This window comes from Timonella senegalensis JC301, from assembly GCF_000312125.1.
In the GTDB taxonomy this organism is placed as follows: domain Bacteria; phylum Actinomycetota; class Actinomycetes; order Actinomycetales; family Cellulomonadaceae; genus Timonella; species Timonella senegalensis.
In genome coordinates this window covers 611,958-669,628 of sequence record NZ_HE978641.1, presented here as the reverse complement: position 1 = coordinate 669,628, position 57,671 = coordinate 611,958, and the positions used below count along the sequence as shown (strand labels likewise).

46 protein-coding genes (1 of these 46 only partly in view) are annotated in these 57,671 nt (G+C 59.9%); 25 read left to right on the top strand and 21 right to left on the bottom strand.

Annotated elements, in window-relative coordinates:
- The 3 genes from HGSM_RS14920 to HGSM_RS02845 form a co-directional block, all read left to right on the top strand.
- On the top strand, nt 1-1,115 hold the 3' portion of the coding sequence (locus tag HGSM_RS14920) for a DUF7927 domain-containing protein (protein ID WP_040594261.1). The gene continues 1,180 nt to the left of window position 1, outside the view; 1,115 of the gene's 2,295 nt are visible here — the last part of the coding sequence; its start codon lies off the left edge, out of view; it ends in the stop codon at nt 1,113-1,115.
- A gap of 100 nt (nt 1,116-1,215) precedes the next feature.
- Entirely contained in the window at nt 1,216-2,727 is a 1,512-nt protein-coding gene (locus tag HGSM_RS02850) for a SpaH/EbpB family LPXTG-anchored major pilin (protein ID WP_019147229.1), read from the top strand.
- Nucleotides 2,728-2,949: 222 nt separating this feature from the next.
- Complete coding sequence (locus HGSM_RS02845) at nt 2,950-3,888, top strand: hypothetical protein (protein WP_019147228.1); 939 nt, start codon at nt 2,950-2,952, stop codon at nt 3,886-3,888.
- Between the two features lie 114 nt (nt 3,889-4,002).
- Here HGSM_RS02845 and HGSM_RS02840 read toward each other — a convergent pair whose 3' ends face one another.
- The 3 genes from HGSM_RS02840 to HGSM_RS02830 form a co-directional block, all read right to left on the bottom strand.
- Nucleotides 4,003-4,827, bottom strand: a complete 825-nt coding sequence (locus HGSM_RS02840) for a carbohydrate ABC transporter permease (protein WP_019147227.1) — start codon at nt 4,825-4,827, stop codon at nt 4,003-4,005.
- Nucleotides 4,824-5,795: a carbohydrate ABC transporter permease gene (locus HGSM_RS02835; protein ID WP_019147226.1), complete on the bottom strand. Its 972-nt coding sequence runs from the start codon at nt 5,793-5,795 to the stop codon at nt 4,824-4,826. Before HGSM_RS02835 ends, HGSM_RS02840 begins: the two co-directional genes overlap by 4 nt.
- A gap of 62 nt (nt 5,796-5,857) precedes the next feature.
- Nucleotides 5,858-7,090, bottom strand: coding sequence for an ABC transporter substrate-binding protein (locus HGSM_RS02830; protein ID WP_019147225.1), 1,233 nt, complete (start codon nt 7,088-7,090; stop codon nt 5,858-5,860).
- A 177-nt stretch (nt 7,091-7,267) separates the two neighbouring features.
- Here HGSM_RS02830 and HGSM_RS02825 point away from each other — a divergent pair, with 177 nt between their 5' ends.
- Complete coding sequence (locus HGSM_RS02825; RefSeq protein ID WP_019147224.1) at nt 7,268-8,266, top strand: LacI family DNA-binding transcriptional regulator; 999 nt, start codon at nt 7,268-7,270, stop codon at nt 8,264-8,266.
- Between the two features lie 188 nt (nt 8,267-8,454).
- Here HGSM_RS02825 and HGSM_RS02820 read toward each other — a convergent pair whose 3' ends face one another.
- Complete coding sequence (locus HGSM_RS02820; RefSeq protein WP_019147223.1) at nt 8,455-9,786, bottom strand: threonine/serine exporter family protein; 1,332 nt, start codon at nt 9,784-9,786, stop codon at nt 8,455-8,457.
- Nucleotides 9,787-9,970: 184 nt separating this feature from the next.
- Here HGSM_RS02820 and HGSM_RS02815 point away from each other — a divergent pair, with 184 nt between their 5' ends.
- Both HGSM_RS02815 and HGSM_RS02810 read left to right on the top strand, forming a co-directional pair.
- Complete coding sequence (locus HGSM_RS02815; RefSeq protein ID WP_019147222.1) at nt 9,971-11,023, top strand: LCP family protein; 1,053 nt, start codon at nt 9,971-9,973, stop codon at nt 11,021-11,023.
- A gap of 29 nt (nt 11,024-11,052) precedes the next feature.
- Nucleotides 11,053-12,027, top strand: a complete 975-nt coding sequence (locus HGSM_RS02810; protein ID WP_019147221.1) for an acyltransferase family protein — start codon at nt 11,053-11,055, stop codon at nt 12,025-12,027.
- 114 nt (nt 12,028-12,141) lie between these two features.
- On the opposite strand, the gene HGSM_RS02805 is transcribed toward HGSM_RS02810, so the two are convergent.
- From HGSM_RS02805 to HGSM_RS02770, 9 genes are all read right to left on the bottom strand, one after another.
- Nucleotides 12,142-13,359 (bottom strand): nucleotide sugar dehydrogenase, encoded by a 1,218-nt coding sequence (locus HGSM_RS02805; RefSeq protein ID WP_019147220.1) that lies wholly within the window; start codon nt 13,357-13,359, stop codon nt 12,142-12,144.
- Nucleotides 13,360-13,511: 152 nt separating this feature from the next.
- On the bottom strand, nt 13,512-14,438 hold the full coding sequence (locus HGSM_RS14010) for a glycosyltransferase family 2 protein (protein ID WP_081581278.1): 927 nt from the start codon (nt 14,436-14,438) through the stop codon (nt 13,512-13,514).
- A 172-nt stretch (nt 14,439-14,610) separates the two neighbouring features.
- Nucleotides 14,611-15,837: an oligosaccharide flippase family protein gene (locus tag HGSM_RS02800; protein WP_081581277.1), complete on the bottom strand. Its 1,227-nt coding sequence runs from the start codon at nt 15,835-15,837 to the stop codon at nt 14,611-14,613.
- 210 nt (nt 15,838-16,047) lie between these two features.
- On the bottom strand, nt 16,048-17,070 hold the full coding sequence (locus tag HGSM_RS14005; RefSeq protein WP_230197488.1) for a glycosyltransferase: 1,023 nt from the start codon (nt 17,068-17,070) through the stop codon (nt 16,048-16,050).
- A 34-nt stretch (nt 17,071-17,104) separates the two neighbouring features.
- Complete coding sequence (locus HGSM_RS02790; protein ID WP_195891322.1) at nt 17,105-18,136, bottom strand: O-antigen ligase family protein; 1,032 nt, start codon at nt 18,134-18,136, stop codon at nt 17,105-17,107.
- Nucleotides 18,137-18,464: 328 nt separating this feature from the next.
- The gene (locus HGSM_RS02785; RefSeq protein ID WP_019147216.1) at nt 18,465-19,931 is read right to left on the bottom strand and encodes a sugar transferase; all 1,467 of its coding nucleotides are present in this window, start codon (nt 19,929-19,931) and stop codon (nt 18,465-18,467) included.
- The gene (locus tag HGSM_RS02780) at nt 19,922-20,896 is read right to left on the bottom strand and encodes a hypothetical protein (RefSeq protein ID WP_019147215.1); all 975 of its coding nucleotides are present in this window, start codon (nt 20,894-20,896) and stop codon (nt 19,922-19,924) included. Before HGSM_RS02780 ends, HGSM_RS02785 begins: the two co-directional genes overlap by 10 nt.
- A 1-nt stretch (nt 20,897) precedes the next feature.
- A complete protein-coding gene (locus HGSM_RS02775) occupies nt 20,898-21,524 on the bottom strand; it encodes an arsenate reductase/protein-tyrosine-phosphatase family protein (protein ID WP_019147214.1) in 627 nt (208 codons plus the stop codon).
- A 3-nt stretch (nt 21,525-21,527) separates the two neighbouring features.
- Complete coding sequence (locus HGSM_RS02770) at nt 21,528-22,943, bottom strand: polysaccharide biosynthesis tyrosine autokinase (RefSeq protein WP_019147213.1); 1,416 nt, start codon at nt 22,941-22,943, stop codon at nt 21,528-21,530.
- Between the two features lie 403 nt (nt 22,944-23,346).
- Between HGSM_RS02770 and HGSM_RS02765 the strand changes: the two genes are divergently transcribed.
- Both HGSM_RS02765 and HGSM_RS02760 read left to right on the top strand, forming a co-directional pair.
- Nucleotides 23,347-24,207: an aldo/keto reductase gene (locus tag HGSM_RS02765; RefSeq protein ID WP_040594544.1), complete on the top strand. Its 861-nt coding sequence runs from the start codon at nt 23,347-23,349 to the stop codon at nt 24,205-24,207.
- Between the two features lie 34 nt (nt 24,208-24,241).
- Nucleotides 24,242-24,844 carry a DUF488 domain-containing protein gene (locus tag HGSM_RS02760; protein WP_019147211.1) on the top strand — a complete coding sequence of 201 codons (603 nt, stop codon included), beginning with the start codon at nt 24,242-24,244 and terminating at the stop codon, nt 24,842-24,844.
- Nucleotides 24,845-24,919: 75 nt separating this feature from the next.
- Here the strand turns inward: HGSM_RS02760 and HGSM_RS14915 are convergent, their stop codons facing one another.
- On the bottom strand, nt 24,920-26,644 hold the full coding sequence (locus HGSM_RS14915; RefSeq protein WP_019147210.1) for a SulP family inorganic anion transporter: 1,725 nt from the start codon (nt 26,642-26,644) through the stop codon (nt 24,920-24,922).
- A gap of 310 nt (nt 26,645-26,954) precedes the next feature.
- Between HGSM_RS14915 and HGSM_RS02750 the strand changes: the two genes are divergently transcribed.
- From HGSM_RS02750 to HGSM_RS02730, 5 genes are all read left to right on the top strand, one after another.
- Nucleotides 26,955-27,926: a DUF1214 domain-containing protein gene (locus HGSM_RS02750; protein ID WP_019147209.1), complete on the top strand. Its 972-nt coding sequence runs from the start codon at nt 26,955-26,957 to the stop codon at nt 27,924-27,926.
- 1 nt (nt 27,927) lies between these two features.
- The gene (locus HGSM_RS02745) at nt 27,928-28,416 is read left to right on the top strand and encodes a DUF6325 family protein (protein WP_019147208.1); all 489 of its coding nucleotides are present in this window, start codon (nt 27,928-27,930) and stop codon (nt 28,414-28,416) included.
- 1 nt (nt 28,417) lies between these two features.
- The gene (locus HGSM_RS02740) at nt 28,418-28,864 is read left to right on the top strand and encodes an SHOCT domain-containing protein (RefSeq protein WP_019147207.1); all 447 of its coding nucleotides are present in this window, start codon (nt 28,418-28,420) and stop codon (nt 28,862-28,864) included.
- 217 nt (nt 28,865-29,081) lie between these two features.
- Nucleotides 29,082-29,756, top strand: a complete 675-nt coding sequence (locus HGSM_RS02735; RefSeq protein WP_019147206.1) for a GAP family protein — start codon at nt 29,082-29,084, stop codon at nt 29,754-29,756.
- A 293-nt stretch (nt 29,757-30,049) separates the two neighbouring features.
- Nucleotides 30,050-32,881, top strand: coding sequence for a LuxR C-terminal-related transcriptional regulator (locus HGSM_RS02730; RefSeq protein ID WP_019147205.1), 2,832 nt, complete (start codon nt 30,050-30,052; stop codon nt 32,879-32,881).
- Nucleotides 32,882-32,978: 97 nt separating this feature from the next.
- On the opposite strand, the gene HGSM_RS02725 is transcribed toward HGSM_RS02730, so the two are convergent.
- Nucleotides 32,979-34,079, bottom strand: a complete 1,101-nt coding sequence (locus HGSM_RS02725) for a uroporphyrinogen decarboxylase/cobalamine-independent methonine synthase family protein (RefSeq protein WP_019147204.1) — start codon at nt 34,077-34,079, stop codon at nt 32,979-32,981.
- Nucleotides 34,080-34,224: 145 nt separating this feature from the next.
- Between HGSM_RS02725 and HGSM_RS13550 the strand changes: the two genes are divergently transcribed.
- Nucleotides 34,225-35,124 carry a DsbA family protein gene (locus HGSM_RS13550; RefSeq protein ID WP_230197468.1) on the top strand — a complete coding sequence of 300 codons (900 nt, stop codon included), beginning with the start codon at nt 34,225-34,227 and terminating at the stop codon, nt 35,122-35,124.
- Between the two features lie 232 nt (nt 35,125-35,356).
- On the opposite strand, the gene HGSM_RS02715 is transcribed toward HGSM_RS13550, so the two are convergent.
- A complete protein-coding gene (locus tag HGSM_RS02715) occupies nt 35,357-35,902 on the bottom strand; it encodes a dihydrofolate reductase family protein (RefSeq protein WP_019147202.1) in 546 nt (181 codons plus the stop codon).
- 188 nt (nt 35,903-36,090) lie between these two features.
- On the opposite strand from HGSM_RS02715, the gene HGSM_RS02710 reads away from it, so the two are divergent.
- Together HGSM_RS02710 and HGSM_RS14980 are read left to right on the top strand one after the other, a co-directional pair.
- Complete coding sequence (locus HGSM_RS02710; RefSeq protein ID WP_019147201.1) at nt 36,091-37,251, top strand: glycerate kinase; 1,161 nt, start codon at nt 36,091-36,093, stop codon at nt 37,249-37,251.
- A 320-nt stretch (nt 37,252-37,571) separates the two neighbouring features.
- Nucleotides 37,572-39,128 carry a collagen-binding domain-containing protein gene (locus HGSM_RS14980; protein ID WP_019147200.1) on the top strand — a complete coding sequence of 519 codons (1,557 nt, stop codon included), beginning with the start codon at nt 37,572-37,574 and terminating at the stop codon, nt 39,126-39,128.
- A 390-nt stretch (nt 39,129-39,518) separates the two neighbouring features.
- Here the strand turns inward: HGSM_RS14980 and HGSM_RS02700 are convergent, their stop codons facing one another.
- Together HGSM_RS02700 and HGSM_RS02695 are read right to left on the bottom strand one after the other, a co-directional pair.
- Nucleotides 39,519-41,591: a BCCT family transporter gene (locus tag HGSM_RS02700; RefSeq protein WP_019147199.1), complete on the bottom strand. Its 2,073-nt coding sequence runs from the start codon at nt 41,589-41,591 to the stop codon at nt 39,519-39,521.
- Nucleotides 41,592-41,700: 109 nt separating this feature from the next.
- Nucleotides 41,701-42,912 (bottom strand): NAD(P)/FAD-dependent oxidoreductase, encoded by a 1,212-nt coding sequence (locus tag HGSM_RS02695; RefSeq protein WP_019147198.1) that lies wholly within the window; start codon nt 42,910-42,912, stop codon nt 41,701-41,703.
- 230 nt (nt 42,913-43,142) lie between these two features.
- On the opposite strand from HGSM_RS02695, the gene HGSM_RS02690 reads away from it, so the two are divergent.
- On the top strand, nt 43,143-43,430 hold the full coding sequence (locus tag HGSM_RS02690; protein WP_019147197.1) for a hypothetical protein: 288 nt from the start codon (nt 43,143-43,145) through the stop codon (nt 43,428-43,430).
- A 253-nt stretch (nt 43,431-43,683) separates the two neighbouring features.
- Here the strand turns inward: HGSM_RS02690 and HGSM_RS02685 are convergent, their stop codons facing one another.
- A complete protein-coding gene (locus tag HGSM_RS02685; protein WP_081581274.1) occupies nt 43,684-44,568 on the bottom strand; it encodes a LysR family transcriptional regulator in 885 nt (294 codons plus the stop codon).
- A 111-nt stretch (nt 44,569-44,679) separates the two neighbouring features.
- Between HGSM_RS02685 and HGSM_RS02680 the strand changes: the two genes are divergently transcribed.
- The 6 genes from HGSM_RS02680 (at nt 44,680) to HGSM_RS14910 (ending at nt 53,048) form a co-directional block, all read left to right on the top strand.
- Nucleotides 44,680-46,185: an MFS transporter gene (locus HGSM_RS02680; RefSeq protein ID WP_154646218.1), complete on the top strand. Its 1,506-nt coding sequence runs from the start codon at nt 44,680-44,682 to the stop codon at nt 46,183-46,185.
- Nucleotides 46,186-46,283: 98 nt separating this feature from the next.
- Nucleotides 46,284-46,553: a glutaredoxin family protein gene (locus tag HGSM_RS02675; protein ID WP_019147194.1), complete on the top strand. Its 270-nt coding sequence runs from the start codon at nt 46,284-46,286 to the stop codon at nt 46,551-46,553.
- A 399-nt stretch (nt 46,554-46,952) separates the two neighbouring features.
- Nucleotides 46,953-48,854, top strand: a complete 1,902-nt coding sequence (locus HGSM_RS02670) for a DUF4914 family protein (protein ID WP_019147193.1) — start codon at nt 46,953-46,955, stop codon at nt 48,852-48,854.
- A 203-nt stretch (nt 48,855-49,057) separates the two neighbouring features.
- Nucleotides 49,058-49,552 (top strand): SRPBCC family protein, encoded by a 495-nt coding sequence (locus HGSM_RS02665; protein ID WP_019147192.1) that lies wholly within the window; start codon nt 49,058-49,060, stop codon nt 49,550-49,552.
- A 768-nt stretch (nt 49,553-50,320) separates the two neighbouring features.
- Complete coding sequence (locus HGSM_RS02660; RefSeq protein WP_019147191.1) at nt 50,321-52,783, top strand: helix-turn-helix domain-containing protein; 2,463 nt, start codon at nt 50,321-50,323, stop codon at nt 52,781-52,783.
- 136 nt (nt 52,784-52,919) lie between these two features.
- Nucleotides 52,920-53,048: a hypothetical protein gene (locus tag HGSM_RS14910; protein ID WP_268257790.1), complete on the top strand. Its 129-nt coding sequence runs from the start codon at nt 52,920-52,922 to the stop codon at nt 53,046-53,048.
- 671 nt (nt 53,049-53,719) lie between these two features.
- Here HGSM_RS14910 and HGSM_RS02650 read toward each other — a convergent pair.
- Nucleotides 53,720-54,409: a TetR/AcrR family transcriptional regulator gene (locus tag HGSM_RS02650; RefSeq protein ID WP_019147189.1), complete on the bottom strand. Its 690-nt coding sequence runs from the start codon at nt 54,407-54,409 to the stop codon at nt 53,720-53,722.
- A gap of 327 nt (nt 54,410-54,736) precedes the next feature.
- Between HGSM_RS02650 and HGSM_RS02645 the strand changes: the two genes are divergently transcribed.
- Nucleotides 54,737-56,389 carry an FAD-binding protein gene (locus HGSM_RS02645; protein ID WP_019147188.1) on the top strand — a complete coding sequence of 551 codons (1,653 nt, stop codon included), beginning with the start codon at nt 54,737-54,739 and terminating at the stop codon, nt 56,387-56,389.
- A gap of 110 nt (nt 56,390-56,499) precedes the next feature.
- Here HGSM_RS02645 and HGSM_RS02640 read toward each other — a convergent pair whose 3' ends face one another.
- The gene (locus HGSM_RS02640) at nt 56,500-56,919 is read right to left on the bottom strand and encodes a VOC family protein (RefSeq protein WP_019147187.1); all 420 of its coding nucleotides are present in this window, start codon (nt 56,917-56,919) and stop codon (nt 56,500-56,502) included.
- A 134-nt stretch (nt 56,920-57,053) separates the two neighbouring features.
- Between HGSM_RS02640 and HGSM_RS02635 the strand changes: the two genes are divergently transcribed.
- Nucleotides 57,054-57,671 (top strand): ABC transporter ATP-binding protein (locus tag HGSM_RS02635; RefSeq protein WP_019147186.1); only part of this gene is annotated, 618 nt, incomplete at its 3' end.

Sequence of the window (57,671 nt, the reverse complement as noted above, 5' to 3'; positions counted from 1 at the left end):
TGGTGGTTGCGCCGGCAAATCCAGCAACCCCGGGCCCGGCGATCACCGCCGCCTGGGACTCGCAGTCGAACCCCAGCAAGCTCCTGATCACCGGGAACCTCGGGGCGGGCAAGACCGCCACGATCACTTACATGGCCACGGTCAAGGACCCCAGGGACGCGGCAAGCACCACGGGCGACCACAACCTCAAGAATGTCCTAACGCCCACCGACAAGCCTGGGACCTGCACCGATCCAAAGGACACGTTCACCGCGTGCACCGAGAACCCGGTGAGTGTCCCGACCTCGGTAACCCTGCACAAGCGCGTTGAGAACGTGAACGCCACCGAGCCTTCGCCGGCTAAGGGTTGGACCCTTGGGTTGAAGTCCGGCAAGGGAACGCTGACCCCGGAGACGGCAACCCAGGTGACCGGTGAGGACGGAAACACTCGCTGGACCCTCAAGCACCAGGGTGTGGATAAAGCCGACCTGACGGTGTCGGAGGAAAACCAGACCGGGTACGAGTTCAAGGACCTGACCTGCACGGTCACGCACCCGAACACGAACGGTGGCAAACCAGTAACCACCGCGGTCACCACGAGTGCCACCGGACTTACTCAAGCGGGCTCGCTTGTGGGAGTCGCGCCCGGCTCGACAGTCGACTGCGTGTTCACCAATACCCAGAAGTCCGGCTCCCTCACCTGGTCCAAGGTGGACACCTCCACCCCGGCAAACCTGCTGGCCGGATCCGAGTGGGAACTGAAGGGTCCGGACGGTGGCGTGACCAAGATCGTCGATTGTCAGGAGGCCGCGGAAGCGGACTGCAAGGGTCCCGATAGGGACCCGGTGGCGGGCCAGTTCACGCTGACCGGCCTGCCGTGGGGCGAGTACGGCCTGACGGAGACGAAGGCGCCGGCCGGGTACAAGCGTGACGGCAAGACTCGGACGGTCATCATTGCCGGCGATGCGCTCGCGCGGAGCTACGGGCCGATTGCGAACGAGAAGCGTGCACCCCTGACCATTCCACTCACGGGTGGAACGGGCACGCTGGCGTTCATTGTGGCTGGTGGGGCGGCGCTTGGCGCCGCGGGCCTGGCGGCCTGGACCCGTAGGAGGCGCTCCCAATCGCTGATCTGACGGGTGCGCGCTAGGCGCACCACCTGATTTTGATTAACGACGATTCACCCCCGTTTGTTGGATCGCCCCCTGATCCGACTGCCTTTTGAAAGAGACAAACATGCGTATTCGTAACAACTCGCAGCGCTCGGCTGCGGCCCTGGCGGCCGGCGCGCTGCTGCTGAGCTTTGCTGGAACTGTGGGCCTTGGCTCGGCTGCGGCTGCAGAGCCAGTGGCGACGCCGACTCCAAGCTCGGCGAACATCGACTTCACCAAGAAGGGGTCGCTGACCCTTCACAAGTACGAGGAGCTGGCTGGCTCGAAGCTTGAAGGTGCTGTTGACTCGGCGACCGACCTCGCCGGACTGACCAAGATCGATGGCGCAGGCTTCACCATCTACAAGGTGACCGACATCGATCTTGCAACGGAGGCAGGCTGGGACGCAGCCGGAGATCTCTCCAAGAGCCTTGGTAACACCTGCCCAGCGGCTGGTGGCGCAAGTGGCTTTGAGCAGACTGCAACTGGCGTAACTGCTAACGGAATGGTCGCGTTTACGGGCCTGGATCTGGGCGCTTACGTGGTCTGCGAGACCAAGCTCCCAGCCGGTGTTGCCGCACCTTCGCTGCCATTCCTGGTGACCCTCCCGCTGCCGGGAACCGGCTCGCAGGCACCATGGATCTACGATGTTCACGCATACCCCAAGAACTCCTCCACCTCGGTGGTGAAGGACGTTCGCAAGGTTGACGGCTCGCCAGTAGATGGACGCATCGAGTTCACCATCGACACCAAGATCCCGCTCGTCACTGACTCTAAGAAACTGACCAAGTTCGAGATCACGGACGCGGTCGATGCAAGGTTCTCGGACGTGAAGGTGGCCAAGGTTGAGCTTGCCGGGGCCACGTTTGCGGAAGGTACCGACTACACCGCAGCCGCCGGCAACAGCGTCTCGGTGAAGATCGCTGACTCCAAACTCCCGGCTGTCGCTGCAGCTGGCGGGCAGAGCCTCAAGGTAACCATCAGTGCCACCGTTCAGGGTGGCTCGGCTGACAAGCTCGGCTCCATCACCAACACAGCCAACGCGCACTTTGAGGTTGACGGAAACCCCACCACGACCCCGTCGAACGAGGTCCACACCAACTGGGGTGGTTTCTCCATCCTCAAGTACGCCAAGGGTAGCGAGGCCGCAACCCTTGAGGGCGCCGAGTTCTCGCTGTTCGCGGGCACTGTTGCGGACGGCAAGTGCCAGCCAGTAGAGGCTGACAACACTGTCATCGCTTCAGTGAAAACCGATGCAAACGGCAAGGCCTCGTTCCCTGCCCTGTTCTTGGGAAACTCCACGGTTGTTGACGGCAAGATCGTTGCAGCGCCAACCACCGGCTGCTTTGCGCTGGTCGAGACCAAGGCTCCTGCCGGCTACACCCTGCTCGAGAAACCAATCGCAGTGACCGTTAAAGCGACCGCGACCGGCGAGTTCCCAACCATCACCGTTGAGAACACCAAGAAGGCAGCCGTAACGCTCCCACTCACCGGTGCTGCCGGCCAGGTTCTCCTGACCCTCGGTAGCGTGGCTGCCGTGGCTATTGCTGGTGGGCTGATGCTGGTTCGCCGCCGCAACCAGGCTGAGGCTCGCTGAGCCCTAGCCCCACAAACTCCCAGACTGGTCTTGGCGGAACAGTTTGGGCCGGCTAGCAGGAGGCCCCCTGACTGCTAGCTAACCAAGGCCGCGAGGCGGGAAAGCGCTTTTCCACCTCGCGGCTTTTGTGTTGCCGTGATGTGGGTAGCGCCAACTCAAGCGTTCGCGGGCAGAGCCCTTCCTTGCTACTCTCGCTCGAGACCGTTCTTGAGGGGGAACCGCATGAGTCAGCCGAACCGCACGCCCAAGCCGTCGTCAGGGTGGGCCGACAGTGGCGGGATAACCGGTACCGGGGAGGAATCCAAACAACCTGTCGATCGGGACTGGCTCCGCCGCACAATCGACCTCCCGGTCGTGCTCCTCACCATTCTTTCCGCGGTCTTGGCAGTCGTTGGAATCTACCGAGCTGCGGGCGACGGCCCCGGTGATCTGTCTTTCACGCTCTCCTTGGGCTTTATAGGTGCGTGCCTGCCTACTGCGTGGGCGGTGCTCCGCGGCCTGTGGGATCCGGATCCGGAGGTCCCCGCCAACATGAACGCTCTACTTCGCACGCTTGTGGTTCCGCTTGTGACCGTGTGGGTGCCCACGCTGTGTGCCACGGTGACGGTGTTGTTGCCGCCGGTCAACCACCTCATCGAATCAGAACGCCGACCCAATGGCTGGCACTACACTTTTGCCACGGAGGATGGCGCTCCCTGGTTTGTTGCGCTCGTTATGTTTGGCCTGATCGCGCTTCTCTTTGCGATGCTCGGTGGTCTGATGCTCGCCGTCTTTGTGGTGCTACCCGTCCTCGCGTTCATCCGCCCTAAGGAGGCAGCTGCAGGAAACCAGTTGGATACGTCCGATGAGGCCATGAAGTCCAACACTCTGGGCAGTAAGGTCATCGCGATCCTAGTCATGCTTGCGTTCGCAGTCCCCGGGTTTATTGTGTTTGGTGCCGAGTACGGCCAATCGAGTTCCGTGGGCGAGGCCTTTTCCAACTCCCTGAAGTTCTTTTCCGATCCCGCCTATTACTGGGGCGACTTCATGCGCGTGGTGGGGATCCTGCTGATCCCGGTGGGTGTTGTCGCGCTAGTGGTGGCAAAGATGGTGCAGAAGCCTGACCACGCTGCTCGGGCCGCGTCCGGAACGGCCGCCTTCAGCGACCGCGATAAGCGCTGACGCGCTCCCACATTCTCGACGATTGTGCCCGGCTTCCAGCCTCAGCGCTTTGATTTTCTCGACGTGAAGTAGAAAAGAGCCGGGCCCCACCGTGGGGAGGGGCCCGGCTTATTATCAGCCCTTCACGCCTCCGGCCAACAGTCCATTCACAATGTGCCGTTGAGCGAAGATGAAGAACACAACCATCGGGATGAGTGCGACCACAGATACGGTCATAAACATCGGCCAGTTGGTGGTGAACTCGGATACTGCGTTGTATACCTGCAGCACCACGGTTCTCTTTGATGGGGAGGAGATGAACACGGTGGGAAGCAGGAAGTCGTTCCATACCCACATGGTTTGGAAGACTCCCACGGTGATCAGGATCGGCTTGATCAGTGGAAGAACTATCTGCAGGAAGATCTGACCCGTTGAAGCCCCGTCGATGCGCGCAGCTTCTACGATCTCGAACGGCAGGGTTTTCATATATCCCTGGATCAGGAAGTAGCAGAAGATCGAACCACCCATGTACATGACGATCAGTCCGTTGAGACTGTCCACCAGATTGAATCCCACGAGTGTCCTGTACAGGGGAATCAGAGTCGACTGTCCCGGGACAATGAACCCGATGAGCAGCACGTTGGCGATGATCTTATTGGTTCTGCTCGTGCGCATGAGCATTGCATACGCAGCCATGGCACCCACCATGAGCTGGAGGACCACGGACATCACTGTCACATACAGAGTGTTGAGAAACGACTTGTAGATGCGCGGATCGGTGAGGACCTCGGCGTAGTTCCCCAGGAATGGCTTGGTTGGGATTCCCAGAGGGCTTGAGACCATGTCTCCTTGGGTTTTGAACGTATTGACCACGATGTAGTAGAGCGGAATCGCTATGAACAGGGCGAGCAGGATCATCGCGATGCTGAGTGTGATCCGGCGCCAAGGTGCCTTTGTCATACGAACTTCCTCTCAATCATCTTGGTGAGCGCCAGCTGGCCGAACGCAAGGAGTGCCACGGCAATTGTGAAGAGTACGGCGAGCGCGGAAGCCAGCCCGTACCGACCTTGGCTCACTCCGGAAACCACAATGGATTGGGTCAGTGTGTAGGTGGCAAAGCCGGGGCCACCATTCGTCAGTGTGTATGGCAGGTCGAACACCTTGAGTCCGCCTGTCATCAAGAGGAACGTTGAGACTACGATCGCCGGCGTCAGGAGCGGCAGTGTCAGGCCAAAGAACTGCTGCCGCGCGTTGGCTCCATCAACTCGGGCCACCTCGTATATGTCACCCGGAATGGATTGAAGGTAAGCGGTGTAGAGAACCGCGTGCCAGCCTGTCGCGCCCCATACGCCCACCATGATCACGCTGAGTCGAGCGAGAGTGTTGTCAGAGAGCCAAGGTAGCGCGTTTATCCCGAACAGGTCATGCAGGGTCGAGTTGAGAACGCCTGATTCCAGTGGGGAGAGAATGTATCGCCATACCAGTCCGAGGATCGCCATGGACGGGATCGCGGGGAAGAACCACAGCGACCGCACGAGGTTTCGGCCAAAGAACACCTTGTTGAGCTGGACTGCCAGCGGGATCGCAAGCAGCGTTACCAGCAGTGTTGTGCCCACACCGAATAGCAGGGTAAACCCGAGGCCAGCCAGCATGGACGGGTCCGTCATGATGATCTTGTAGTTGCTGAGACCAATGAAGTTGGCGTCTGTGGAGTAGCCGGTGAAGTCCGTCAGGCTCCAGTAGAAGGTCTGGCAGAGCGGAATGACGAACAGGAAGATGAAGACTACGATTGCGGGGATCAGGAAGGCCTGGTTGCCTGCAACCTGCTTCCATCCGCCAGAGGTACTGCGAGCAAGTCCGCGCCGCGGTTTGTTTGAGGTGCCGCTGGTGGCTGATTTCTTGGCGGCATCCATGGTGAGCAGAGCCATGTTTCTCCTTTGAAAATGGGGCTGGGCAGCGACCCGAGGTGTCGCTGCCCAGCGTCAATGAATCACGAACCAGCGAGCTTCGTGTCCATTGCCTTTGCAACCTCTGCAGGAGTGATTTCCCCTTGGATCATGCGCTGGATTTGAGCGACGGCCTCAACATTGAGGATGTCCTCAGAGCGCTGCCACGCGATCATCGGAAGGTAGAGCTGGCCGTTGCGGATCGAGGAGGCGAGTGGCTCGAACGCTGGATCGACCTCTGGCTCGAAGTCGTCAGTGACGGTGACGTCGCGGGTCTGCTCGTGGAAGATCTGGACGCCTTCCTTGGATGCAAGGAACTCGAGGAACTTCTTGGCTGCGGCTTGCTTGGTCTCGTCTGACTTGGAGTTGATGGCATAGCCAGGTGATGCAGCGCCGGCTGCAAAAGGCTCGCCGCCATCTACACCTGGAACTAGGGCGAACTTAAACTTCAAGTCGGGTGAAGACTCGCGGAGGGCGTTAATTACCCAGGGTCCTGCGTTCATGACGGCCACACGGCCGTTAGCAAATTCGTCGCGAATCATGTCGCCGTCGAGGCCAACCACGTCCTTGGACACGAGGCCCTCGGTGTAAATGCGGTTGTATTGCTCGAGGTAGGGGGTCCACTCTGCCGCGAAAGTGGTCTCGCCGCTGAAGATTTTGTCGTCGAGCTTGCCGTCCATGGTGTTGGTTTTGGCGCCGATCCACGCGGACAGTGTGGTAGGCATCTGGTCTACGGATTCGAGGAATGGCTTGATTCCGGCGTCCTGCAGCTTCTTGCTCATGACGAGGAAGTCGTCCCAGGTGGTGGGGAAGGTGTCGTAGCCGACCTGCTTGAGTAGGTCTTCGTTGTACATGTAACCGGCTGCCCAGGAGGAGACGGACAAGCCATAGGCCTTACCGTCGCGGCCGTAGGTTTCGGTGTTGAATGACTCGACCTTTGAAATGTAGGGCTCACCAGACAGATCGATGACGTGACCGCCGTCAAGCAGGTTGGTCTTGTTTTCGGCGGCGATCACGAACACGTCGGGCGCGGTTCCGGACAGAACGCGCGTCTGGAGCGTTTGGATGTACTCGGCCACTGGAGGCGAGTAGGACGCCTCGATCTTGATATCCTCGTTGGCTGCGTGGAACGCTTCGAGGATCGGTTTCATTTGTTCTTCGCCGGTCCATGACAGGAACGTGACCTTGGTTTTGCCGCTGTCTGGGTCCGCGCAGCCGGCGAGTGCGAGGCTTGCAGCGAGCACGGCTGCTCCCAGTTTCAGGACTGTTTTCTTCATGGTGAAACTCCCTTGTTTCCTCTCGAGTGGGCCTAACCACGACTCAATTCCCTTATCGAGTTGTAACGTTAAACCTCTTGGGGGAGAGTCTTGCATCACAGTTACGGGCGTGTCAACGGCTGTTCAAATTCGATATAGACTCGTCACCATTGAGCCGGGAGGTGTTGAGTGACAAAGATGCGCGATGTTGCCGAACTGGCTGGCGTATCGGTTATGACCGTGTCTAACGTTTTAAACGGCAAGCCTAAAGTGAACGCGGAGACGCGTGCGCGGGTACTGCAGGCCGTTGAGCAGTCCGGATACCGTATGAACATCAATGCCAGGCGCCTGCGCCAAGGCACCTCAAACACCGTGGCCATGATCATCCCCCGATTCGATCACACCTACTTTGGTGAACTGGCAGCCAAATTCTCCGAAAAACTTTCTGGCTCGGGATTGCACCTCGTGGTGGAGCAGAGTAACGCCCTAGCTGAGCATGAACTCGAAGCAATTTCCCTTTTCCCGCTCAACTCTTACGCGGGCGTTGTGCTCAGTTCCGTTGGGTTGACTGGCGCCCAGATCGACAAACTGGACTTGGGTATTCCCGTGGTGCTCTTAGGGGAACAGGATATGCCCGAACGCTTCGACCACGTGATGATGGGAAACACGGCTGGGGCCGAGTTGGCGGTCGCACACATGCTCCGCACGGGCGCGCGTCGGGTGATTATGTTCGGCGCCGCGGACCCCACCGCTGACAACGGCATGGGTGGGATGAGGACCCGGGGCTGGCAGCGCGCGTACGCCGCGGCTGGCTTGGATTGTGACCCTGGGTTGGCCGTCCACGTTCCACAGTACGAGCCTGACGTTGCCTACGACACGATGCGCCGAGTGATCGAATCGGGGATGGAGTTCGATGGTGTCTTTGCCATCACAGATTCGGTAGGTTTTGGTGCTCTTGCAGCAGTCCTTGATTCCGGCTTGCGGGTCCCCGAAGACGTGCAGTTAGTGGGCTTTGACAACCTTGAAATGTCCGAGATTGTGCGGCCGTCCCTCTCCAGCATCGATCCCGATCGCGAGCTCATGGTTGAGCATATTTTCCGCCTGCTCCAGGAGCGCATTGCCCACGGCTACAACAACATGCCGCCCGAGCACATTGTCAGCACAGTGAACCTGGTGGAGAGGGCGTCCACCCGCTGAGTGGATACCTGGTTTTGGCCCAGATCCTCGATGTTCCTGCCCACCTTCCAGCCTCAACAATTTGCAGGTGGTCACATAGCTATTTGCGGGTGTCTGCTCTAATAGTGTCTTGACCTGCTCGAACGCATTTCTATTCGCAAGCATTATTTGCAGGACCGAGTCCTAAGTTTTGCAGCCGAGTACTCTAGCTAGACCCTCAACCCAATCTCATCCTGCATGACCGCCTCATGCCTGAACATGAGGTCCGCGAGCACAGCCCCGGTCTTTGTCCCGATGGACAGACTCAGGAAAGTCCCCAGCGCGGTTATGAGCGCAGCGTCATCAAAGGTTGTCAGTGCCACGAGTCCCACAACTCCGGGCACCAGCAGTAGGAATGCCGGCCGGAACGTCACGATTGCCGGTGCTCGCGGCACTCGCCATTCCAGCCCGCGGGCCAGGAAGAAGAATACGCACGCTACTACTCCTGCAGCGCCGATCGATCCGATCCAGGGGCTCAGCATGGTGATGCCCGCGTAGGTCAGCATCATGGCGGGGATGGAGAGGAGGGTGAGCATTCGTCCGGCGCCGAAGGCCAGGCTGATTCCCATGGCTACGCCGACTACCCCGATCCAGGACACCCACAGCGGTGGCAGTTCCTCGAGCATGCCGAGTCCGCCCAACATCCCGAGTCCGTCAAAGTCAGCCAGCCCTCGCCGTTCACCGAGTGCGCCGAGTCCGTGTACGTCGCCTAGTAGGGTGGCTCCGTGTGAGTTGATGGTCAGCCCGGTGACCCGGGCTGCTGCGCCAATTCCGGTGGTCATGAAGCCCAGTACCAGCACGCCATACATGAGTCTCGACGATCCAGTCACCATATCCGTCGAGCTCAGTTCCAGCAGCCCATTTGTGATGGTTGCTCCTGGCACCAGTACTGCCAATGGCGCGCACACCGCAAACAGCGGTATGGGCCCCAAGTCCAATGTCGAGGCCAGTAGCCCCACAGCAAACGTGGAGCAGAACGCGATCACGAACGTGATGATGGTTCCCGCACCGCGGACTCGGCCTGCGCCGTAGATGACCAGACCAATAATCACGCCAAGAATGGCAGCCGTAATTACGGACCACCATGGAATCCTGAAGAGCATTCCCAGCCCTGCCGAGAGCAGCCCGGATCCAACCGACACGGCCCACAGCCCGGGAGCCACAGCCTCATCGCGGATGGTCTGGATGCGCTTGGAGAACCCACTGACCGGAACCTTGCCGGTAGCGAGCTTCCGCACCAGCGCACTCACGCGCGCAGTGGTGCGGAATGGCAGTTCAGCGCCAGTGGCGTTGACCACAGTGGCTGCGCCACTGGGTTCGTCAGACACCATGACGGTCTGCGGAAGGATCGCGAATGTCATTTCGGGGTGGCCGGTCTTCTCGGCAACCTTGCCAAGCGCCATGTGTACGTCTGTTACGGCGTAGCCGGCATCCAGCAATAGTGCGCCTAAGTGCGCAAATGCGTTCCGTTTTCCGGCGGGGGTGTCCGCGATTGTGGGCATGGGTCGTCCTTGTGGGATTCACAGTGTGGTGGGAGAGTCGGCGCCTGGGGTGGTGGCATCTCGGATATTTTCGCATGCATCCCGCCCTGTAGTCACAGCTGATAGGAGGCTAGTTAATGTGGCGTTGGTGGTCACTTTGTGAAGCCTCTTCATGGGCAGATGTCTCCTATGGAACAATAGCCGGGTGACTGAAAACTCCCCATTTCCTGAGCAATCACCCGCTCCCGCCTCACGTCCACGCGCTCACGAGCGCAAGCAGCACAAGAAGCGTTGGCCTCTTGTCGTCCTGTGGACGTTTGTGGCGGTCTTGCTTGTAGGTGGTGGAGCTGTCGCTTGGTACGGTCTGACGCTGAACAACAGCTTCAACCAGGCCGAGAAGCTCGCGCCAGAAGCCGTATTTCCTGAGCCGGCTGATCGCCCCGAGGAAACCAAAAACGAGGCGTTGAACATTCTTCTCCTCGGCTCGGACACCCGCGGTGAAATTGGAAGCGATATTGAAGACATCGGTGGAAACCGTTCAGACACCATCATGGTTGCGCACATTCCTTCGGACCGTCAGTCCGTCCAAGTAATGTCGATCATGCGTGACAACTGGGTTGAGATCCCAGGCCACGGCTACAACAAGATCAACGCTGCAATGGCTCTCGGGGGAGTGCCACTCACAATCCAAACGGTTGAGAACATCATCGACGTCCGTATCGACCACGTTGCGATCATCGACTTCGAGGGTTTCAAGGGCCTGACCGATGCTCTCGGTGGGGTGCAGATTAATAACCCGCGCGAGTTCACCTCGCACCACGGCAACACGCACTTCCCCGCAGGGCAGATCACGCTGACTGGCGAGCACGCACTGCAGTTTGTACGTGAGCGCTATGCCTTTGCCGACGGCGACTACTCCCGCGTGGCCAACCAACAACTTTACGTGAAGAGCGTCATTAAGCAGGTCCTCTCCAAGGACACGCTCACGAGCCCAGGCAAGATCGCGGACTCCGTGGAAGCCTTTGCTCCATACCTCACCGTGGATGAAGGGCTTACCTCAACGTTCCTGGCAAAGCTCGGTGTTTCCATGAAGGACGTTCGCTCCGACGACATTACGTTCTTCACCTCACCAACCCTCGGCACGGGGACCGAAGGTAAGGCATCCGTGGTTCGACCTGACTGGGCCGGGCTAGATAACATCGCTGCCGCCCTGCGCGAAGACAAGCTTGTGGACTACTTGGAGTCGGAAGGCTACTAGTAGTCCTCGCTTGGCGCTAAGGAGGAACGATGAGAATAAATGGGATTGACTATGTGCGAGCTCTTGGAATCATCGCCATTGTCGCTGGCCACGTTTGGTCTTCTGAATTGGTTCGGGCGTTGCTCTATAGTTGGCACGTACCGGTCTTCTTTTTCCTTACAGGATATCTGTGGAACCCGCAACGCTCTTTCGAAGGTGAACTCCGCGCTCGATGGCGGAGTCTCTTAAAGCCGTATTTATGGTGGCTTAGCCTGCTTTCATTGCCCTATCTATTGCTGATGGGCGTCACAGGAAAGTTGACTACAGAAAACTTCGTTGCGCTTATCCTGGGAGGTGGGAACCTTGGACGGCCATTCTCCGCGTTCTGGTTCGTGACGACGTTGGCCGCCGCGGCTATCTTGTACAGGGGGGTCAGCAAAACACCAACGGCAACGGTTACGCTAGCCGGGCTTGGCCTTGTGTTCGCATGGATCTCCCCCGAAGCGTTGAGCGCCATCCCACTTGGGATAGGGCTCGTGTTGCCTTCGCTTTCATTTATTGGATTCGGACACCTTGCGGCGAGCTATAGGGTCGATCAGATGTGTGGTTTAGGTGCATGGCTGGGTGCATTGGTCTTAGCGCTATTTGCTTTTGTAACTCGTCTCATTGAGCCGCTTGATATAAAGGGTGGGGATTTTGGAACGCCACTTCTGTCAGTTTTTGCGTCCGCCACCATTTGCATTTCACTCGTGCGTATTTGCAGCGCCATTGGGGAACGATCCGGACCTAAGTCTCAACGAGCCATCACAACCTTCGCAGTTGAAGGTTTAGCCGTTGTGCTTGGCCACGCCGTAGTTCTATGGCTTTTGGCTCCTTTGGGAGTTGCACAAACTGTTCAGTTCATCTTAAGTGTGGCGCTCCCGGTGGCTGGGGTGATTCTGTTGCGGAGGGTTCCGTGGGCTTGGTGCATCACTACGGGAGCGAAGTCCACGCTCAATCCAAGGGCCAACTTGCAGCCGGCATGATGCAGCGTCAACCTTCGCAATCGCTTGTTGGACATGAAGTGATTGCGAGGTTACAGATCGGTTGTCTCATGGTGGGGTGGACTGAACCGTCTCCACCCCACCAAAAAGTTGACCTTAGTCGCGCTTGAAGATATCGCGAGTGTAGACCTTTTCTTCGACATCCATAAGCTCTTCGCTCGCTCGATTCGCGATGATTACGTCGGCGAGTGCTTTGAAATACCCAAGGTCTTGGGTGACTTCTGAACCGAAGAAGTCGTTCGCCTCTAACGCTGGCTCGAAAATAACAATGCGCACACCCTTAGCCTTGAGTCGTTTCATAACTCCTTGGATTGAGGATTCTCGGAAATTATCTGAACCAGTCTTCATGGTTAAGCGATATATGCCGACCACCTTTTCGCTCGCATGTTCTGCACTAAACTCAAGCCGCTTTAGTATTTCACTTGCAACAAAGTCCTTGCGGGTCACATTCGCTTCAACAATGGCCCCAATTAGGTTTTGGGGGACATCTTGGTAGTTGGCAAGCAACTGTTTCGTGTCCTTTGGTAGGCAGTATCCGCCGTAACCAAATGATGGATTGTTGTAGTGTGACCCAATACGGGGGTCGTATCCGACCCCTTCGATGATCTTGCCGGCATCGAGTCCGCGAATCCCGGCATAGGTGTCGAGTTCGTTGAAGTAAGCGACGCGTAATGCAAGGTAAGTGTTTGAGAAAAGCTTAACCGCTTCGGCCTCAGTGGCCTCCATGACCATGGTGGGAGGCTTCACGTCGAGTGCTGCAGACGAGAGGAGTTCAACAAACTTGTGAGCTTCTGCACGCATGTAATCATCACCAACGAACTTGCTAGGAAGACCCACGATGATTCGAGAGGGGTGCAGGTTGTCGTAGAGCGCCCTTCCTTCTCGCAGAAACTCAGGGCTAAACAAGAATCGTCCGCTTGGGAAGCGGACGGTTAGCCCTTCGGTATAGCCAACCGGAACTGTGGACTTGATAACGATTGTTGCTTCAGGGTTGACCTCGAGCACAAGTTGGACCACTTCCTCAACGTGATGAGTGTCGAAGAAATTCCGATCGGGATCGTAGTTGGTAGGGGTCGCTACAATTACTAGGTCCGCACTGCGGTATGCGTCGGAACCGTTGAGCGTGGCCTCAAGCTTCAGTTCAGGGCTAGCGAGATAAGCGGATATCTCCGGGTCGTGGATCGGCGAGGAGCCTTCCGACAAAAGGCGAACTTTCTCAGGTACGACGTCAACGGCAACTACACTGTTGGCTCGTGCTAGCAAAACTGCTGATGACAAACCGACGTAGCCGGTGCCTGCGACTGCAATTCTCATGACTCTCCATTCAAGTGCGCGCTCCAATGAAATCTAGTTTCTGGAACGTGCTTACTCTAACAATATGAATTAACGCAGAAAGCGCGCGAGAGACGTCGGTTGCGCGCCATAAATTTTGGCAATCGCTACACTTGCGCTCACGCAATCTCGATCTACTTCTTACGACCTACCAACTCTAGAAGTCTCATGGCCCGTGCTTTCGGTAGAATGCCACCCATTCCAGTAAGTAGGTTCCCAAAAGAGGGGACCGACCTTGTTCGCGCGACCTCACGCACGGTATGCGCGGCTCCGATCATGGACCTCGATTGCAGTGCATATCTGAGGGTCTGGGATACGAGGAAGTCAACTCGAGTGTTGGTGTTCCAAGCGTCTTTGGTCTTCAGATACCAGTTGAGTGACGACTGCCAATCAGAAGACGCAGAAATGGAACCTTCCGAATCAGGAAATACACGGACGAGAACCTCTGCCACATGTGAGAAGACAGCTGACTCGTGTTCCTGCAGACGAAACAGGAAATCCCAATCTTGGTGTCTGGGCAGATCAGGGTTCCAACCGACTCTTTGAGCAAGATCAGTACGGAGAAAGATGGTCGAAGTAAAAAGTGAGTTTCGACCAAGCTTTGGTGATCTATTTCGGAAGAGGTAGTCCTCGATCCGTTCATTCCCAGAAATTCCTCGTAGAGGTATGGCAACACTTGATTGGTTGCCCCAATCCTGTGTGAGTTGGCACCCTAATACCAGTCTTTCATTTAGTTGAGCCCGATGGAAATCAAGTTGCTTCTGGAGTTTCTGTGGTAGCCAGACATCGTCGTCATCAAGGTAAGAAATATACTCGCCAGTAGCCGCGCCTGTTCCCAGTTGCCGCGCATACCCGCCTCCCTTGCCGCCGGATGTAAAAAGAAGCAGATCCGGAGTCGGACAGTCATCTGGAATCAACCCGTCCAACGAGTCAACTACTACGATCAACTGAACATGAGCGCCAGCGAGCTCTTGAGCTCGAACGGATGCAACTGCAGCACTCAACGAAGCTCGTCCGGTTGTTGGGATGATGACAGAAATCGCTGTGGATGATTGGGTCATTCTTTCCTACTTTAGGCTCGAAGTTCTGAGAAAATGTATGTGGGCATTTAAACGGGTTTGGAACCCTGCCTTTTAGTGGTTCTCCGATAGCGGCAACGGTTGATATCACTTTTCGCTGAAACTGCTACAGATGAATTCTGTTGTGGTGAGTGGCTAAAAATGTCTGATCAGGTCACCTTCGTCGAAGCAAAAAGAACCACAAAAGTGTTGCCAGAATAATTTCAGTAATCAATGTCGATGCAACCGCGCCGGTTACCCCGTACTTCGGAAGAAGGACCAGGTTGAGGCCAATATTAACGAATGCCAATGTGACCTGAGATGTCGACCTTGCTCTATGGCGGTTGAGGCCTGCAAGTGCATCAGCCGCGAGGAACGTGAGGGCCTTCAGCAATGGAAGGGGCGCCAAAAGCTGGATGACGTAAACAGCTTCACCATACTCTTGTCCAAGTAGGAGTGGCACAACGTGAGCAAGTGACAGCAGGCCAACTCCCGCCAGAAGGGTGTAGCCGATCGCGGGGGCCGCTAGTCTCTTCACGAACTTCAGCATCTCACGTTGGCCACGAGCGCCAACTTTGAAGAAGCGCGGGAATGACGCAGCAGCCATCGCGCGAATCGGAGTGTATGCCATGTCGACGATGCGGAAACCTGCGGAGTAGACGCCTGTTGCCTCCGCACTATTGATCCTTCCAAGCATTGTCTTATCGATGTCATTGTATGCCGATTGAGCACTAAGGCCAATGGAGAAGTAGAGCCCGTCCTTCCATTCACGTCGATATCGAGCAAGATCAGGTTTAGCTATTCCAGTATTGATAGAGACTTCAGTAACGGCAAAGATCGCCATGGAGATTGACGCCGCAGCATACAACCATGCCCATTGGGTAAGGGTAAAATCATCGTCAAAATAGACAATGAGGCTGGTGATCGCCGCCAGCCTGAGCAGATTTAAAAGGACTGGGTATAGAGCCAGACGACCCATCCGCTCCTGTGCCTGGGCTACCATTCCGGCAGTTTCAACGAGTCTTCCTGCAAGGATATCAGCCACCAAAATTGCTAATGCCACTTGTATCGAGGTTCCAGTGGGGGCCAGCGCGGGCACGAGCAGAACCAGTACCATCACCAGAAATAGGCCGGTAACAGTCGACACTAGGAGCACAAGTGTCCATTGAGATGCAGCACTTTCTTTGTCTCGAGATACATTCCGAACAAGTAAAGTGGACGTGCCAAGCGAACTGAATGGTCCTGTCATTGCAGCGATTGCTGCGATAGCAGCAAATATGCCATACTCGCTAGGCCCTAGGGCTCGTGCAAGGACGATGAAGTACACTGCTTGGATTGCGATTTTTCCAAACTGCCCCAAGCCAGAGACAACTGTATTGTGAATGAAAGAGGATCTAGTCATTGGTAGGCTGCCCTGCTCCTCGGTAGGGTATTTCGATAGAATCGGTTTGGACCATAAGGATCTGGACTTGGTTCCAATTGCCGCCGTCTAAGCGCTCTCTTGGACTTTTCTGCTAGTGGGCGAGTGAGCAAGGAACTCTATTGAGTGCGGGCTATTTCGACTAAGTCGATAGTTTCCGGATCTCGAAATATTTGACTGATTGATCCGCGTTTAGTAGCTCACGCCGAGGACTTCGGTCCAACGCTCAACGATAGATGACGGTCCGCAGAAGGTCATTCGATTTCGAAATGCGACTTCCTGATCAGCGACGCTTGTTGGCGAATTTGCAAGCATAGCAAGAGCGCTTGCGACGCTCGACGCATCATTTTTAGCTTTGGTGCCTGGAATAATTGTAGAGTCGATCAGTTGGTCCATTATTGGGTAGTCAAGAGCTAGCACGTCGACGCCGTGCGCAGCCGCGTCGAACAGGACGTACCCGAAGGTTTCACTAAGGGAGGTATGTGCCAGTATGTCTGCCTGATGGTACTCATCAGATAGCGCGTCCTGGGGGACATAGCCCAGGAACGTAACTGTGTGGATCGGTGGAAGTGTCTTGGCTATCTCTTCGAGTGACCTGCGTAATGGCCCATCTCCCGCAACGCGTAGGCTGACGGGAGTGTCAACAAGTTTCAACGCGTCAAACAAAAGTTGTGCATTCTTAACCGGACTTAGTGCCCCAACACTTAGGACGCGTAGTGGGGCGTGCCTTCTGGGCTTCCGTAACGGAAGAGTTCCAACTGGCGTGGGATTTGGTATTACGGTTACCTTGGCGCCCGGCATGCTTAAGGAACTAACAAGGTGATGTGCGATCGCAGGGCTGACTGTGACGACCTTTTCTGCATTCCGGTAGGCATACCGAGCGATCATAATTAGTGTCTTTAGGCCGGCTGAGGCAGTGCTCCATCGATTTGGAGCAATTGAGTGCTCCCAGACAATGGTTCGGCGTGGAAGGCGCCCGAGGTATAGAGCTGGCACAGCAGTCCAGACCCCACAAAGTACTATGATCTCGTGAGGCTCGGTGTGCTGTTGTAGCCATTTGCGTAGGATTCGCGGTCGCAGCGCAATGCGCAGGCCGCTTGATTGTGTCGGGATCGGTACGTTTTCGTCACTGCCTGAGCCATCCAACGTAAGGATTCGAACGTTGATACCTGCTGACCTAAGGGTTTGTACGGTTTCTAGGAAAGCTCTTTCCATTCCCAAAATGTTGGATAGGCTGTCTATCAAAAAATTAACGCGGGTCAAGGAGTGCTCCAAGCGTTTGATCTGAAGAACCGTACGGCTGTTCACGGGTAGAAGGCAGTTTAAGTGCGACTAGGGTAAGTGGAATCCAGCTTGTGCCATCAATGGCCAAAGGATTCCATGCGATTTCCAGAAGACACACGATCATGAAAGCTACAGCGGGCACAGCATTGAGGATGCTTGAATCTGAAGCCCGAAAGTGCGAGCGGATCGATGAACTTATAAAGAAGTAGAAAATTGCCACTGCAACTGCACCGCCCGAGAAAGCGATCAATAAGTATGTTGAGTGAGGGTAATGGGACGGTACGTAGCCTGCAGCTTGAAAGATTTCCCACTGGTCGATTCCCCAACCGAAAACTGGGTTTTGTTTCGTGAGTTCAACTGCAGAAATCCAAATGTTGCCACGATTGCTAAATGTGCTCGGTGTAGCCGTCATGGCTAGAAGTATTGCGAGAGCAATCATAGCGAATGGCAAAACTCTATATGCTGCGAACCACAGGAAGCGACCCGACCAGAAATCCGTCTTGACTGCCTTGGATAATAGGGTATAGCAAATCGCGATTGCAAGAATAGCAAGAAGGGCATTCTGCGCTGTTCTCGACTCCGTTGCGAGCAGCCATAGGATCGCTAAGGTGACTTGTGGGAGCGAACTACGGTAGCCGTACGCAACTACATATAGTGCAGTGGTGGCGGTTAGAAGCAGAGAGACATAGTTCTCCGAGGTGTACGGTCCTGTAAGCATTCCACCAAACTGGCCGCATTTGAAAATATCGCATGCGCGCCATGCTTCTGGTGTGATCAGGGTTAGCAGACCTACTAGCGATATCCCAGTCATGGCAACAGACGCGAGTAGCCGCTTGTCAATTGGCGAGGATTTCCACGTCAAAAGCAGCATGACCCAAAGAACGCCGGGTGCCAGCCGCACAAGCGCATCAACCGTGCCCGTGGCCTCTGCAGAGCGGAGAGCATTTACAAGGAACAACTCTGCCCAGAGTAGGCTTCCCCATACGATCGGCGTCAAGGTCACAAGAGGGTAGGGCCGAGTGGACTTCACTGAGATAGAGATCAGCAGAGACGCAGCAAACCCAGCGAGAATTGTCAGTCGAAATACTTGTGAGTTCGCTAGCCACACTGTATCCGATAGCATGCCTCCAACGACAAGAAAAAAGAGTGCAATTGACATCCATGTGTCACGCGCGTCGTTGATGTAATTCGCTATTTGCCGATACGATGTAATTAAGGTTATGAGTGATGCTGCAGCAATTATGAGTTCGACTGTAGTTTGCAATTAGCTTCTCTCAGTTTCCAGTTCGATTCGAGACCGAGGCTAGTGGTTGCATTAGGTGTGCCTAATGAGCGCCGTCGGGACGAATGACGGTTTTGACTGTGCGATACAGCAGAATGAGGTCATTCACCATGGACCAGTTTTCAACGTAGTATAGGTCAAGCCGGATAGCGTCTTCCCAATCAAGGTTGGATCGGCCGCTTACTTGCCAAAGGCCCGTGAGCCCAGGCTTCATTAGTAGACGTCGATGGGCCCACTGGTCATACAACGCCACTTCCGCCTCTACTTGTGGACGAGGGCCGACCAAACTCATCGAACCAGAAAGCGCGTTGAATAGTTGAGGAAGTTCATCGAGAGAGTATTTGCGGATAAACCTGCCCACGGGCGTGATCCGAGGATCGTTCTCAACTTTGAAGAGCGGCTTGTCTGCGGTCCCTTGCTGTGCGAGCAGCGCCGCTAGCTGTGAATCCGCATTTGGGATCATGGAGCGGAACTTCAGCATCTTGAATGGTTGGCCATTCAGTCCGATCCGTTCCTGGCGATACATAACGGGTCCTGGGCTGGTGAGTTTGACCGCGAGTGCAACTCCTACAAGCACAGGAGATAGTACGAGAATCAGAGCCAAAGATCCGAGAATATCAAAGACACGCTTGGAAAAATACTGCCGCCCGGCCAGTTTCGGGTACTCGATGTGGAGGAGAGGAAGACCAGAGATTGGCCGGGTGTGAATGCGTGGGCCAGCAATATCTGTCAATGCCGGCGCAACGACCAGTTCAACATTTCGATCCTCAAGCGCCCACCCAAGTCGACGCATCTTTTTTGGGCTGAGTACGTCTGAGCTAGTGAGGATTATTGTGTCAGCGCCCGTCTCGTCCAGCGCATCCAGAATTTGACTGTAGTCATAAACAGGGCCGAGATTAGTTCCGATAGATTCGTACTCAGAAGGCGAGGTCACTGCGGCTACGATCTCAAACCCTGCGAAGGAGTCCTTGGTGACTCGGCTTGTCACATGTAGTAACTTTTCATGCTCTCCAACTACGACTGTTCGGTGCATGAACAGGCCCTGCTTGCGTTGTTGGTGCAACCATTTTCGCCAGGTCCACCGTGAAAGGAGGAGGAGGAATAGTCCGGCAGGGAATGCGATAAGCAAGTAGCCACGTGCAATGTCTGATTTGAAAACCAGTGAGAGGATCGCAAGGATTCCGAAGACTCGAATGGTCGTGTCGACGATGAGCTTGTATTCAAGAGGGCCAGTGCCGATCACCTTTGAGTCGCGGGTATCAAAGACGTGCAGAGCGAGCATCCAGCCCAGAATGAGCAGCAAGGAAAGAGAGTAGTAACTCAGAGTGAGGCTGAGCCCTCTTTCAGGGTTTAGCTCCACGCCTGGTGAAGTACTGCCAAACCGAATTAACTGCGCTCCAACTACCGAAACGACTATGACGAGCAGATCAGAGATCGTCAGCCGGCGTGCGTAGATGCGCTGCCAGGTTGTACGCGTTCCGCTAACTGCCGTTTTCTCGACTATTGCCATGTCTTGCCACCATCAATTGAAGTAGAGAAGTCTTTTCCGGACCAAGCGAGCACGGTGTCACCGGTCTGCGCGATGGCGGTGTCGCCGGACTTTACGGTGCGCTCGAGGCAAGCGCCAGGCGTTCCGATCTTGGTTCCGTTGAAGGACGCTGCCTGCACGCCAACGCATTCGTCGGCATTGCCGAGCGAGACTACGTAGGAGTCGTCGGAGAGGCCGATCGAGGTGACGTTCGGCGCGTTGACTGGCTCGGACCAGGACACACCGCGGTCGGTGCTGGTGATGATCGTTGCGTCGGAGCATAGGACAGCCGCACGGTCAGCGATTGCTGCGAGGTTCACGGCCTCACAACCGATGTCGAGCCGACCGTCTGGGCCGCCAAGGGACGTTGGTTGGGCGGGGTCGAGGTACCAGGCACCAGTTGCTCCGATGGGTGCGAGCCATGAGTCGCCCTGGTTCTCCGTGCGGATCAACTGAGGTTCGCAGTCAGCGTTAAGTGAGACCAACTGGATGAGTTCGGCGCGAGTAGGAATAATGCGAAGCGCCTTGGTCGCACCCGTGGCTTCGATAGCCTCGGAAACTGTCCAGGTGGCACCGCCATCCTGCGAAATCTCGAACTTGGTGTTGGAATCGCACGATGCCACGGTGGCACGAATGATCAGGTCACTGTTTACCGTTGCAATGATCCGCTTTGGCGGGATCAGCTCAAGTGGTTTGGGTTTTTCGGTCTCTTCCGTGGTTGGCTCATCGGAAGGTTCATCAGCAGGCTCGCTGGAGTCCTCAACCGTGGGGGTTGGCGAGGACCCGCCGGCGACAGTTGGGAAGCCGTCGCCTTCCTTGTCTGTGGTGCCCTTGATTGCAACTGCTGAGATAGCAAGAACTACAACAGCGAAGATCGAGAGGAGCGCTGCAAGCGTCTTAGAGCTTACAGAGCTTGGCTTGCGAGGACCTTTAGGTTTCCTGGCCACGTCACACCTCGATTGTCAGTGCCGTTTGGAGGAACTGAACCGTGGTGTCCACGGCCGGCTTCAGCTCGCGCGCAGAACGGTTATACACGTCCTGGCTCTGGCGGTACGGGTCGATGACATCGTCGAGTTCGGGGTCCGCGGGAGGTGGAACCATGCCGCGGCTTGCGGAGGCTGCGGCAACGGCGGTCTTCAAGCGGCCAATGGTTGAGGTGTCAACGCCTCCACCGAAGGGACCTGGCGCAAACTCCGCTGCAAGATCGGCAGTTGAGGTTCCCTGGGCCAATCGTGCGAACTCGCGGATGGTGAAGACTCGCTTGGAAACCCGAGGGTTCAACTCGACGATCGCGCGGCGGTGCTCCCGCGACATTGCAAAAATGAGGTTAGCTTGGTCGAGGATATCCTCGGTCACCTGGCGGCTTGCATGGGTTTCGGGGTGAGCCACACCGAGTGATGAAGCAATGGCTTGTGACTGCTCAGTCATGCCCTTGCCTACGAGTGCCTGAGTGCCAGCGCTCTCAACGTGAACCTCTGGCACATTTGCCAAACCGAGGGCGAGCAGCTGCTCACCCAGAGGAGAACGGCAGATGTTTCCGGTGCACACAGTCAGAATCGTGAACTTCTCAGACATTGGTTACCTGCGCTTTCCCTTGGCTGACTTTCGCTTGGAGGCCTTAGACGACTCCACTTCCTCAACTCCGTACCCGTATGAGCCGTAGCCATAGCTGTCTGGGCCCTTGGTTGGGAGCATGGTGACGATGACGCCGAGGATGTTGGTCCCGGCGGTCTCAAGCGTGCGGACGGCAGCCTCGAATCCCTGCTTCTTGGTGGAGCCCGAGGCGACGACCATGATGAGGCCGGACGTCTTTTTGCCAACCACCGCTGCGTCGGTCACGAGTAGTGCCGGAGGCGCATCGATCAGGACGTAGTCGAACTGGCCGTTGAGCTGTTCGAGCACGCGGTCCATGGCGAGTGATCCGAGGAGCTCGGAAGGGTTTGGCGGTACGCGGCCTGCAGGCAGCATGTAGAGCTGTCCGCGGCCCCAGCGGTGCATGACGTCTGCGAGTTCAGCCTTGCCGATGAGGACGTCGGTCAGACCGGCACCGCTCTCGATGCCCATGTACTCGGAGACCTTTGGCAGGCGGAGGTCACCCTCGATGAGGACGACGCGTGCACCAGTCTCCGCGAGTGAGATCGCAAGGTTTGCTGAGGTGGTTGACTTACCCTCGGATGGGCCAGCGGAAGTGACCACAAATGACTTGGTGCCGCCGCCAACGTTTAGGAACTGCAAGTTGGTACGGAGCGAACGGAAGGATTCCGCGCGAGGGTTGCGTGGGTCTGCGTGCACGATGAGTGGACGGGTCTTAGTCTCCGGGTCGAACGCGATTCCACCCAGGAGAGGCTTGTCCGTGATTTGCTCGATGTCGTGCAGCGAGTGAATGCGAGTGTCCAGAACAGAACGGAGGATCGCAGCACCGACGCCGAGTGCAAGGCCAACCAGCAGGCCGAGCGCGAGGTTCATCTTAGTGTTAGGCGAGGTTGGCGTCGTTGCCTTAACCGCCTTCTGCGTGGTGGTCAACTGAACCGGGCTCTTGCCATCAGCGTTGGTGACCTCGAGCTTGGTCTGAACTACTTCTTTGAAGCTCGCTCCGACCGCGTTAGCGATCTGGGCGGCCTGCTCAGCGTCCGAACTGGTGGCCGAGATGTTGATGAGGACCGTGTTCAACGGAGAACTGGTCGTCACATATTGGGCAAGTTCGCCGCTAGTCATGTCGAGGTTGAGCTGCTCGATGACTGGGTCGAGGACCACGCTGGTCTTGATGACGTCAACGTAGGATCCCACAATCTGGCGGGCGAAGTTGGTTCCCTGAACGAGGTCACCGGTAGCGGAGTTGTCCGAGCGAACAGAAACGTACAGCTGCGTCTTGGACTCGTACTGAGGGGTCGCGAGAATTGAGGCGAGAGCTCCCAACCCTAGGCCAGCTAGGGTGGCCGCTACGATCAGCGCCCAACTCTTGTGCAAAATTCGGATGTAATCGCGCAATTCCACGTTATATGTATCTCTCAGGTAGTAACACACTCAGTTCCCGCTAAGAATAATGTCATACCTAGGTACCCCGTTAGATGAGCCCAAGGACTACTGCCCCGCGTGTCTTCACGCATTATCTGGCGGCTGAGAGCAGAATGTGGCGCCGACCGAGAGGGAGAGCCGCATGCTACTGCTGGTAGAGACGAGTTGGGTGTACAGAACCGGACAAACGCGGCCATTGCCCACACATAAAACGGTCTTAAGTGCAATGTTGTGATGGTCACGCCGGGAAATGCAGAATTCACCCGCTGTTTAGCCGTTGAATTATTTCCAAACGGTAGGTTTTTGCTGGCTAGAGACAGATTCGGTTACGCGGGCGAAGATGGAATGGACCGTCCGTTCAGCCCACAGAAAGTTGGCAATCATGAATCTCGCGCCGAACACTCCGACATTCACATCCCATTCCGGGCTTACCATGCCACAGATCGGGCTAGGCACATACAAACTGAATGGCCGTGAGGGTGTGGCATCCATGGTCCAGGCCGCCAAAGTGGGATACCGGGAGTTCGACTCTGCGTTCAACTATGAAAACGAGGGGGCCGTAGGTAGGGCAGTGCGCCAGATCGTGGACGAAGGGATCGCCAAACGATCCGACATCATCGTGGCGTCAAAACTCCCCGGCCGCCGGCACGAGCACGACCAAGCGCTCTACACAGTGGAAGAGTCGCTCTACCGCATGGGACTCGAGCACATCGATCTGTACCTCATCCACTGGCCCAACCCTGTCGCAGATAAGTATGTAGGCGCGTGGCGCGCCCTGATACAGGCCAAAGAAAACGGACTGATCAAGCACATTGGCGTATGCAACTTTGCCGTAGAGCACCTTGAACGGCTCCGCACGGAGACCGGGGTGCTCCCGGAGGTCAACCAGATCGAGCTGCACCCATACTTCCCGCAGGAAGAACTGCTGGCGTACGGGACGGACAAAGGGATCATCACTCAAGCGTGGAGTCCGCTCGCGCGGATGGGTGCCATGGTGTCGGAACCAGTGATCACGGAAGCTGCTGCAGCGCACGGGGTGACGCCCGTACAAGTAGTGCTGCGCTGGCACACGCAACGCGGGGCGATGCCTATTCCAAAGTCGTCCTCGGCGCAGCGGCAGAGGGAGAACTTGGATGTGTTTGGGTTCTCGCTCAGTGATGAAGAGATTTCGGCGATTACCGGGTTGGGCCGAGTTGACGGGCGGATGAAAGGGCAGGACCCCACGGTCTACGAGGAATTCTAGGGCCTGAGGCAGCGGGTCGGCATATGGAGGTGTCATGAGGCGTGGACCTGTATACACAGTTGGGCACTCGAACCGCGAGATCGGTGAATTTCTAGGGCTGCTGACTGAGTTTGGCGTGAAAACCCTGGTCGACGTGCGCAGACTACCGGGATCCAACCGGTACCCCTGGTTCAACGCGGATGCGCTGGCGGCGGCCCTTAAGGATGTGGGCATTGAGCATCGCAGGATCGAGGGTCTAGCGGGACGCCGTGGTGTCAGCAAGGACGTGCCGGACGAGGTTAATGCCTGGTGGGAAAACCGAAGCTTCCACAACTACGCCGACTGGGCGCTGTCGTCTGAAGAGTTTGAGCATGGGCTGGCGGAACTTGTTGGGCTGGTGGAGGCGGCAGGTGGCGACACTGCTGGTGGTGAATCGGCGGGTGGCGAATCGGTTGGCTGCGATGGAGCACCTGCCGTTGCGATCATGTGCGCGGAAGCAGTGTGGTGGCGATGCCACCGGCGAATAGTGTCCGACTATCTACTGGGTGTGGAGGGCCTTGAGGTCAAGCACCTTATGGGGCCAGGTAAGGCTGTGGCTGCCGAGTTGAGTGCAGGTGCGCGGGTGGAGGGAAAGCGGATTGAGTATCCGGTGAGGTAAACCAGCGATACCTCGGGCTTATGACGAGCACGATGGGGTGAGATGGGGCTGGGAAATGCGGCAGGCCGCGTGAAATCAGTTGGCGGTGGAGGAGGATTCCGGTTGGCGCAAGGCAATGAGGGCCTCGCGGTTGGTGGGGAACTCTGGGACGTCGGTGAGGAGGCCGAACTTGGTGAGGCGGGCGCGGAGGCCCGGCCTTAGGCGGGCCACGGCGAGCTGGACGTTGGCGGCGGCGAGGGCGTCGAGGGCCTGGGTTAGGGACTCGGCGCCGGTGACGTCGATGTCGGTGATGGCCTCCATGTCCAGGACGAGCGCGCGCAGCTGAGGGTCGCGCTGGGCGATTAGTTGGGCAACCCTGTCGGTGAAGACTTGGCCGTTGGCAAAGAACAACGGGGCGGCAAAGCGGAGGACAGCAACGTCGGCGGTGGAGCTGTTGGCAGCCGGGTCAGCGAGGACTGGGGCGGAATGGAAGCCGGGGGTGGTGGTGCTGGTGTCAGCGTGACTGGTGTTTGTGCTGGTGCTGGTAGTCGGATCGGTGCTGTTTCCGGAGATGAGGACGTCGACCTCGGGGCTCGCGGCGCGGCGGGCGAGGTTGATGAGCGCGAGGATGAACGCCAGGAACAGGCCGCGCAGCGGGCCGAGCACGAGGACGCCCAGCAGACAGGCCACGGCGATGGCGAACTCGTAGGTGGAGAGGCTCTTGATTTCCTTGAACTCGGAAATTCCGAGGAGGCCGAGGACCGCCATGGCCACGACCGCGCCGATCGCGGGTGAAGGGATTTGTGCGAGGACGTCGGTGCCCACGAGCAGGAGGACGAACGCGCCGGCGGCCATCACGAGGCTCGGGAGTTGGGTGCGAGAGCCCAGCTGATCCATGGCGGCGGTGCGGGACGTGGAGGATCCCACGGAAAACGACATGGACAGGCCCGAGGCCACGTTGGCCGCGCCGAACGCGAGGAGGTCCCTGTCGGAATCGACCTGGTAGCCGCGCTGGGTGGCGTACGAGCGGGAAACGAGGACGCCCTCGGCCATCGCGATGAGGGCGAGTGCCAGTGCGGATGGCACAAGTGCGAGCCACTGAGCCCAGCCCACCTGGGGGAACGCGAACTGTGGAGGGCCAGACTGGACCTCGCCCAGCACGGAGACGCCGCGGGATTCGAGGCCCAGCCATACGGTGAACAGGGTGGCTGCCACTAGGACGATGAGGGCGCCCGGGAGAGTTGGTAGATACTTGCGGAACGCCACGAGCGCGAGGAGGCTGAGCGCCGCCATGATGACAGAGGCGGCGGATGTGTGGCTGAGGTTCCTGATGAGTTCCACGAGCTTGGGGAAGAACTCCAGGTCAGCGGGGAACTTAATGCCGAGCATTTTGGCTACCTGGCTGAGGAGAACCTCGAGGGCGAGACCCGCCACGAAGCCGACGAGGATCGGCTTGGATAGAAAGTTGGCGAGGAAGCCGAGCTTCAGCACGGAGGTGAGGCCCAGGAACAAGCCGCAGAGGATGGCTTGAGCGCCGGCCATGGCAATGAAGTCGTCGCCGCCCACGCCCAATCCAGTGAGGGAAGAGAACACGAGGGCCGCGGCCGCTGCGTCCGGCGAAGCCACCACCTGGCGCGAGGACGTCAACAGCACGTACACCACGGTGGGCAGAATCAGCGCGTACAGGCCCGCGGTGGGTGGAAGGCCCGCGATCTGCGCATAACCAATGTTCAGCGGAACAGCGATGGCCAGCAGGGTCACACCCGCGAGAAGCTCACGCGCCAGGTTATGGCGGGTCAATCCGGGCAGCAGGCTCTGCATTCAAACTCCTAGGCAGGGATGGGTTCCCACTTATTGTGTGGGGCGGGCTGGGGTGTGGAGGGTGTGCGGCGCGAAAAGTCATCAACCGCGGATGAGGGTGGGTATGAGGGGGGAGGGGAGAGAGTGGATGGCGGGAGAAGGGCGGACGGCGGAGACAGGCCGGTGCAACCGGCCCCGCCTACCACGAGCGGGAGGTGGGGGCTTGATGGGAGGTGGGTGAATCGTCGTTAATAAATCATCTATTGGTGGTGATGTGGTGAGCGGGCGGGCCAGCCCATGATGGGCCATAAGACTTAGAGGAAGGTATGCAATGGCCCAGTCACCACAGCACGTCACGTTCGAGAACTTTGTGCGGTTCGAATCCGCGCGCATGTTTGCGGCGATCGCCGGAGCGGCAGGCGGCAGCAACCGCTGGAACCACAACGGAACACCAACGCCCATCACCGAGCAAACCGTGATCCGCATGAACCGCGACACCCTATACAGCGCCGCAATCATCGACGTTTCCCAGGGCGCAACCATCACCATCCCAGACGCGGGCGACCGGTACGTGTCCGTGATGCTCGTGAGCGAAGACCACTACATCAACCGTGTTCTCCACGAGCCAGGGACCCACAATCTCACCGCCGAGGAACTCGGCAGCAACTTTGTGCTCGCCGCGGGCCGCATCCTGGTAGACCCAGAGAACGCAGCGGACGTAGCCGAGGTCAACGCGCTGCAGGCGCAGTTTGGGTTGAGTTCCGTGGGCGGCGGCGAGTACGCATTGCCTGCGTTTGACCAGGACTCATTCAACTCGGTACGCGGGGCGCTCCTGGAACTGTCCAAGGGGCTCGGCGGGCTCGAACGCTGCTTTGGGCGCAAGGAAGACGTAGACCCGATCCGCCACCTCCTCGGCACGGCCATGGGTTGGGGCGGGCTGCCTGAAACCGAGGCGTACTACCTCAACATCAACCCGGGACTTCCCGTTGGCGAGTACGAGCTCGTGGTGGGCGATGTGCCAGTGGACGGATTCTGGTCCATCTCCCTGTATAACGCCGAGGGCTTCTTCCAGGAGAACCCGCTGGGCGCATACAGCGTCAACAACATCACGGGCGTGCGGAACGCGGACGGCACCATCACGGTGCGGTTCAGTGGAGAGGCCATGAACGCGCCGGATGGGTCATCTCTTGAGGGCAATGTGCTGCCCATCATGGATGGCTGGAACTACATGGTTCGGATGTACCGACCACGACCAGAGGTCCTGGACGGCACCTGGACCTTCCCAACGATCGAGGGGCAATAATATGGCCGACTTCAGCTACGGCCCCATCGACATCTATGTGGTCGAATTCGAGGGCGCTGGGATCGCACCAGGCGTGCGCGACGCACTGCTGGAACTGTCGGGCTCAGGTGCGGTACGGGTTGTGGACCTCGTGGTTGCCACCCGGGACGCGGACGGAAACGTGCAGGTGAGCGAGGCCCGCGACGCAGGCGGAACCGGCGGAGGAGAGTTCGACGAACTCGACTTCAACCTAGACGTTGAACTCGAGATTGAGGGGCTCATCAGCACCGCCGACATCGAAGAGGTCATGGCGGACATCGAGCCAGGCCACGGCGTTGCCATCGCGGCGCTGGAGATGCGGTGGGCACTGGAACTCTCATCGAACCTCGCTGCCGCAAAGGGCGTAGTGGTCCGCACCGAGCGGATCAGCGCACCCGACGTCAACGCACTCGTCGCGCAGGCGCTGGACGCCGACGCGCTGAATGCCGACGCATTGAGGGAAGGGATCTGACATGCCGATTCTGAACAGAGGTGGACGCCCCGGTCTCCTGGGCATGGCTGCCCGCACGGCAGTGGTGGCGGGAACGGCCACCGCAGTCAGTGGACGCGTGGAGCAGCGCCAGCAGGCGCGCGCCATGGACCGCCAGATGCAGGCCGCCGAACACCAGATGATCCAGCAGCAACAGCAGCAGGCCGCCATCGCGCAAGCCGTTGCCGAGCAGGCAGCCGCTGCTCCTATGGGGGCGCCGGTGGCGCCCGTTGCACCCGAGGCTATCGCTCCGGCGGTGGCTGGGGCTGGTGTGCCAGGTGCTGGTGTGCCAGCGCCACCCGCACCGGCACCAGGAGTGCCAGGCGATGACCTCATCGCCCGCCTCCAGCAGCTCGGCCAGCTCCACCAGCAGGGAATCCTGACTGATCAGGAGTTTGCCGCTGCGAAACAGCAGATCCTCGGCGGCTAACTGAGCCCGCCGGTCCGGGTGCCGGAGTCCACCACCCAAGCTGGGCGTTGGACTCCGGGGCCTCAACCACGCGCTAACGCGCGGAGCATCACGTAACCAAGCGCTACTGCACATAACTGCACGCAACCGCACGTAGTTGCACGCGCTGCACGTAGCCAAGCGCTACTACACGCACCCCAACTCAAAACCTCATCCGCCCTAACAACGGAGCCCACGAATGCTTGAAGTACTTGGAAGTGTCCTCCCCAACGCGGTGGCCATCGCGATCAGCCCGCTGCCCATCATCGCGGTGATCTTGATGCTGATGTCCCCCCGCGCAGGAAAGATGGGGCTCGCTTTTCTGCTGGGTTGGATCGCAGGTATCGCGGTTGCGGTGACGGCGTTCACCCTGTTGGCGGGTGTCATTCCCGAGCCCGATGCGGACAAGGGTGCGCAGCCTATCGTCGCAGTCATACAGGTGGTCCTCGGTGTGCTTCTGGTGCTCCTTGGCGTTAAGCAGTGGCGCTCGCGCCCTGCGCACGGCGAGGAAGGCGAACTCCCGGCGTGGATGACCAAGATCGACAGCATGGGCACCGGTGCGGTCGTGGGGATTGGCTTCGCGCTCGCGGCGGTCAACCCCAAGAACCTCCTCGCGGCTGCTGCTGCGGGTACGGTCATTGGACGTGCCGGCTTGGGTGGTGGCTCGATCACGTGGACGTTGGTGCTGTTCACGCTGGTCGCCGCCGCAACAGTGTTGGTCCCCGTGCTCATCGCCCTGCTCGCACCGAGCCGAGCTGCCACCGTCCTGGCTGGCGTGCGCACGTGGCTTGCCTCCAACAATGCGGCCATCATGACTGTGGTGTTCTTCCTCCTGGGCGCCCAGGTGATCGGAAAGGGTCTGGGTAACTTCTGACCCCACGCATCTCCGCCCGGCTCCGCGGGTGGCTCGTCCTGTGGTGAGCCCCGCCGTAGGTCTTGGACCTGATAATCGACGATTGTGGCTGAGTGCCAGCCACAATCGTCGACAATTTTGTGCCAAGAGAGAGAAAAGGCCGTGCCGCTCCCAAAGTTGGCGGGAATACGCGCGCTGAATGCGGGTGAACTTTTCCAAGGGAATGCCGCAAATCATGCCTAAACGGGTTTTTACGAGGGGAGCAGAATGGGACGTCCAGCGACGCAACTAAACGCCATCAATATGATGGCCCCATGGGGGCAGATGGCGAAATGTCGTGGGAAAACGTTCCGTGGTTTGATATCGATGTGCCGGAGTTGCCAGCGCTGCACAGACGTCCGCGACTCGAACAACAGATTGAGCGCGGGACCCACAACGGGCTGTTGATGGTGTGCGCACCGAGAGGGTTCGGGAAGACTCTGTCGCTGTCACAGTGGGCACATGCGCGAGAAAGGCGGCCGGGCTGGCTCACCCTAAGGCGCGGAAACTCGCGCTCAGCCGCGCACGTCATCCACGCTATTACCCAGGCTCTGACCAGTGCATACTCGGAAATCGATGTCGCACACATGCGTCAAACGGGGGTTGTGGAGCAGCCTGCCACCATGCTGAAAGCGCTGAGCGAGGCAATTGCGCGGGCGCCAATTGACGTAGTGCTCGTCATTGATAATGCGCAGCTCCTCAACCAACAAACAATAGATTTCCTCATCCACACCCGAGCCAAGTCTGCAGGGAAACTACACCTGATTCTTGCCGGGGCGGAACCATTACGCGCGCTCCTCAGCGACCTGCTGGTCACGGGAGAATGCAGCGAACTTGGGGTAAGGGAACTGGCATTTACCTCACGTGAAATTGCGGAGCAAATGCTGTCCGCTGAACTCGGCGGATCGGATGAACAGGTCGCCGCGATCCACAAATACACGTCGGGGTGGCCGGCGCTCGTCCAAGTGGTGCGCAATCACCTGGCACTCGGTGGCGGGGCGGACGGTGGCGGCCAGGGCGCTGACGCCGGCATGAGCGGGTTTGTTGCCGGAGCGAACGGTATTGTGGCGCTCGCAGATGCCGCCGCGCAAACGGGTGATGACGGAGCCGGAGCGGTCGGATTCAGCCAGGAAGTCCAGCACAAAATCGAACGTTACATCCACGAGGTCATGCTCGACGGGCTCGACCATGACCTCACCGAGTTTGCCAAGCAAGCCACAGTTACCTCCCGGACGAGTCCGCAGCTTGCGCTCGCCCTGACCGGGAACAAGGATGCTCCCGCGCACCTCGAGACGCTGTACGAGTTAGGACTCTTTTCCAGCCGGATGGTGAACGCCAAACACGGTGTGGTCTACACGTGGCACGAGAGCTTTGCCGGAGCATGCCGCCGGCGCATGCAATCAAGGGACCCCGAAGTCCTGTCCCTCCTACACAAGCGGGCGGCCGTGGCCCTTGCCACCGGCTACCCCGTGGAAGCGATCAACCACTCGATAGCCGCCGGAGACTTCGAGTTCGCGCGGACTTTGCTGCTCGAGACGTGGCTCCCGCGGCTCATCGTTGGCCACGCCGAGGGTCTACTCCAAGACGCGGTGCGGATCTCCGAATACATTCCGCGTTCGCCCGAACTCCTCCTCATTCAGGCCTGCTGCCTTAGCCTCCAGGAAGACGTGCTTGGCGCGCGCATCCTGCAAGAGCAGGCGTACGCGATCCTCGGTGGGGTTGGGTCGGGAGCCGGGCTGGCCGAGTTTGGGTCTGGTGCTGGTGCGGGTGCTGTGGGGCCGGGCGCCGCTGATTCTGATTACCGAGCCTCACTGACTCCCCAAACTCAGCTGACGATCGCACTCACTGATCTGTTCTTACTGGACGACCTTGAGGGTCTCGAAAAAGCAATCGCAGCAGCCGAGCAGCTCCTCATCCTTTCCAACCCGAACAATGCGCTGCACTGCCACAGCCTCTTTCTCCTAGGCTGGACCACCCTGCGGCTCCGCACGGATCCGCTCCGGGCAGTGAAGTTTCTGATGGCGGCGCAGTCCATCGCGGAAGCCGGACGTTTCAGCAGACTCGAGCAGCGGATCGAGGAGAACCTGTTCTTTGCGCGCTGCTTCCTTGGCGAGTTCCCGCTCACCGTTCCCAAGCCCCTCGCCTCCAATACAACTGACCCACATACCGATCCGTGGAACGTGTTCGACGGAGGGATCACCGCAGTCGCGCTTGGCATGATGCACTACTGGCAAGGCCGGTTCCACGAGTCGTTCCGTGTGCTCACGGCTGCTGACTATGGGGTGGGCGGTGGAAGCGGTAGTGGCGGTGCTGGCGCTGGCAATGGCACCGGGTATGTCGGTCTGGCGATTGTGTACCAGGGTCTTTCCGCGGCGGTCACCAAGGATCCGTCGGCGATGGCTCAGGCTCGCGCGCTGTTGACTTCCTTGCCTACGGAGGAGTTGCACGGCGTGCCGTGGCCGGTATATCGGGCGCTCGTTTCGGGCGCGCTGCACGAGGCTGCCGGCGATTACCGTTCGGCTCAACTTTCGCTCCGCCCGGTACTCGAGGCCACCAATGTTCCGGTATCTCGGGTTCTTTCCGCCGAGCTGCTGCGCAGGATGGGCCGGCCTTCTGACGCGGTGTTGTTCTTGCGTGGGATGGACCGGAAGAAAATGCCGCGTTACACGCTCGTGAGCGCTCACGTCACGTCCGCCGCGATTCTGTGGGAGCGGGGCGAGAACGAGCGCGCTCACCAGCACCTCGAGCGGGGGCTCATCGCCGCGGCGCCGTCCAACATTCAGCGCCCCTTCGTGGTGCTCGACGATACGCTGCGCGAGCTCCTCACACAACATGCGATTTGGGGCGGAAGCCACGAGGACTTCCTTGCGTCGATTCTGAGCAAAACCCTCGACCCGCTCCAAGGCTCACCGCTCGCAGGTCTTGCGCTCTCGGAGCGCGAAACCGAGATTCTGGGTCTCCTACGCACCACCAAAACGGCGGAGGAAATCGCGGCCACGCTCCACATTTCCGTCAACACGGTCCGCACCCACCAGCGCGCGATCTACCGCAAACTCGGCGTGAGCTCGCGCCGCGAGGCCATCCGCCTCTTCGCGTCCCTCGCCTAGGGCCCGACCCACCAGCCGGTGTATGGCGATATCACACGATGTGTGAATGCCGGTCATACATCGGTGATATCGCCATACACCGACGGGCAAGGGACGGTTACCAGCCCACGGAAACCGCGGCGTGCGTCTCTAGGAGTGGCACGGTCTGGTCCTTGGGTGCGCGCCCAAACCCGCACTCGGTTGACACGCCAAATGCACTGACGAACTGCGCCGCCGCCGCGATCCTACGCTCGGCGCCAGCCACCCCGTCCTCTCGGTGCACGAGCCCGAGGTACAGTTCAGTGCCCTCGGACAGCTCAAGGCCAGCCAGAGGCGAAAAGTACTCGGAATCGTCACGCTCGATCGGCACGGGCAGGTGCAGGAACTGCAGCGCTCGCGGCGAGGCCTTGACCAGCGCATTCGCAAACTTCACTAGGTTGGACGCGTCCTTCGGCTCGATGAAGTGCTTCTCGCCGGAATCCCCGTAGCACAGGTGGAAACCGAGCTCCACGGAGTCCGGAACACGCCCAGCCTGCCGAGCAGCACGCTCGATCAGCCCACCAAAAAGGTCCTCCCACCACGGCTCGAACGCCCCAACGCGGTACGCGTCCGCGCTCTCGAGGAACCCGAACTCCACCGCGCAGTCCCACTGGATTGCCAGCGAATCGTGCGGAATTGCGGTCAGGATTCGGTCCAGTTCCAGCGCAAGTGCGGCTTCATAAACTGGTTCGACCGCCGGGCGGTCGTCGGTCCAGATGAACGACGATACTGTCGCAAGTGGCGTAGGTAGAGCCACCATAAACCGTGTCTGGGCTGGGATAATGCCTTCCGTGCGCAGGCGCTCGAACTCGGCCCAGGAATCGATTGCGGCGTCCGCGTACCCGAGCGACGGAAGCTCGAGAGCGCTCGCATCGGTACCTGGCGTTAGGCGAAGCTGACGCACGTCGAGTTCCACAGGCGCACCCGGGTTGATCACGATGGGGGTGTCGCCCACGCGCTCAAGGCCCACGGTGGCAGACAGCCGGTTTGGCTGGAAGGCGATCCAATGGAACCGCTCGCCGACCTCGCCGTCAGGAACGCGCTTCAAACGCGAGCCAAGGACCGAGGTGGTGGTGCGGAATGTGCTGCCACAATCGTCGAAAGTAGTCGAGCCCACCAAGTGGGCGCCCTGCGGGCGCACGCAGGTGGGCTGGACCTGAGGATGATCGGGCAGTGACATGCGGACTCCAAGATGCGGAAGGCAGGTGGGCTTGAGGTGAATCTGCCGGAATCCTGCCACGCTAGGCGGGGAGCCGCAATGGAGTCTTGGATTTTGGCCGCAGAAACCTCGCCTAGGATGGATGGAACCGAATAAAGGACTGATCGTGAGCGACAACTACACTCCTCAGCCACCGAGCACCGATGCTCAGGCCGCAGCAAACCAGGTCATCTGGACCGAAGGTTCGAGCAGAGGCCCAAAGCCTCCGCGCAAAACAAACTTTGTAGCGATCGCGATCATCGCGGCGATTGTGCTGATCGGAGCCCTGGTGGCGCTCATGGTAACCGCGGCGCCGAATGTCAGTAAAGACGGTGCCGGCGAGCAGACGCAGACCGAATCGGCCGACCCATCTGCGCCGCAGACCGAAGACCCGAACGCGGGTGCTGGCGAGGACTCGGGCGACGGTAGCGCGACCGAGGCTCCAAGCGCCGAGGAAGTTGCCCAGGCGCTTGCTGGGTTGAAGAGGCTCGAAGCTGATGACAAGGCTGCGCTCGGCTCCGTTGACGCTCCAGTAGTCATCATCGAGTACTCCGACTACAAGTGCCCGTACTGCGCAGTCTTCTCCCGCGACACCATGGGCTCCATCAAGACTGACTTCATTGACAAGGGCTTGGTGCGCTTTGAATGGCGTGACTTCCCCATCTTTGGTGAGCAGTCCGTAGACGGAGCCATGGCGGCCCGCGCGGCCGGCGAGCAGGGACTGTTCTGGGAGTACAACGAGGCACTCTACGCTCAGGCGCCCGAGTCCGGACACGCTGAACTGACCCGCGACGTTTTGGCTGACGTGGCGCAGAAGGTTGGCGTTGCGGACCTGGACAAGTTCAAGGCTGACCTCGACAGCGAGGAACTGCAGCAGCGCGTGGCCCGCGACTACCAGGAAGCCAACCAGATCGGCGTCCAGTCCACCCCGACCTTCCTGGTCAACGGCCAGGTTGTCCAGGGCGCCCAGCCATACGAGGTGTTCCAGCAGGTTATCCAGGGCGAGTTGGACAAGGTCACCGACTGACCTCCGCCTGATCCGCCCTGCCACCCCACGTAAACGAGAGTGGGCTCAGGCATGCTCTCCCTGTCGAGAGTGGGCTCAGGAATACTCTCGATGAAACGGGGGTGCGGCGGGGTGCCGCGGTTGTGGGTTGGTGCTGGTGGGTGACCACGATCGTCGAAAATCAGTGACAAACACGAGCGAGCTCCCAGTTCAACAGAACTGGGAGCTCGCTGCGTTAGCGGAGCAGGTGGCGTCAGCCGACGCGGTACGTGAGCTCGGCAAACGGGCCGTACTGCTTGACCGATTGCAGGGTGAGTTCCTGGCGCAGGGTGCGCGGCAGGAGGGGAGCGCCGGCGGCGAGGGTCGCGGGCGCGATGGAGAGGACGATCTCGGTGAGGAGGCCTGCGTCCGTGAACTGGCCCACCAACTCGCCGCCGCCCATGACCCAGAGTTTCTTGCCTGCTGCGGCTTTTTCAAACGTGGGCATGTGGTCGGCGGGATCGCCTGAAATGAAGTGGAAGTTGCAGCCCTCGGGCGCGGCGAACTCGCGGTGCGTGAACACGTAAACGGGCATGTCACCATACGTATCGATCCACATTTGCGGATTTTCCAGGAGCTGCTGATTGTCCAGGAGCCACTGGTAGGTGGTGGCGCCCATGGCCATCGCGCCCACGGTGCTGATGAACTCGGAGTGGTCCGGGATTTCGGTGGCGTCCACCTCGAAGAGCCATTCGAGCGAGTTGTCCAGATCCGCGAGGTAGCCGTTCACGGTGCTTGCGGTGAAGTAGATGACGTCCATGCTTTAAGCCTAGGGCGGTGTGGGGGAAGGCGCTGGGTTTGGGGTATCCACCCCCACCTGCATCGAACGGATGATTATCAATCCGTTCGGCACCCAACGGATGAATATCCATCCGTTCGATGGGCAATAGGGGCAAGATTGGCAAGAGGGGCAAGATCGCGGGCACACCAGACAGGAGGCCACGCAGAGTGAAGATCGTTATCGCGCCCGACTCGTTCAAGGAGTCGCTCACCGCCGAGCAGGCCGCACATGCCATGGCCGCCGGGGTTCGCCGCGTGCTGCCCGACGCCGAGATCGCGCTCGTCCCCATGGCCGACGGCGGCGAGGGCACCGCCGCCACAATCGCCCGCGCACAGGGCGGGCGGATGGTCCGCGTGCCCGTCCGTGATGCCCTCGGGCGACCCTCTCAGGCAGAGTTTGCGCTGGTGAGAGGCCTCGCGATCATCGAGGTGGCGACCGCTGTGGGGCTCGCGCAGCTCGCTCCTGAGGATCGGTTGCCGCTGCGCGCGACCACCGTGGGCGTGGCCGACCTGGTCCTCGCCGCCCTCGACCACGGCGCTACGCGCCTGCTCATTGGGCTCGGCGGAACTGCTACGAATGACGGCGGCGCGGGTCTGTTGGCCGGCCTCGGCGCGCGCCTCGCGTTTGATCCGGACCCCACAAACCAACTGATTTTCGACGATCGTGCCCCCACTCCCGAACACCTTTCCCGCGTGGTGGGGGTGGAGTTGGGTGGGCTTGACTCTCGGTTAGGTTCTGTGGAGATGGAGCTCGCCTGCGACGTGACCAACGTACTCCTCGGCCCAGAAGGAGCGAGCAGAGTGTTTGGTCCACAGAAGGGTGCGAGCCCCGTGGTTGTCGAGGTCTTGGAAGCCGCGATGGGACATTGGGCGGACGTGCTTGAGGCCGGCGCGCATGTGAGAGTCCGAGACATTCCGGGCGCCGGGGCAGCGGGAGGGCTGGGTGCTGCCTTCTTTGCGCTGGGCGCTGTGCGTCGCGCTGGAGTGGAGATTGTGGCCGAAGAAGTTGGGCTTGCGGCGGCGCTCGCCGGTGCGGATCTGGTGCTTACTGGGGAAGGGTCGATCGACTCGCAGACGCTGGGCGGAAAAACTCCTCACGGAGTAGCGCAGCTGGCGAAGGTGCAGGTCCCCGCTGTTCGAGTGTGTGCGTTCGGCGGCCGAGTGGAGTTGGGGCCCAAGGAGGGCGGGGCTGTGGGTCTCGATCAAGTTGTCTGCATCACGCCCTCGGGCATGCCGCTCGCCCAGGCCCTGGAGCGCGCCGCGGAGAACCTGACCGAAGCTGTGGCAACCACCCTCGCCAGCGCTGTGGCAACCACCCTCACCCAGTAACGAGAGTGGGCTCAGGCATACTCTCGTGCATTGTGGGCTCGGTACTACTTCTTCTGGGCCTTCTGTGTGCCCTACGCCTGTACCTTCCCCCAAGGTTTGGAGAACCTCACGGAAGCGGTGTTCGGAGCGCTCATTCCATGATGCGTGTACCCATAGTTCACCAAATGCGATGTGCCTCACTAAGTGACTAGGGTCTTACCGTTTTGTGCTTACCAAGTGGAAAGATTGTGTTGTTTGGTTTCTTGGGTGTGCATCGTAACGCGCGGATCCATACCCCAAAGCGCCAAACTCTACGTTGACATCTACTTAGAAGGAGAATCATGGCTCGGTCCCCCCGCCAAGTCGACTCGCAAGGAGTGAAGGTTGCGGCAGCAATCGCTTCTGCGGCATTGATTGGTTCAGCATTAGCATTCCCCTCGGTAGCAACTGCGGCTACTCCGGCGGTGGAGATGCTCAACCCGGTACAAACACTCGCTGGTGATTTCGCGGTCCTTTCGTACGGCGACCTGAACCTTGGTAACGCCGAAATCGAGGGCGCAGCGGCAACCCTTGGCAACTTGACCTTCTTGAGGGGTTATCCAGTTATCCACGACTCGGGACTTACCCCTAATGACTATGCATTGCCCGTCATTGATGGTGACCCAACTCGACTGTTCATTGGCGGACAGTTCAACGTGGAAGGATCTGCAGGAGTCTCGGAGCTGAGTTCCCGAGGAATGATCAGGGACGACCAGGCAGGGTTGGCCAAATTCGCCACCCTGGAGAACCTGGCTGTGGGCGATCGCGGCAACGGTGGAATCTGGCTGAGTGCTGCTGGCACGACTTCCGGAACTGAACCTGCACTGCATATTCCTGAAGCCATTGAGCAGTCAAAGGATTCGCTCCTGCTTAAGAGTCCGGCGGCCCGTTATTTTGCAAAGGACCTTGCTGCAGCTCAACAGATCAGCACCGACCTAGCGGCGACTCTCTTGGCAGAGTTTGGCGGGTCGGCTGATGACCCAGAAGCTCTAGCTGTGGAAGTGGCTCTCACAGCAGGAAGTCACGGAGGTGCACGCAACCTCGCTCTTGTGAGTGGCAAGACCAACGTGCTCAACTTTGACGAGGTGGATGCCAACTTCGAGATTATACTGCCGGAAGCGCAGCCATCCGCAGACACAGTGCTCGTAATCAACGTAGAGGTTAAGGACGGCGAGACTGTCCGTCTGCCAAGGTTCGCTGCCGCGAACAATACCAACAACGCCAACCCAAACACTGTTGCACCTTACGTGGTGTACAACGTGACAATGGCTGACGATGCTACCGGCACAATTGTCGGTGACAAGATCTCTGGTTCTATTCTTGCACCTCGTGGTCACTTGGTTTTGAACGCTAACAGTCCAATTGAGGGCCAAATCATTGCCAACGACCTCAGTACCGCTGGCGGTGAGATCCACTACTACAGCTTCTTTGGCAAGGTTCCAAGCACCTCTAAGGAGCCGACTGTTGGCCCGACGGAGCCGACTGTTGACCCGACGGAGCCGACTGTTGACCCGACGGAGCCGACTGTTGACCCGACGGAGCCGACTGTTGACCCGACGGAGCCGACTGTTGACCCGACGGAGCCGACTGTTGACCCGACAGAGCCGACTGTTGACCCGACGGAGCCGACTGTTGACCCGACGGAGCCGACTGTTGACCCGACGGAGCCGACTGTTGACCCGACGGAGCCGACTGTTGACCCGACGGAGCCTGAGGGCGAAACCAACCCGGAAAGCGGTGAGCAAGAGGAGGAATCTCTTGCGCAGACCGGCGTTAACCCAGCGCTCTGGATCGGTGCTTCTGCTGCACTCATCGCGGCAGGTGGAGCACTCGTTCGCGTACGCGCACGCCGCAGCTGACTAATTTACGTCTCTGCGCCCCACTCGCATGTTGCGGGTGGGGCGCAGAGACGTTTTAGTTTCCAGGCGAGCCACCCACCCCACCCCTGTAACGAGAGTGGGCTCAGGCATACTCTCCCCGTCGAGAGTGGGCTCAGGAATGCTCTCGTTCAAGACGGGAGGGGCTGGGAGGTGGTGCGGGGCTAGGAGGTGGTGCGGGGCTGGGAGGTGGGCATGATCGTCGTGAATCAGGTTGTGGCACCCACAGGGTGCCTCCAGCTCACTTGATCCAGCAACGCAAAAACGAACCCGCCATTTTTGTTCAATTTCAGCCGGCACGTGGCGGAAATTGAACAAAAATGGCGGGTTCACTTGTTGTTAGAGGGTCGTAGCCCTAGCGGGCTCGCTCCACTACTTCTTCTGGACCTTCTGGGTGCCCTGCGTCGGTCCCTTGCCACCAGGCTTCCGGAAGTGCGGCAACCGGATGCGTGGCGCGTGCGGCTTGCGGCGTGGATGTTCTACTTCAAGGCCGTAGTACTCGCCGATGTGGTCGCGGAATGCGGCGCGTTGGGCGCGTTCGTAGGCGCGGGTTTCGCGGCCAAAGGCCGTTATCGTGGACCAGCACATGAGCAGCATGACCACGGAGAACGGCAGTGCGATGAGGATCGCGGCCGTCTTGATGGCGTTCAGGCCACCGCCCAGAAGCAGCGCGATTGCGAGCAGCGAGGACAGTACGGCGAACGACACTCGCAGCCAGCGCTTTGGCTCCACTTGGCCACCCGAAGCGATCATGGCCATCACGAGCGAGCCGGAGTCCGCCGAGGTGATGAAGAAGACCGCGATGAGGATCAGGAAGCCAACGGTCAGCACGCCACCGCCTGGGATGTGGTCGAGCATGGCAAAGAGCGATCCCTCGATGTCCACGGATCCGTCCGGTCCGATCAGGTCTGCCTTGCCGTTGAGTTGCATGTAGATGCCGGTTCCGCCGATTACGGAGAACCACAGGAACGTGAGCAGGGTGGGAACGAGCAGCACGCCGGTCACGAACTGGCGGACGGTGCGACCGCGCGAGATTCGGGCGATGAACACACCCACGAACGGTGCCCAGGACATCCACCAGCCCCAGTAGAACGTGGTCCAGCTGGCCTGCCAGAGTTCGCCTTCCTCACCTTGGAAAGCGGACACGGAGAAGCTCATGCCGATGAAGTTCTGCAGGTAGGAGCCGATGGACTGCACGAACTCGCGCAGCAGGAAGACGGATGGCCCGGCAACCAGAATGAACACCAGCACGGCAGCGGCGAGGATCAAGTTGATGTTCGAGAGGATCTTCATGCCCTTGGTCACGCCGGACACCACGGAGTAGATCACGAAGCAGGTGATGACCACGATCAGGATGACCTGCAGGCCGGTGCTTGGGGTGGCGAGGTCGATCGAATCGAGTCCCGACGAGATCTGCATGACGCCAAGTCCCAGCGAGGTTGCGACACCGAAGATGGTTCCCACCAGCGCGGTCACGTCAATGACGTCACCGAGGCGGCCCTTCACGCGGTCGCCGAACAGTGGTTCAAGTGCCCAGCGCACGGAGATTGGCCGTCCGCGGCGGTGGATTGCGTATGCCAGGGCGAGGCCGACCACCACGTAGATTGCCCAAGCGTGGACGCCCCAGTGCAGGTAGGTCTGGCGCATTGCTGCGCTGGCTAGAGCCTCGGGGGTGCCAGTGGTGCCAGGCTTAGGGTTGGCGAGGTGGCTTAGCGGCTCGGACAAGCCATAGAACACCAAACCGATGCCCATACCGGCCGCGAACAGCAGCGACAACCATGAAAGGTTCGAGAACTCGGGTTCGTCGTCGTCCTTGCCCAGCTTGATGTCACCGAACTTGGAGAATCCCACGTAGAGCGCAAACACCACAAAGCCTGCTGCGATCAGCACGTAGTACCAGCTGAACGAGTTGATGACCGTCTTCTGCAGCGAGTTGAAGAGCGCTTCGGCAGTGTCAGGCGCGATGATTGCGAACGCGGCGAAGATCGCCACGATCGCCGCCGAAGGCCAGAACACGAGCGGCGCTACGGAGCGGCCAAAGGACTTCTCGGTGGGCGCAGTGTCGCCCGTGCCGGGGCCATTGGCCCCAGTCCCGTTCGTGGTTGCCGGCGCTGCGGCGCCGCCACTGATTACCGACGATTCGGCGTGCGTCTGCTCGTCAACCTCCGCTACGAGGGTGGTGGCGGGTGCTGTTGCCCGATCCGGGGCACCCTCGTCGGGCGTAGTTGCGTAGCCCTGCGTAGAGCTGGGGCTGATAGGAGCGGCGCTAGGAGAGGGCCGATTGGCGCTGGACGCGGGCTCGACAAGAGGCTCGGGGTGTACCGGGTCTACGGATGATTGCGGGTCAACTGCGTCCCCAGTGTGAGGGGACGAGCTATCTTTCGTGGCGTCTGAGTCGTTGTGTCCGACTGGTCTGTCACTTTGCGAGTTCTTTCCTTGGGACATACCAAGACCATACGACAATGCCGCGAATGCGCAACGGCAAAACGGTCATATGCGGCGATTGTGCACGGCTGAAAGTGTAAAAACCCACGTTAAAGTATGACCCGGGTAACTATCTCGTTGGTATCTGGCCCTTCAACTGCTTGGCCGGATTGCCTACGCTTCCAGGCTCACCAAACTCCTTGAGCACTTCTCGGGCGAGGTCCGTGGAGTCCCACACGTTCCACAGCAGAACACCCACCACGGCGCGGTCCTCCAGGTAGTACACGACACCCGTCTTATTGGTCTTCCCCGGGGCCCAGTCCTCGACCATGTCGAACTGCGAACCGAGTCGCCCCACGGCCTCGTATCCCAGGTCAAAGATATCCGAGTAGAAGTACGGTGTGTGCTCGTACCGCTCGTCGGCGTGGACCATGTTGCGCCCGGCGGTCTTGCCCATCGACTGGGCGTTGTCCACGTGCTCGATCCGGCGCCGGCCTAGGATGTCGTCCGGGTAGTAGGCCACGTCGCCGGACGCGAACACGTCCGAGTCGCTCGTGCGGAGCATCGCATCCACGACCACCCCGCCCGCCTCAGTGGGTAGGCCGCCATCCAGTGCAAGCGCGTTATTGGGCGTGATGCCAAAGCCGGCCACCACCCCGTCCACGTGTACGGCAGGATGCGCGTCAAAGTAGATGTTTACCTTGTCCTTCTCTTCCTGTATTTCGCTTGCAATTCGCCCGGTTAATACTCGAACATCGTGGTCCGCAAACTTCTGAGAAATCACCCCACACAAACCGGGAGGATATACCTGGGAGCCGGGTGAATCGTCGGAAATAATGAGCGTGACCTGCGCACCCGCAAGGGCGAGCCCAGCCGCAATTTCGAGGCCAATAAATCCGCCGCCCAAAACAGCAATTGACGTGCCGGGCTGCGCTAGGGCGCGCAGCGACTCGTAGTCGTGCTTGGTGCGGAAATAGATCACGCGATCGCTCGGCTGCGAGATTGTGCGGGGCGAGCCGCCCGTGGCGAGCAGCAACTTTTCATAGTTGATGGTGCGGCCGTCATCGGTGATCAAGGTGTGCGTGTCCGGGTTCAGGCTGGTCGCGCGCACGCCAGTCCAGATCTCCGCGTCCGTCTTTTCTGCGGTGTGGAGGTCAATATCGGCCAGGGTTTTGTCGCCCTTCCACAGGTCCTTGGTCAGCGGCGGGCGGTCGTACGGGGGGTCCGGCTCCTGGCCGATCATGAGGATCGAGCCCGCCGGGTCCCGCTCCCGAATCCCGCGCGCGGCGCTGTGAGCGGACATGCCCGCCCCCACGATCACGTACTTGTACTCGAATCCCATGGTGTTCCCCCCCGGGCTCTGGTTGGGGTGATTTGCTGTGAGTTCCACCGTATGACGCGCGTTACAGGAGTGCTCGCGCAAGCACGGAAAACGGGCAAGTTTATGGGTGAAGTATTGCGAGAATGGGCTAAATTAGGACCTTTCTCAGGGAATCCCAAGGCGCGGTAAATAAAATGGAACTAGCGCGATGGAGACACTCTCCACGCGCTTGTGCTTTGTTAGGAGGCGTCATGCAAGCGAAACTTACATACAAGAAGTTTGTACCAATTTCGATTGCGCGCGCTGCTGACGAGCGATTCTCACTCATGACTGACACCTCCCGCACGGAGGGTTTCACCGAAACGAGCGTGAGCCCTGCGGCCATCGCTCTCGGTGCACGTAGCTCGCGATCCGCACTCGACGTGCTCAGCGCAGACAGTGCGGCCGATGCAGCGAATGCCATTGTGGCCGCCCGGACGGCGACCACAATGGGCCGATTTGCAGACGGCCACCACGTGCTGGGAGTGCGAAAGCACTGATTCCCAAGAGCTTCTTGGGTAAGTGTCGGCAATAGCGGGCCTCAGCTTCGCAGTAGCCGCACCATCAACTAGCCCCGCCGAGATCCTAGTTCCAGCGGTGACATCCTAGAAGCGTTCTAGGAACTCACCGCCACAGCTAGGATCTCGGCGGGGTTTTTTGTGGCTGGGTGTGGGTTGAGGCAAAGCCTGGGCGCCGGGGTTGCCGCGGGAAAGCAGGCGGCTGAAGTTAGGCGGCTGAACTGGGCGGCAGAGTTTAAGAGACGTCCGGGCTATAGCGCTGAACTGACTCCACAAACAAGCGGGCTGGAAGCGAAAGTGCTCGGCCTCGAGCGGTAATCATGACGATGGCCCTGGTGGCGTCCCTGTTCTTGAACGGAATCAGCGTCACTGGGAGCGAATAGTTGCGGCGCGGCACGATGGCCACGCCGAGGTTTGCCGCGACCAATCCAAGCAGGGTCGAAATTTCTTGACCCTCGAACGCCACTTGGGGTGCAATTCCCCAGTGTTCCAGCAGTGAATCCACCGTGGAGCGCAAGCCCAGGCCGTGTTTCATTGCGATCAGGCTCTCGTGCGTCAGGTCCCCGCTGGTGACCTCCGTGCGCTCGGCGAGCGGGTGTCCCTCGGGTACCGCCAACACGAGTTCCTCGGTATAGATGTGCGTGGTGTTTAGCGTGAGCGAATCCGGGTTGACCGCAATGAAAGCGACGTCCACCCGGCCGGACTCAAGCGCCGAGATGCAGTCGTTGCGCGAACCCTGGACCAACCCAAAGTCCACGCCCGGCTGTTCTAAAAGGTAGTTCCTGATGGCGGCCGGGACCAGGGTCTCTCCGAGCGAGTGCTGGAATGCGATGCTCACGTGCCCGCGAAGCTCGTTCTTGAGATCGCGCAGCGTGATCTCGAGCTGCTCGAGCACCTTGGCCGCGGTTGCGCCGAGTTCGAGAGCCGCGCGCGAAGGAGTCACGGTTCGCCCGTCCCGCTGACGGAGCGTGAGCCCGGTCAGATCTTCAACCCTGGCAAGGGAACGACTCACCTGGGGTTGGGGGACACCAAGGAGTTCAGCGGTGCTTGTGACCTGACCGGTCTCGCTGAACGCGGCTAGCACTCGGAGGTGGGGAAGAAGATCGCTCAAGTCACTCATAACAAAACCGTATGAGTTTTCGTAACAAATACCTATTAGTGTTATGCGATTTCGAGGCGTAGGTTTACAGCAAACCCCCGAGAATAGCCGAAATAAGGACCTTGGACCCACGTGGCTACGCTTACTCACCCCACAGCTCACCCTTCAGCAGCCTCTGCCGCCATCCCCTGCGGTGATCCTGCCGACTGCCCTGCCCCGCAGGGCTCAGTGCCGATAATGACGGTCGCTTCGGTCGGTTCGGGCCTGCCTGCCGTGGTGGCTAGTCCCGAGGTGCCCGAGGAAACCTTAGTGCCAGCGTCATCGGCTCTGTCAGTCGACCCTGTCGTCCCCGTCCCCGGATACCGGCCCGGAACTCGCGAGTTCCGGAACCTCATGACTGCCCTGTTCTGCGCGGGCCTGGCTACCTTTGCTCAGCTCTATGCGCCCCAGGCCGTGCTCCCCGAGATCGGCGCGCACCTTGGGTTGAGTCAGGGCTCGGCGGGACTGGTGGTGTCGATGGGAACGATCGGCCTTGCCGTGGGTGTGATCCCGTGGGCTGCTGTATCCGAACGGCTCGGCCGCGTCCGCACCATGTGCATTGCGCTGATCACCGCCACGGCGCTCACTCTGGTCACTCCACTAGCGGCGAACTATGGCTGGTTGTTGGGGCTTCGATGTGCGGCGGGGTTCTCTGTTGGCGCAGTGCCTGCGCTTGCAGTTGCATACCTGAACGCCGAGGTTGCCCGGTCCTCTGCAGCCAAAGCAGCAGGCATGTTCATTGCGGGCAACTCGATCGGTGGGCTCGCCGGACGACTCATCGCTGGAATGATCGCCCCCAGTTTTGGCTGGCATCTGGCTATCCTCGCCGTATCGGTCATGGCGGCCATCGCAACCGTCGGATTCGTCGCGCTCATCCCTCCCGCTCGCCGCTCCGCAATGGAGTGCAGCGTTTCTCCCGCTCGCTCACTTCCGCGCGACTCCGCAACCCCAACCCGGCCCGGCCAGAACGCGGCGGGAGGTGCGCTGGTGGGCGAGTCAATCGTCGAGAATCAGGGCACTCAACCACGCCGGAGGCCGTACCGAACCAACCTGGGATCCGCGGCGCAGCGGCGGATCTTTGCGCAGGGATTCCTGATCATGGGCGGGTTTGTGGCCACGTACAACTACATGGGTTTCAGGCTGCAGGGCGAGCCGTTTGGGCTGCGGCCCGAGGTGACGTCGCTGATTTTCATGGCGTACATCTGCGGCACGTTCGCATCCGTGCGGGCGGCGGAACTGGTGGGTAGGCTCGGGCGGGCGAGGGTTGTGGCGGTGACGTCGGGATCGATGCTTGCGGGCATTGCGCTGACTCTGGTGTCACAACTGTGGGCGCAAATCGCGGGATTGTTGCTGGTCACGGTAGGTTTCTTTGGCGGACAGGCGGTGGCATCGGGCTGGGCGAGCGCAGGCGTGCCCGAGGCGCGCACCCAGGCCGGAGCGCTGTACACGCTGTCGTATTACGCGGGTGGCTCGCTTATGGGTTGGCTCGGCGGCGAGCTGTTTGCGGTGTGGGGATGGGCTGGGACTGTCGCGATGATCGGGTGCGCTGCTGCCGCAAGCGTGGTGCTGGCGATTGTGATGGGGACCGAGTCGGAATAACTCCACCAATCCAACTGTTCTGCAGAGCAGAAGGACGTGCTCCCGCAGCACTCACTTGGTTACACCCAGCGCTTCGCGCTCACACACTGGAGATATCGATGACTGAAGCAGCAACCTCGGCAACCCCAACCGATCAGGGCATCATCATGTACGGCGCCGACTGGTGCGGCGACTGCCGCCGCGCAAAGGCCGTGCTTGACCGCGAGGGTACCTCGTACACGTACGTCGACCTCGTAGCCACGCCAGAAGCCGCCGAACAGGCCCAGGCAATCTCCGGCCGACCAAACATTCCGGTCATCGTGTTCCCAGACGGCTCCCACATGGTCGAGCCCACCAACAAGGAACTCCTGGCCAAGCTCGCCAACTGACTTCCGCTGTCACAAAGCGCCGCCGCCCTGGTTTGGGCGGCGGCGCTTTGCTGCGCCGGGGGCGCGGTCAGTGCACCTGCCCAACGCAAACTGTCAGAAAAGTACAGCCCAAAGTCCCAGCCGCAAAAGGTAAAGAACGCTTAAGGTTTTGCTCAATGGTGTCTGAGGCGCCGGCCGGGCAAGAGGGGCAATATCCCCGCAAATCGGCAGGTCGGAAGCCTCTAAGCGTCGCCGCCCACAAGGCCTTGCGCGTCCAGTCCGCACCAGATTTAGGTCATCTACCAGCCAGCGTCGGCTACCTTGGGCTCACCCGCTTTCTGGCGCGCCCAAGCAGCCTCTAGTACGCCCAGCTTCCGCTGGGCCACCTAGTGCGCAGCCGGCTCGCCCAGGAGGATTTACATGTTGGAGCAACTCAAGGACGTCACTCTCCCACCAGCGGTGGCGGAGGCTCTGTCCAAGGCCCCGAAGATCACGATTCCTGCGACTCGTGCGGAACTGTATGAACTGTCGCTTGGCCCGAATGGTGATGACAATTTTGACGTGGTGTATCGCGTCCCGGGTGATGGAATGGTTACTGAGGCCACGGTTGTGCGCTGCAAGAACGGCATCGCGGTCAACTACCCCGAGGACTACATGCGGCGCCGCGATCCCGACTGCATGCGCATCGCGGACGACCGCCCCACGGACAAGCCTAGGTTCAAGGATGTCTATGGTTATGACTTTGCGTCGGTAAAGCAGGAAACGCTTAACTGGTTGGCGGAGCAGGAGCTCATCGTGGTTCCGTTCAAGGCCGGCGGCCTGACGTACGGCTCGCCTTCCCTAGCCATCGTCCCTGCCAACACTGCCTTCTTTGCCACCGCGCTCGTGGACCTCCAAGGGTGGGTCACGTTCGATGAGATCGGGCCGTTTGAGCCTCGCTCGATCCTGTACGCTGCACCGCCGTTCCGTCACACGCACTTCAAGGGCCGCCAAGTTGTGGTTCACGACCGCACCGAGTCCCTGCACGAGATCTTTGCGTACAACCTGTATCCCGGCCCATCGGCCAAGAAGGGCGTGTTCTCCGCGCTGCTTGACATCGGCGAGACCGAGGGCTGGATCACCGCCCACGCTAGTTCGGTGCGCGTGACAACGCCGTACGACAACGAGACCGTCATCATGCATGAGGGCGCTTCGGGCGGTGGCAAGTCGGAGATGTGCCAGGATATTCGCCGCCAGGATGACGGACGCATCCTTCTCGGAACGAATGTGGTCACAAACGAGCCGTACTTCATCAACTTGAATGAATCGTCGAAACTCGCACCAGTCACGGACGACATGACCCTGTGCCACGCCTCCATCCAGAACGAATCGGGCAAACTCGTGGTTGCGGACGCCGAGGACGGCTGGTTCGTGCGCGTGGACAACATGCAGAACTACGGCGAGGACCCACACTTCGAGCGCGCGGTTATCCACCCCGAGACGCCACTGGTCTTTTTCAACATCGACGGAACCCCAAATGCCACGGCCCTGCCGTGGGAGCACACTCTGGACTCCAACGGGAAGCCCTGCCCGAACCCTCGCGTGGTCATCCCGCGCAGCATGATTCAGGACGTCATCTCGGAACCCACCGAGGTGGATATCCGCACGTTCGGCGTGCGCCAGCCGGCGTGCACCCGTAACGGGTCGAGCTACGGAATCATGGGCATGATGCACGTGGTCCCGCCGGCTCTGGCGTGGCTGTGGCGCCTGATCGCGCCTCGCGGCGACAAGAACCCGTCGATCGGCGAGACCAAGGATGAGAAGAAAACGATCAAGTCGGGTGGCATGGTCTCGGAGGGCGTCGGCTCGTATTGGCCGTTCTCCACGGGCACCAAGGTCGCCGCGGCGAACCTGCTCTTGGCGCAGATCGTGGCCTCTCCTCGCACCCGCTACGTGCTCACTCCAAACCAGCACATCGGCGCGTACAAGGTGGGCTTCACCGCCGAATGGCTGACGCGCGAGTACCTGGCCCGCCGCGGCGGCGGCAAGATCAAGGCCGACAACCTCACGCCAGCGCGCTGCCCGCTCATGGGGTATGCGCTCAAGGAGGTCAAGATCGACGGCCAGATGATCCGCCCAACCTTCCTCCAACCGCAAAACCAGAGCCAGGTGGGCGAGGAGGCGTACGACGCCGGCGCCAAGATCATCACAGACTTCTTCAAATCGGAGCTCAAGCAGTTCCTTACCGATGACCTCGACCCGCTGGGTCGCCAGATCATCGAGGTCTGCCTACGCGACGGCACCCTCGAGGACTACCTCGAACTCACGCCGCTGTACATCTAACGGCCCGGCCGAACACTCGGCCCTTGGCGGGGCACTCGCGCGATGGTGGTCGCGCGGGTGCCCCCGCTCTTTTGTGCCCTTCTGGCTTGTCTCTTCCAATTGATTTTCGACGATCTTCGCCCGGTTCCAGCGTCCGTTTCTTTTGCGGGGTGGTTGCGCCGCCCGTAGCGTGGAAGGGACACATTCAGGATTGGGGGAGCCGCATGTCCACCGTGGAGTATGAGCGCGATGGAAGGAACCTGACCGCGACGTTCGAACTCGTCGCAACAGTCGATGAGGCATGGCAGTTGTTTGAGAATCCGCAACTGCTTGAGCAGTGGTGGGGCCCTCCAGGGTGGCCCGCCACATTTAGCAGGTTCGAGTTCGCGCAGGGCGGTGAGGCGAGGTACCACATGACCGGTCCTGATGGGACTGAGTCACATGGGTGGTGGACCTTCGACCACATTGACTTCCCCTCGCTCACCTTTACGGACGGGTTCTCCGATTCCGAAGGTGTGCCTGACCTGACCATGCCGTACGCGCAGTGCACCGTCAGATTGGACGGCGAACCGGGTCGAGTGAGGGTGACTTTTGAGAGCGTTTACGACTCGGAGGCCGCCCTAGACCGGGTCATTGAAATGGGGTTCGAGGAAGGGTTCTCCGCCGCGGTGTCTCAGATTCCTGGAGTCTTGGCTTCAGGCGCCGCTTCTAGCGCGTGAGGTACCTGGGACTGTGGGTTCCATAAATCGCCCGCGTGTGGGTGCGTGGGGCAATGCCCCAAGGGGTATTGTGGCGGTGGTGGTGTTGATCGGATATGCCACTGCGTTGCTGGGTGCGAGCTCAGTAAGGCATTGATGACCGATCACCGTCACTCAGACTGCGGCCTCAGGAAGCGCTGAAATCTGTGGGAACCTAAACTCCGTTGCGGGGGTTTAGTGTGATGCGCTCACAGTCAGCAAATATGCTTTCCGATGTTGACGTCAAGGCAAAGAAAACTGCAGCAGAGCCTTTTAGTCGAAGGGTGGCTGCGTCCTTCATGGCCGGTAATGAGCAGAGCTAGCGCGTCCGACCGCGGAATAACCCGCGAGGTCAAGGAGCTTTGCTCGCGTGACCGCAACGACCTACCCCCAGGTAGTTGCGGTCACGCTAGTACTCCACGGTGGCTCCTCATCTCGGTGAGGGGCCTTCTTTGTTTTATGTGTCGAACGAATCAAAAGCTAACTGATGCGGGACTCGAAGTGGCGTAATTTTGGCGAATTTTGATGCATTGTTTCGCGGCTGAAGTAAATGCTTGGTTAAGATTTCTTTTCTCAGACTAGACCTCGGTCCCCCTGTGCGGGGCAATGCGGTATCTTGAAGAGTTCAGAAGATGCGCTTAGCTCCTGTCCGCCACCCAAGAATGTCTCCCCGTGTCCCTTTATCGTTCAATCGTGCAACACTCACCAGGTCCCCGAACTGAGTGGGTTATTCCGCCGCGCACTGACACTGTGGCACAAATCGTTCAGGCACTTGAACGCAGTGGGCTAGTTCTGGTCACCGGGCCGTGGGGCGCAGGGAAGACCGGCTACATCAGCGCAGCGTTTGCGGAACTGACCGCGCAGAACAGTCATCGCGTGATTGTGCCCGTAAAGCCCTCGAGCCAGATTCACGAGGTCGAGGCGATCCTTGCCGCCGACTCAGCGGGTGCTCCGCCTGTGGTGTGGCTCGAGAAGCCACACAGGCTCTCACGCGAGATGCTCCTCGTCGTTGCAGATGCAGTGCGCAATGAACAGATCGTGCTGCTGGTTGAGACCCACCTCGCCCGCTCGCTGCCCCGGGAACTTGTGACCCTCGCCGTGGAAGTGAGGCCACGAAGCATTTCCATCGCCCCACTGCGTCCCGAGGAAGCCCAGGAACTGATCAGCGCCTACCTCGGTGGCCCGATGGTGGGGGAGCACAGTTACATCATTTGGTACATGACCGCCGGATTGCCGGGACTGCTTCAGGAACTCGTCCCCAGCCTCCTCGCCGAGGGAGTCCTGCGTAGGGGCAAGTACGCCTGGTACAGCATTGAGGAGTTCGCAACCTCCAAGGAACTAGATGCGCTAGGGCAGCACCAGTTCAACCAACTCTCCCCGGTGCAGCAATCGTTCCTCGAATACTTGAGCATCGCCGGATCGCTGCAACGCTCGCTCGTGGCGCCTTACCTCCCCGACTCAGAGGTCGAGGAGTTGGCTGCCTGTGGAATGATCGTCGAACACGTGCTGCCCCACGGTGCAGTGGCGCTCAGGATGGCCTCGGTGCTCGTGGCAAATGCAATCGACGACCTCATTCCTCCGGGACGCAGGCAGACGATCTTTGAGTCCCTACCTCAACCCACCGCCGCGCAACAGGACTACATCGGAATACTTGCGTGGACCCATGCGGCCGTCAGTGTTGGACACGAACTGTCTCTGCAGGAGATATCTCTTGCGTGCGAGGCAGGGTTCATGCGCCACGACTGGAAGGCCGTGGAGAAGCTGGTCGACCTCGTCGTGCCAGTCGACGCCTCACGCGCCCAGATCATTGACATGCTTTCCGCTAAGAGCCTGGAGGAACGCAAGGTCTATCTCCTTCTGCTCTGCCAGCGAGGGCTCTCCTTCATCTTCCAGTCCCGACACAGCCGGGCGCTGGAAGAAGTGGCTCTCGCCTGGGAGCTCATTGCGCTTGATCCCGACAACCTGTACTCCGTACGGCTTCACCCCATCACGATTGAACTGTGGGTCCACAAGGCGTTTGGACACATGGATAAGGCGCGGGCACTCGTTGAGCGCGAGAGTGCTATTGCCCGAGAGCACAACGACCCCATCAGCGTTGAGGCCTACGAGATCCAGGCGATGGTCCTGTACGACCCGGAGCGGGAACAGGGGCCGTCACTTGAAGAGCTAGTGCGTGTCATCGACGCGCATCACTCAAAGAGCGGCTTCGGACTTACTTTGGTGCCCCATGCACTCTTTACCCTCGCAGCCGAGGGCAGGTTCGAGGAGGCCATCGCGCTCGCCGACGCAGCGCTGGACCGACGAGACCTCAGAGTGTCCGCCGCTACCCAGCACTCTTTCCCGTTTGCCTTTGCGGAGGTCGTGTCCGCGAGGTTCTACATCCTCATGCTGTGTGGGAAGTCCGCCGAGGCGTTCACAATCGGGGACATGCAACTTGCCATCGACCTTATCGATTCAGGGGTCATGCAGTCGGGAATCGGTGTGGGCTATGCCGGGATGGGAATGTGGGAGGTTGCCACAACGCAGTTCCGCGGCGCGCTCGAACGCTTCGAGCGAGTCGACCCATCAGGCAAGTCAAAGCCCACGCTCGCATCCTACATACAGGCGCTCGCGGTCCAAGGGCTGAATGCTGAGGCTGCGGAGGCGATCAAGGACTACGACGCAGCCCCGTACAACGGCACCGCCAACATGCGTTCGGAGCCCGACTTCCGCGTGCTGACTGCACGCTTTGCGTTGGCGGCTCCAGACTTCGACGCGAGGCTACACGCATACATCGAGCGCGCCGCCGAAGCGAACGAATGGTTTGCCCTTCTCCGCGGATGTCACCTCGCCATCGTGGCCTACCCATCCCGGGGCCTGCAGTATCTCGAGCGGCTCAAGTTTGCGGCGAAGCACGTGGACGACTTTGTTTCCGACGTTTACCTGCGGGACGCCGCCGCCATCCTGTCCAAGAACCAGGCCGAACTTACGGCCTCCCGTGCGCTTCTCACGAACCTGGGCGCGTGGATTCCTGCCGCGCGGACCTCGCTCGCTCTGACTAAGCGCCAGCGTGAGATCGCGGAACTGGTGACACGTGGGCTGACCAACCGTGAGATCGCCCAGAGGCTGACCCTTTCGGTGAGGACCGTGGACGCTCACGTGTCGTCTATCCTCATGCGAACCGGAGCATCTGACAGGCGAGAGTTGGCGAGTTTCCTCTCTGCGCTCTTGTAGTTCGCTGTTGGAGTTCCACCTGGGAAGCCCCGTGCCTAATTGGTGGCTCAGTAGGTCTCCGAAAATGGTGGGAAAGACAGAGCGGGGGCGGAACTTCTAGAGTTCCGCCCCGCTCGTGTGGGATAGGCCCCGCCAAGTGCCTACTCCACTCCAGTACGCGTCACGCTACGCGATGGCGCACCAGGTATGCGCCTCCAGCAAGGAGGCCCAGCGCGGCGATGCCTGGGACCACGAGCTCGAGTCCTGTGGAAGCAAGTTCGTCTGACTTCTCGTTGTCAGCGACTACCTCGTCAGAAAGCTCGCCGGAAGACTGGCCGTCGGTGGATTCGCCGTCCGTGGTGCCATCTGTCTCGCCGTCAGAACCACCGTCCGAGGTGCCGTCGTCTGTGGTCTCGCCATCAGTGGTCCCACCGTCGGTAGTTCCATCGACGCCACCCTCGGTACCCGAGTCCTTGACGAGCTCGAACGAGGAGCCCTTGAACGAGATGCACTGATCCTTGGCCTCAGGCGCGACCTGTAGGTGCCCGCCGCAGCTCCGGCTGGAAGGGAAAGGGTCGACGTGCCATCAGCACATGTGATGGTGGTGCTGAAGCCGCTAGGGCCGGTCACCGTGGCATCAAACGTTCCGGTGTGGGTGGACGTGAAGGTGACCGTGGTGCCGGCGGGGCCCGCGAGTGCGATCGCGGACGGAACCAGAAGCGTGAGGGCCGCGGCGCCGGTGGCGATGCGCTTGCGGGCGGTGGCTGCTTCACCGCGTAAGCGGTGAGAACCACCCATGCCTACCTGAAATCCTCGGGACGGATCGTTGCGGATTGCCCGATTTTCTTGATTTCTGGCGCTTTTCAGGAAATGCAGGGAGTCTATACTGGGCTAACCTGCCCATCCCATGGCGGCACCGTGCCCGAGGGGGTGGACGGCCCCTAGCCCCCGATGTGGTCAGAACTCTTCGAGTTCCTCAATCTCGGCCAGGGCGGGCGCGAGCAGGATGGATCGCAGGATCAGCTTCCGGCTCCGGCGCAGGCGCTCGGCATAGTGGGGTTCGGAGTACGTGGAGGTCACGCCCTCGTACATTGCCCAGCTCACCAGAAAGTCGCCGGGTTCCACATCCTCGTGGACTCGGCCGGCCGCTTTGCCGTACCGGATGGGGCCTTCGAGCGCTCGCTCGAGCCCCGCAGTGAGTGATTCGAGGCGCTCGCGGTAAGTGTCTCCCGTGGCCAACACGAGTCGAGTCAGGCCGGGGGTGAGTTGCTGTTGCCGCAGGGTCTGGAGCAGAATCCGTTCGGCCTCGCGCGGATCGCCGGGGGTGGACAGAGCGGCCTGCTGGAACGACTCAAGCCTGAGTTCGAACAGCGCCACCACCAGTGCGATCCGGTCAGGGAAGTGGCGATACAGCGTTCCGCGGCCGACGCCGGCTAGGTCTGCCACGAGTTGCAGCGGCGCGTTGGGGCCGTGCTCAGAAAACACGCTCTCGGCTGCCTCGATGAGGCGCTTGCGATTTTCGGTGGCGTCGGAGCGTTGGACCATGGCTCCAGTGTAGAGCGGGATGCGTGGTGTGCCAGGAACACCGATGGCCGCCCAACCAAAGTCATCCACGATGTTCAGCCTGCTCGACGCACCCCGGCTCATCGCCGCCCCAGCTCAGCAAGCCTCAGTACAGGACCGCCCTTGTTCGGTACGCCCCGGCTCAACGCACCCCTTGCCCAGCGCTAACTTTGTCCTCTTCCACTCCCTGCCCAAAGATGCTTAACTATTAATCGGACATTGTTGTCCGTTTAATCAAGCTGGCACACAACTCGGAGCGCTACATCGCTCGCACGAACCAAGAAGCAGAGCACTAGCACCAGCAATTCCGAAGCACCAGCACCAGCAACACCCAAAGAACAGAGCACCAGCAGCAACTCAGCACAAACCCAGCACCACACCGCCATTCGCACTCGGGACAAGGGAGTATCCATGGAAGCGCAAGTTTTTGACGTGGTGGTCATCGGCTCAGGGGCAGCCGCCCTCACCGCCGCAGTGACCGCAGCAGACGCAGGCAAGAAGGTTCTGGTGGCGGAGTCCACCGAACTGTTTGGCGGTTCCACCGCGATGTCGGGTGGCGGCGCCTGGATCCCCAACAATCACCTGATGAAGGCTGGTGGCACCCCGGACTCGTTCGAGGATGCCCGTACATACATGGACCGGGTTATCGCGGATGTCGGCCCGGCCAGCTCCAAGGAACGCCGTGACGCCTTTGTGCGTTCGGGACCGGAGATGGTCCGTTTCCTCGAGGCCTGCGGGTTTGAATGGATCTATGGCGTTGGGTACGCCGACTATCACCCCGAGGAGCCGGGCGGCAGCGTGCGCGGACGCGGCATCGAGGGCAAGATGTTCAACTTCAAAACCCTGGACCCGGAGCTCCGTAAGCAGATCCGTCCCGGCGTGCCAATCCCCATGTACACGTTCGAGGTGGGCACGTTTATGCGCGCCTTCCGCTCGATGAAGGGTCTGGGCAAGGCTGCGCAGATCATTGGGCTGCGCGCACTCGGTGGTCGGGTGGCGGGCAAGCACTGGTACACCAACGGCCAGTCGATGATTGGTCAGCTCCTGCACCTCGCGTCCAAGCGAGGCGTCACGCTGTGGACGCAGTCGGCGCTGATTGACCTGGTCACGGAGGACGGCGACGTCACCGGGGCGGTCCTCGACCGCGCCGGCGTGCAGACCACCGTTATGGCCACGAACGGCGTGATCATTGGGGCCGGCGGGTTCGCCCACAACCAGGAAATGCGGGAGAAGTACCTGCCGCAGCCCACCAATGAGCAGTGGTCATCGGCCAACCCGGGTGACCAGGGTCTGCCCATCAAGGTGGCTATGGAGGCGGGAGCGTCCATCGCGATCATGGAGGAGGCTTGGTGGGGTCCGAGCTCGTTCGACCCGGCCACCGGCAAACCGTCATTCCTGGTGTCCGAGCGCTCGTTCCCCCACTCGATGATCGTGGACCAGGCGGGCAAGCGCTTCATGAACGAGTCAGCCTCGTACGTGGACTGCGTCCACTGGCAGTACGCCCACAACGAGTCGGTCCCGGCGGTGCCCGCTTGGATGATCATGGAGTCGCGCCACCGGAACTCGTATCCGTTCGGGTTTGCAATGCCGCGCCAGACCCCCAAGAAGATGTTCGAGTCCGGCTTCTTCTACAAGGGCGACACCCTCGAGGAGCTCGCACGCAAGATCGGCGTGGACGCGCAGGGCCTCGTCGCCGAGGCTGCCAAGTTCTCCGGCTACGCCGCCACCGGAAAGGACCTGGACTTTGGCCGTGGCGACTCTGCCTACGACCACGTGTATGGCGATCCACGCGTGAAACCAAACCCAAACCTGGGCGCGATCGAGCGCGGACCGTTCTACGCCACCCGCATCTACCCCGGTGACCTCGGCACCAAGGGCGGAATTCTCACCGACGAGCACTCACGCGCCCTGCGCGAGGATGGCACCGTCATCAAGGGCCTGTACGCCGCCGGCAACTCGTCGGCGTCCGTCATGGGCAACCGGTACCCCGGTCCTGGTTCCACCATCGGGCCGGCCATGACGTTCGGCTATATCGCTGCACGTCACGCCGTAGGCGTGAACTGATTCCCGACGATCTTGGCTGGCTGGCGGAGTGAACCTCACGAGCCAGCCAGGATCGTCGATAATCCGGTGCGCAGGTTGGGCCGCAGGGCCCAACTTGGCCACGGACGGTGCTACTGCGCCTTCACAATATTGACCATCCACCCCACGCCGAACTTGTCCGTGAACATGCCGAACTTGTCTCCCCACGGGGCCTCGACGAGCGGCTGGACAATTGTGCCGCCAGCCGAGAGAGCCTCGTAGTAGCCGGAGAGGGTGGCATCGTCGTCGCCGGAGAGGGACATTGAAAAGCCCTCGTGCCCCTTGGCGCTTTCGCGCATGTAGCTGGGGGTGTCGGCGGCCATGATGATCGCACCGTCGGCGGTATTGAGTTGGCCATGCATCACCAGGTTGGCGTCGTCGGGACTGTCGGAGCCTTGGAACTCGGCAAACGTGCTGATGTTGAGCTCGCCGCCAAGCACAGACTGGTAGAACTCGAGCGCGGAACGGGCCGTGTCGAGGTAGTTGATGTATGCGTTGAGATTGGTTGCCATGATGTGCCTTCCGCATGAGTGGGCTGGGCTGTAGCCACCCCTCGATTCTCACGCCAACGGCCTGCGCCCGCATGGTGGAACACGTTGACGCTTTCCACCTGCGGTGGCGCACAAAGGCACGCACACTGGAACGTATGACGTCGATAGTTGCGCTCACAGACATCCGCAAGGAGTTCAAGGGAACCCACGGAACCACAGTCAAGGCGGTGGACGGAATCGACCTGTCGATCGAGCGCGGGGAGATCGTGGCGCTGCTCGGCCCCAACGGGGCTGGGAAGACCACCACGATCGACATCATCCTCGGACTGACCTCACCCACGAGTGGATCGGTCAAGGTGGGTGGCAAGCACCCGCGCAGGGCGGTTGAAGCAGGCGAGGTTTCCGCCGTGCTCCAAACCGGCGGACTGCTGCGGGACCTGACCGTCAAGGAAACGCTCACGGCCATTGCGGCGCTGCACGGCAAGCCTGAACGGGTGTCCAAAATCGTGGAGAAAACGGGACTTGAGCAACTACTGGACCGCAAGGTGTCCAAGTGCTCGGGTGGCGAACAGCAGCGGCTCAAGTTCGCGCTGGCGCTGCTGCCCGACCCGCAGCTCCTGATCCTCGACGAGCCCACCGCCGGCATGGACGTCACCGCGCGCCGCGACTTCTGGGCCACCATGCGCGCGGACGCCGACTCGGGGCGCACAATCATCTTTGCCACGCACTACCTGGAGGAAGCCGAGCAGTTCTCGCAGCGCACGGTGCTGGTC

Bases quoted from the DNA above. Each gene is read 5' to 3' on its own strand.
- HGSM_RS02850 (WP_019147229.1), top strand. From the start codon at position 1,216: ATGCGTATTCGTAACAACTCGCAGCGCTCGGCTGCGGCCCTGGCGGCC.
- HGSM_RS02845 (WP_019147228.1), top strand. From the start codon at position 2,950: ATGAGTCAGCCGAACCGCACGCCCAAGCCGTCGTCAGGGTGGGCCGAC.
- HGSM_RS02840 (WP_019147227.1), bottom strand. From the start codon at position 4,827: ATGACAAAGGCACCTTGGCGCCGGATCACACTCAGCATCGCGATGATC.
- HGSM_RS02835 (WP_019147226.1), bottom strand. From the start codon at position 5,795: ATGGCTCTGCTCACCATGGATGCCGCCAAGAAATCAGCCACCAGCGGC.
- HGSM_RS02830 (WP_019147225.1), bottom strand. From the start codon at position 7,090: ATGAAGAAAACAGTCCTGAAACTGGGAGCAGCCGTGCTCGCTGCAAGC.
- HGSM_RS02825 (WP_019147224.1), top strand. From the start codon at position 7,268: ATGCGCGATGTTGCCGAACTGGCTGGCGTATCGGTTATGACCGTGTCT.
- HGSM_RS02820 (WP_019147223.1), bottom strand. From the start codon at position 9,786: ATGCCCACAATCGCGGACACCCCCGCCGGAAAACGGAACGCATTTGCG.
- HGSM_RS02810 (WP_019147221.1), top strand. From the start codon at position 11,053: ATGAGAATAAATGGGATTGACTATGTGCGAGCTCTTGGAATCATCGCC.
- HGSM_RS02805 (WP_019147220.1), bottom strand. From the start codon at position 13,359: ATGAGAATTGCAGTCGCAGGCACCGGCTACGTCGGTTTGTCATCAGCA.
- HGSM_RS14010 (WP_081581278.1), bottom strand. From the start codon at position 14,438: ATGACCCAATCATCCACAGCGATTTCTGTCATCATCCCAACAACCGGA.
- HGSM_RS02800 (WP_081581277.1), bottom strand. From the start codon at position 15,837: ATGACTAGATCCTCTTTCATTCACAATACAGTTGTCTCTGGCTTGGGG.
- HGSM_RS14005 (WP_230197488.1), bottom strand. From the start codon at position 17,070: ATGGAAAGAGCTTTCCTAGAAACCGTACAAACCCTTAGGTCAGCAGGT.
- HGSM_RS02785 (WP_019147216.1), bottom strand. From the start codon at position 19,931: ATGGCAATAGTCGAGAAAACGGCAGTTAGCGGAACGCGTACAACCTGG.
- HGSM_RS02775 (WP_019147214.1), bottom strand. From the start codon at position 21,524: ATGTCTGAGAAGTTCACGATTCTGACTGTGTGCACCGGAAACATCTGC.
- HGSM_RS02765 (WP_040594544.1), top strand. From the start codon at position 23,347: ATGAATCTCGCGCCGAACACTCCGACATTCACATCCCATTCCGGGCTT.
- HGSM_RS02760 (WP_019147211.1), top strand. From the start codon at position 24,242: ATGAGGCGTGGACCTGTATACACAGTTGGGCACTCGAACCGCGAGATC.
- HGSM_RS14915 (WP_019147210.1), bottom strand. From the start codon at position 26,644: ATGCAGAGCCTGCTGCCCGGATTGACCCGCCATAACCTGGCGCGTGAG.
- HGSM_RS02750 (WP_019147209.1), top strand. From the start codon at position 26,955: ATGGCCCAGTCACCACAGCACGTCACGTTCGAGAACTTTGTGCGGTTC.
- HGSM_RS02745 (WP_019147208.1), top strand. From the start codon at position 27,928: ATGGCCGACTTCAGCTACGGCCCCATCGACATCTATGTGGTCGAATTC.
- HGSM_RS02740 (WP_019147207.1), top strand. From the start codon at position 28,418: ATGCCGATTCTGAACAGAGGTGGACGCCCCGGTCTCCTGGGCATGGCT.
- HGSM_RS02735 (WP_019147206.1), top strand. From the start codon at position 29,082: ATGCTTGAAGTACTTGGAAGTGTCCTCCCCAACGCGGTGGCCATCGCG.
- HGSM_RS02730 (WP_019147205.1), top strand. From the start codon at position 30,050: ATGGGGGCAGATGGCGAAATGTCGTGGGAAAACGTTCCGTGGTTTGAT.
- HGSM_RS02725 (WP_019147204.1), bottom strand. From the start codon at position 34,079: ATGTCACTGCCCGATCATCCTCAGGTCCAGCCCACCTGCGTGCGCCCG.
- HGSM_RS02715 (WP_019147202.1), bottom strand. From the start codon at position 35,902: ATGGACGTCATCTACTTCACCGCAAGCACCGTGAACGGCTACCTCGCG.
- HGSM_RS14980 (WP_019147200.1), top strand. From the start codon at position 37,572: ATGGCTCGGTCCCCCCGCCAAGTCGACTCGCAAGGAGTGAAGGTTGCG.
- HGSM_RS02700 (WP_019147199.1), bottom strand. From the start codon at position 41,591: ATGTCCCAAGGAAAGAACTCGCAAAGTGACAGACCAGTCGGACACAAC.
- HGSM_RS02695 (WP_019147198.1), bottom strand. From the start codon at position 42,912: ATGGGATTCGAGTACAAGTACGTGATCGTGGGGGCGGGCATGTCCGCT.
- HGSM_RS02690 (WP_019147197.1), top strand. From the start codon at position 43,143: ATGCAAGCGAAACTTACATACAAGAAGTTTGTACCAATTTCGATTGCG.
- HGSM_RS02685 (WP_081581274.1), bottom strand. From the start codon at position 44,568: ATGAGTGACTTGAGCGATCTTCTTCCCCACCTCCGAGTGCTAGCCGCG.
- HGSM_RS02675 (WP_019147194.1), top strand. From the start codon at position 46,284: ATGACTGAAGCAGCAACCTCGGCAACCCCAACCGATCAGGGCATCATC.
- HGSM_RS02670 (WP_019147193.1), top strand. From the start codon at position 46,953: ATGTTGGAGCAACTCAAGGACGTCACTCTCCCACCAGCGGTGGCGGAG.
- HGSM_RS02665 (WP_019147192.1), top strand. From the start codon at position 49,058: ATGTCCACCGTGGAGTATGAGCGCGATGGAAGGAACCTGACCGCGACG.
- HGSM_RS02650 (WP_019147189.1), bottom strand. From the start codon at position 54,409: ATGAGCCGGGGTGCGTCGAGCAGGCTGAACATCGTGGATGACTTTGGT.
- HGSM_RS02645 (WP_019147188.1), top strand. From the start codon at position 54,737: ATGGAAGCGCAAGTTTTTGACGTGGTGGTCATCGGCTCAGGGGCAGCC.
- HGSM_RS02640 (WP_019147187.1), bottom strand. From the start codon at position 56,919: ATGGCAACCAATCTCAACGCATACATCAACTACCTCGACACGGCCCGT.